Consider the following 57,671-nt stretch of genomic DNA (forward strand, 5'->3'; position numbering starts at 1 on the left):
GCCCCTACCTGCTGCTTCACGTAGCTCAGAATATCCTGCTGAGTTAAAACCCTCCCGCTATGCCCAAAACTGCCCTAATTGCCGGTGCCAGCGGCCTGATTGGCCAACAGCTGCTGCCGCTACTGCTGGCCTCGGCCCGTTACAGCCGCGTTATTGCGCTGGTTCGGAAGCCGATGCCGCTGGTACACGAAAAGCTGGAGCAGTTGGTAGTTGACTTCGAGCGCCTCGCCGACTACCGGCAGCAGCTGGTGGCCGACGACGTGTTTTGCTGCTTGGGCACTACTATGCGGCAGTCAGGCTCGCGCGAGGCCTTTTATAAGGTCGATTTCACCTACGTGGTGAAGTTGGCTCAGCTGGCCGCTACCAACTTCGGCGGGCAGTTGCTCGTCGTATCGTCGTTGGGGGCCGATACCCACGCCGGGGCCTACTACCTGCGGGTGAAGGGCGAAATGGAGGAGGCCGTGCGCCAGACAACGTTTCATGCCGTACACATCTTCCGCCCCTCGCTGCTGCTGGGTCACCGGGCCACTCCACACCCCAACGAACGGCTAGCCACCGCACTACTGGCCGTACTAAAACCACTGCTTTTGGGGCCACTGCGCCCCTACCGCGCTATTGCCGCCGATACGGTAGCCCGGGCCATGCTACGGGCCGCCGAAGATGATGGCGGCGGCATCCGCATCCACCGCTCCGACGCTATTGCTCGCGAAGGTAGGGCAGGAATCCTGGTCGGATAGTTGGGGACATGTTGTACTTTTGCGGGGAATTCCGATTTCCCCAATTTACTTTCCCTGTATGAAATTCTGGCTGACTGGCGCTTTGGCGCTGGGCGTACTGGCAGCGGGCACTCCGGCCCTGGCACAAAAAAAGAGCAACAGTGGCTACACTACCGGCATCGGTTTTCGGGCCGGCGGCTGGTCGTCGGGCCTCACGGTAAAGCACTTCCTGAGCGGCAAGAACGGCGTGGCCGTAGAGGGCCTGCTCACGCGTGAGTATGCCGCCCGCGGTGGCCGCCTGACGCTGCTGCTGGAGAAACACCTGCCTATTTCCGACTTCAAAGGCCTGCAGTTTTACTACGGCGCCGGCGCCCACCTGGGGGCATATGAAGGCCGCTATTACTTCGAGGACTCCCGTTTTGGCCGCAAAAAGGACAAGTACTACTACCGCTATTACTACGACGATCAGACGCACCTGGTAGGCGGTGCCGACCTCATTGTGGGCCTCGAGTACAAGCTGCCCGACCTGCCTTTTGTGGTAGCCCTAGACTACAGGCCTTTTTTTGAAGTATTCCGAGGATACACCGGCTTATATAATGACGCAGCCATAAGCCTGCGCTTTGCTTTCTAGCAGCTTCCTGTTGCGCCGTTATTCGGTAAAGCAACAGCAACGCAGAACGGCCCGACTCAGTGAGTCGGGCCGTTCTGCGTTGTAGCCGGTATTACTGTGTGGCTACTTTTTGCCTGCGTACTCCTTGTTAAGGTATTTGAGCACCGGCGTGGTAATGTCGAGGTCTTTGCGACCGTAGGCAATGTTGCCAGCGCCAGTGGCCAGAATCAGGCGGTAGCCGTTGGCTTTGCCGTACTTCTCAATCTGCTTGTTCACGCGGCCCATCACTTGGTCATTCAGCTTGGCCTGCTCCTGCTGGGCCTGGCTCTGGAGGCGCTCCTGCTCCTGGCCCACCTTCATCTGCTGGGCCTGCAGCTGCTGCTCGGTGGCGGCACGCTGCTCGGCGCTCATGCCCTCAGCCTTCTGCTGGTACTGCTGCACGGCCGTCTGGAAGCTGGTTACGAGCTTTTTGTTCTGGGCTTCCCAGCCGCGGGCTTTGGCTTCAAGACGCTTGCTGGCATCCTTCATACCCTGATATTCTTCCAGCAGCCGGTTGGTTTCTACATAAGCCACCTTATTGGTGTCAGCCAACACGGCCGGGGTGAGGGGCACTTCGGGCTCGTCGGCCTCTGCGGCGGCGGTAGTGTCGGTGGGGGCAGCGGCTATGGGTGCGGGCGTGGCGGCTGGTTTGGCGGGCTTACCGCTGGCGAAATGCAGGTAAAATAGCACGGCCACGGCCACAACCAGCAGCGCGTTTACAATCAGTTGGGTGGAATTTTTCATTCAGAAAGCAGGAAGAAGCAAAAGGCCGCCGAAGGGCAGCCGGGCAAAAGTACAGGGAATAGGCGAATGAACGAATTGAGTAGTGAGGTGAAGCGGTGAAGTGAGGAAACAGCAGGAGCCTGTCCGACCTACTTCATCACTTTCCTGCCTTCCCCTGCTGCGCCGCTTACCACACTTCGTCGCCGTGGCCGTCGTCGTCGGGCAGGGCGGTGGGGTCGTCGGCGCGGTCTACTTCGTTTACATCTTCCTCGGTACGCTTGAGTGGCTTTTCGTCGAAGGGCACTACTAGGTCGGCACGGTTGGGGGCGGCGTCAAGGCGGGCCACGTGAACCAGCGCATCGCCCTGGTTCACGACGGGCATGTGGTTGAGGCCGATGATGTAGCCCGTTACCGGCGACTCCAGCCGCACCGACCGCTCGCCGTAGGGGTCGGCCACCGAGCCGTAAGCCTGCCCCTCCTCTACGTGCTGGCCCAGCTGCACCAAGCTGCGAAAAATACCGGCGTAGCGGGCCCGTAGCCAGGTAGAGCGCAGGCACACCACCGTTGGGTGGGCCGGAGCCGGTGCTTCGGCCAACATGCCCAAGTGGTGCAGCACCCGCAGCGTACCGGCAATACCCAGGTCGATGCCCGGCTCATCCAGCCGCATCGATTCGCCGGTTTCGTACACGATAATGCGGCGACCCTCCTGCATGGCCGTTTCGCGTAGCGAACCAAGCCGCAGGCCAGCGTGCAGCGTAAAGGGCGCCGCGAAAGCAGCGGCCAGCGCGTCGGTTTCGGCGTCTTCGTGCAGCAGGCAGCGAATTTGCGGTGTGTTGGCCCGCGTGGCCCCGCCCGTGTGGAAATCGATGCCGTAATCAATGAGCGGCATGATTTCGCGCATGAAGCGGTGGGCTACGCGGCTGGCCAGCGAGCCACGGGGGTTGCCAGGAAAGCTGCGGTTCACGTCCTTGCCATCGGGCACCTCGCGCGAGAAGTTGAGGAAGCCGTAGATGTTGAGGATGGGAATGGCAATAATGGTCCCGCGCAGCGGCTGCAGCAGCTCGCGCCGGATAAGCCGGCGGATGGTTTCGATGCCGTTTACTTCGTCGCCGTGCATGCCGGCCATCAGTAGCACCGTAGGCCCCGGCTCCACGGCCCGGAATACATGCACCGGAATGTCAATCACCGTTCCCGAGGGCAGCCGCGAAATCACCAGCCGGGTAAGCACCCGCTCGCCGGGCCCGATGGTCAGGCCATTGAGAAAAAGGGCATCGGGGGCAGTTTGGGGCATCTTTTCGGGAATAAGGGCTGAAGGTTGACGGGCCGATTTACAAGCACGTCATACTGAGCTTACCGGAGCATCTCTACCGCCATGCTAATCAGAAGAGGTTAGTACTGCGGTACAGATGGTTCGGCAAGCTCAGCATGACGTGCTCATGGAAGTGTTCAGCCTAGGCCTTCTTCGCGTCGGTCGATTTCCTTTTCTGAACCAGCTGCTCGGTGTATTCGATGACTTTGCCGGCAATATCGAGGCCGGTGGCGCGCTCGATGCCTTCGAGGCCGGGCGAGGAGTTCACCTCCAGCACCAGCGGGCCGCGGGCGCTCTGTAGCATATCGACGCCTGCAATGCCCAGGCCCAGCGACTTGGCGGCCAGCAACGCGGCGGCCTTTTCGGCCCGGCTCAGCTTCACGAGCTTGCCCGAACCCCCACGGTGCAGGTTCGAGCGGAACTCGCCCTCCTTGCCCTGGCGCTTCATGGCACCTACCACTTCACCGTTCACAATAAAGGCCCGCAAATCGGCACCCTTACTTTCGGCAATGAACTCCTGCACAATAATGCGGGCCTTAAGGTTGTGGAAGGCCTCGATAACCGACTGAGCCGCCTTAGCCGACTCGGCCAGCACCACGCCCAGGCCCTGGGTACCTTCTAGCAGCTTGATGATGACCGGGGCCCCGCCGACTTGCTCAATCATGGCCGGCACGTCATCAGAGTAGTTGGTGAAGGCCGTTTTGGGCATGCCCACGCCGGCGCGGCTCAATATCTGCATCGAGCGCAGCTTGTCGCGGCTGCGCACGATGGACTGGCTGTCGATGGCCGTGCGCACCTTCATCATCTCAAACTGGCGCACCACGGCGCAGCCATAGAACGTCACCGAAGCCCCGATACGCGGGATAATGGCGTCTATTCCTTCCAGCCGCTTACTTTGGTAAATAATACCGGGCTGGCCTTTTTCGAGCACCAGATTGCAGTGCAGATGGTCAATTACTATGGGCTCGTGGCCACGCTGTTCGGCAGCTTCCACCAGTCGGCGGGTCGAATAGAGCGTTGGCTCACGCGATAGAATCGCTACTTTCATTTGGTTGCGGACTATAGAGGCGAAGGGGTACTTGAGTGGGTACCTGAAGTGTAATTGTTAGTGCACTAAAAAAATTCATCGGCCTAGGCACTACGCTCCAAGGTCTATCCAGTGATGGTCCGCTGTTGTTTGTACGATACGTTGCGCCGGGCTACATCTACCACCAACCGGGCCTGGCGCAGTAGCACCCGGCCCACAAGAACGGGATATTTCATATCGGAACGGTCGGAAAGAGAAAAGTCAGTAGTAAAATCCTGTCCGAACAGCCGGATAACGGCTTCAATTACGTAACGCTGCTGCACTTCGCCGTTGGAGCTGCGAATATCGCGCATACCAAACGTGCTGAAGGTCATGGGCGAGCCGTCGAAATCGGGGTGCGAGGGGTCGAGCAGCTGCACGTGCAGGCGCGTAACACCCTGTGCATCGGTTTCCTCATGGATGTTGGAACAGTGCAGCGCCCCGGTATAGGCACCGGTATCCACTTTGGCTTCTACGCCCCAGAGCTGCAGCGCCGGAAAATCAACCAGCTCCCGCCGCCCCACCGTACGCTTGGGTTCACGTTGCTTCGTCATGGGAGGCAAGTTAAGGGGAGATAGGGAAATTGAAGCTGCCAGCCTTGGCAGGTCGCAGGATGACAGCTGCACATCATTCCATCTCCCAACTACCCCTTGTAGCTAATCCGGTACACGGCATCGTTCTGGTCGTCGGATACGAGCAGCGAGCCGTCGGGCATAACGAGCAGGGCTACGGGGCGGCCCCAGGACTGCTGGCCCTGCAGCCAGCCTTCGGCGAAGGTTTGGTAGCCGGTAGCCTGCTGGCCGGCAGCATCGAGCGTGACGAGCGTGATGCGGTAACCGATTTTACTGCTCCGGTTCCAGGAGCCGTGCTCGGGAATGAGAACTTGGTTTTGGTAACGAGCCGGGAACTGCTTGCCGGTGTAGAACTTCATGCCCAGCGCCGCCACATGCGGCCCCAGCTTCCGAGCCGGTTTCACATACGTAGCGACCGATTTGCCCTTGCCAAACTGAGGGTCGGGCACGTCGCCGGCGAAAAAGTACGGGAAGCCGAAGTGCTGGCCGGGCGCGGTGGCACGGTTCAGCTCGTCGGCCGGAGTGTTGTCGCCGAGCTTGTCGCGGCCGTTATCGGTAAACCAAAGGGCCTTATCCTTGGGGCTCCAGTCGAAGCCGACCGTGTTGCGCACGCCGTAAGCGAAGGTTTCGAGTCCCGAGCCGTCGGGGTTCATGCGGTTGATGGTGGCGTAGATGGGCGTTTCGGGCAGGCAGCTGTTGCAGGGCGCACCCACCGGCACGTACAGCTTGCCATCGGGCCCAAAGGCGATATAGCGGTAGCCGTGCCACTCCTTATCGGGCAGCGCGGTGCTGACTACCACCGGCTTGGGCGGCTGCTTGAGTTTGGTGCCCACATTGTCGTAGCGCAGGATGCGGTTGATTTCGGCCACGTACAGGCTACCGTTGCGCACGGCCACGCCGTTGGGCGCATTCAGGCCGGTGGCCAGCGTAATCACCTCATCGGCACGGCCGTCTTTGTTGCGGTCGGGCAGGGCGTACACCTTGTCGGTTTTAGTGCCCACGTACACCGTGCCGTCGGGGCCCAGGGCCAGCTCGCGGGCACTCTTCACGTTCTGGGCGAAGTAGCTGATGCTGAAGCCGGGCGGCAGCTTTATCTTACTTAGGTTGGCATCGGCGGCCGGCGCGGGGCCGGGCGTTACGGCAGAAATCAGGGCCAGCGGAGCCAGCAGCAAGGGCAGGAAGTAGCGGGTTTTCATTGTACCCCTAACCCGTGCCCGGCCGGGAAGGTTGCCCAACCCGGCCGATGGCCGAACCCATTCTGGGCCGTGCGCCGGTTAGCGCAGCTCGTTGCGTTGCTGACGCAGGAGCTTCTCGTACTCGCGCTCCGAGCTATCGGCCCAGCCCAGGTTCCCATAGGCTTTCAGCCCGCGGATAACCACCCCGATACCCCAGAAGAACGACACCCACAGCGGCCACGGAATGGGGCTGGAGTCGCGGCCCGTGAAGGACCATATAACCCACAGCAAGGCATTTACTAGCAGGTAGATGAGCAGGCCGGACTTGAATTTGGCACGTTGGCGGGCCAGGCGCCAGAGCTGCGGGTCGCGGTCGGGAGTTTCCATGATCGGGAGGTAGTTAAGTGGTTGACTGGAATAAATATAGCCTTTCCACTGCATTTCCTCAATCAGCAGTTACCCAACTGTTGCAAGCCGCCCCCGAAGCGTTGAAAATGGCAGCTGAAGCGAAACCACCTGGCATTATTCGTCAACTTTCTACCCCAGCCGCGACACCCCACCGGACACGATGAACTTCATGATTTCGCTGCTGGGCAGCTCCAGGTAGGTTACGTTTTCGACGGGTACGAGCACCAGCTCGCCCGAGAAGTTGTAGGAGTGCGGGAAGTACACGGCCAGCAGGTCGTCGCGGGTGATGGCGGCCATGCTGGGCTGGGTGACGAAGCCCATTTTGAACACCTGATCGGCATTGTTGAGGCGCACCAGCACCGGGCGGTTGAACTTCTGGTTGTCGCCCACGAAGGCGTCGAACAAATCCTTTAGGCTCGAATAGATGATGCTGACCAGCGGGGTGCGGTGCAGCACCCGCTCGGTGATGATGAGAAAGGGCCGCACCAGAAACGACTTGGCCACGAAGCCCACGGCCGTAATCAGCAGCACGGCTACCAGCAGCCCCAGCCCGGGTATGTCGAAACTCAAGCCCGCAAACAGGTCGTCGAGCCAGCGCAGCAACGCGAACAAAATATACGCCGTGAGCCCAATAGGGGCCACAATCAGAAAACCGCTGAGGAAGTAGTTAAGGTACCGGCGCATGCGTTGGTGCTTGGTGATGCTTCAATAGAGCAATAAAGATCCTGTCATCCTGAGCAGCGCGAAGGACTTACTGAGAGGCTACCTGTTGAGGTTGGCTTCTGCATAGGTCCTTCGCGCTGCTCAGGATGACAGCTGGTTTTTTCGCTTCACCCAATCAGCTCCCCTACTTCCTCAATGCGGCCCTTCACGCGCTCCATCAGCCACATGGGGGTGCTGGTGGCTCCACAGATGCCCACCGATTCGGCCTCGTGGAACCAGGCTTCATCCAGCTCCTGCTCGTTTTCCACGAAGTAGCTGCGCGGATTGGTTTGGTTGACGACCGAGAACAGGGCCTTGCCATTGGAGCTTTTGCGCCCGCTCACGAAGATGATAACGTCGTGCTGCTGGGCAAAAATGCGCAGGGCCGGCTCGCGGTTGCTCACCTGCCGGCAGATGCTGTCGTTGGCATCGAAGGAATCGAGCGAGCCGCCCGCCGCCAGAATGCGCTCCTCGATAACGGCCTTCATGTGGTAGAAGCCGGCCGTGCTCTTGGTGGTCTGGCTGAACAGGGTAACGGGCCGTGTGAAATCTACCTGATCGAGGTCAGCCTCGGTCATCACGATGATGGCTTGGTTGAGCGTCTGGCCCGTGAGGCCGGCCACCTCGGCGTGGCCGGGCTGGCCGTAAATTACAATCTGGCCCTGCTTGCGGGTTGAAGCGTCGAAGGCGTGCTTGACGCGGTTTTGCAGCTTGAGCACCACGGGGCAGGAGGCGTCAATCAACTCCAGGTTGTTGCGCAGGGCCAGCTCGTAGGTGGCCGGTGGCTCGCCGTGGGCCCGGATGAGCACCTTGGCATCGTGGATTTCCTCGAGCTGCTCCCGGTCGATGATGCGCAGACCCAGCGCGTGGAGGCGCTCTACTTCCATCCGGTTGTGCACAATGTCGCCCAGACAGTACAGGCTATGCTCGTTGGCCAGCTCGTCTTCGGCCATCTGAATGGCGAATTCGACGCCGAAGCAGTAACCGGAATTCTTATCAATGAGGACGTTCATGCGGGTATTTTTTGGACTATTGGCTTGTAGCGGCTGGTTATTCGCTTCCGTTCTGCCAGCCAGAATATTGCGGGCCGAGTTACGAAGCTGCACGGCCTGCGGGCCAGCCCTGCGAATTACGGGCCAGACCCCGCAGCTACAACAGCTGAAGCAATAGTTTAGGTCACAATCAGAAGATGTTCTTACTGCTAGCTCCCAGTTGCGGCCGCGCGGGAGAACAGGGCGGCCGACACGCGCTCCAGCACGAAATCCACCTGTTCGTCAATCATCATGTGGGTGGTGTCGAGCAGCACGGCGTCGGAGGCGCGGCGCAGAGGGCTTTCGGTGCGGGTCGAGTCGAGGTGGTCGCGCTTCTGCAGGTTGTCCACAATGTCCTCGACCGGCACATGCTCGTTTTTGATAGCCAGCTCCTCCTGCCGGCGCAACGCGCGGGTGAGCACTTCGGCCGTCATAAACACCTTCACCTCGGCATCGGGAAAAACGGTGGTACCAATGTCGCGCCCGTCCATCACCACGCCCCGATGGCGGGCCATCTGCTGCTGCTGGCGCACCATGGCGTGGCGCACCAGCGGCAACCCCGACACCTCGCTCACCGAGTTGGAAATGCGCATCTGCCGGATTTCATCTTCCCGAATCCTACCATCGAGGCACAACTCGTTGCGGCCGGTCTGGCGGTTGCGCTTAAAGCTGACCTGCATTTCGTGCAAGGCCTGCTCAATGCGGGGCAAATCGTCGAAGTCAATGCCATTTTCGAGCAGATACAGCGTAACGCCCCGGTACATGGCGCCGGTATCGATGTAGGCGTAGCCCAGCTCGGCGGCCACGGCCTTGGCCGTGGTGCTTTTGCCGCACGAAGAATAGCCGTCGATGGCAATGACAATTTTCTGCATGGCAAGGTCAGGACGGCCGGGTTCGGATGGAGAGCTCACTAAATCCAGGTTTTACGCGCGGGCAGGCTCGCCATACGCTCGGGTACGCTCGCAAAAAATGCCGCGACCGATTGGGCAGGGCCTTTTGCCAGCTGCTCGCCCACGCGGTAGAAGGGGTTGAAAAAATGCGCGTCGCTGATGCCCACGCCCGTTACACCCTGGGGGTTCTGGGCCCAGGTAGCACCGTAGGTCTGCACCATGCACTGCCCCAGAAAGCAGCCCAAGGCCTTGATTACGCCTTCGCGCTCATCATCCTTGATGATGGGCCGCTGCACTTCAATGAACTCGTCGAGGCGCTGCACGGCGGCGGCGTCGTAGGTGTTGAGGCGCAGTTGGTGGCGGACAGCTTCGGCGGCGTTTTGCAGGGCGGCTAAGGGCGATTCGTCGGGCATGGGCGGGCTGGTAAGGGGCAGTAACAGCAACGAGCCGGCAGGAATCCCGCCGGCTGGTTGCCTTTTAGTTCTTATCGCAGGGACAGGGAATCTTGCCGGACTTGGCCTTGCGCTTATAGCTGGCCGTTTTTTTCTGAAGAGTCGAGCGGGTGGCGCAGCCTGCGGTTAGCAGGCCCGAGCCCCCAATACAGGCGACCAGCAGCAAAGTCACAATCTTTCTCACGGCGCGGATTTTGGGCAAATATACGGTTCTTTACCCGCCCGCCGCCTCGCGGCCCGCTTTTTCGCTCCATCTTCTGCTCTCCTTATGTCCGCCGATTTCTCGCTCCAGGCCAACGTTATCAACCTGTTCAGCAATACCATAACCCCCGCTACGATACGCGTAGTCGGGGGCCGAATCCGGCAAATCGAGCCGCTGGGGGCTACCGCGCCCGACCCAGCCCTGCCCTACGCGCTGCCGGGTTTCGTGGATGCGCACGTGCATGTGGAAAGCTCGCTGCTGGTGCCCTCCGAGTTTGCCCGCCTGGCCGTGCGCCACGGCACCGTAGCCACCGTATCTGACCCCCACGAAATCGGCAACGTGCTGGGCGTGGCCGGCGTGAAGTACATGCTGGCCAATGCCGCGCAGGTGCCGTTCAAGTTCTGCTTCGGTGCCCCCTCCTGCGTGCCGGCCACGCCTTTCGAAACAGCCGGCGCCGAAATAACGGCCGCCGATATCGAGGACCTGTTCCGCGACCATCCCGAAATCGGCTACCTGGCCGAGATGATGAACTGGCCCGGCGTGCTGAGCCGCGACGCTGGCGTGATGGAGAAAATCGCCCTGGCCCAGCGCTACAACCGCCCCGTCGATGGCCACGCTCCCGGCCTGCGGGGCGACGATGCGCGCCGCTACGCCGAAGCCTGCATCAGCACCGACCACGAGTGCTTTATGGCTGACGAAGCCGTGGATAAGCTGGCGGCCGGCATGAAAATCCTGATTCGCGAGGGCTCGGCTGCCCGCAACTTCGAGGCCCTGATTGACCTGCTGCCCGAGCACTACGAGCACATGATGTTCTGCTCCGACGACAAGCACCCCGACACGCTGCTGTTGGGCCACATCGACCAGCTGGTGCAGCGGGCTGTAGCCCGCGGCCAAGACGTGCTGAAAGTGCTGCGCGTGGCCTGCCGCAACCCCGTCGAGCATTACAACCTGCCCGTGGGCCTGCTCCGCGAAGGCGACCCGGCCGACTTCATCGTGGTGGACGACTTGGTGGATTTCAAGGTTCGCCAAACCTACCTCGACGGCGTGCTGGTAGCCGAAAACGGTAACACCCTGATTGCGCCCGCGCCGGTGGAAGTCGTCAACAACTTCACGCCCCACCACGTGCAGCCGGCGGATTTTGAGGTGCGCATCGACCACTCAACCCAGCCGAACAACAGCGCAACCGTCCGCCTCATCGAGTGCTTCGACGGGCAGCTGATTACGGCTCGACACGACGAGCCGGCGCTAGTAGAAAATGAGCTGGTAGTACCCGACCTGAGCCGCGACATGCTGAAGCTGACGGTCGTAAACCGCTACCATGCGGCCCCGCCGGCAGTAGCCTTCATCCGGGGTTTTGGCCTGAAAGGCGGCGCGCTGGCCAGCAGCGTCGGTCACGATTCGCACAACATCACGGCCGTGGGCTGCGACGACGCCAGCCTGGCCCGCGCCGTGCAGTTGGTGATGGAAGCCCGCGGCGGCCTGGCCGTCGTTTCGCCCGACGGCACGGAGCTGGTGCTGCCGCTGCCGGTGGCCGGCCTCATGTCCGACCAGCCCGGCCCGGATGTGGCGGCTGCCTACTCGGCCGTCGATGCGGCCGCTAAGGCCCTAGGCTCCCCGCTCCAAGCCCCGTTCATGACACTCTCGTTCATGGCTCTGCTCGTCATCCCCAGCCTCAAACTAAGCGATAAAGGCCTGTTTGACGGCGAGGCTTTTCGGTTCGTGGAGAACGTGGTATTGGGTGGTTAGGCTATGAAGTGACAGCCAAAAAGGCGGTCATTCTGAGTGAAGCAAAGAATCTCGCTTCACTCAGAATGACCGCCTTTTTTACTGTTCGACTAAGCGCTGAACTTAAAACCGCTTTTCAAGCAGCTTACTTAGCTTTTCCTCCGTCAGAGGTTTAGCCAGATACTCCACGTTGGGGTACTGGGCTACGCGGGCGGTGTCGGCGGCGTGCATGGAGGTGGTGAGCACGGCCATCACGGTTTTCTCGCGCACTTCCGGAGGCAGGGCGCTAAAGAGCTTCAGGAACTCGAAGCCATCCATGCCGGGCATCTTCAGGTCGACGAACACCAGGTCGGGGGCGTTGGAGGGAGCCACCTCACCCTTCTCATCACCCCAGATTTGCTGGTAGGCCTGCTCGGCCTTGTGGAAGGTATACACCTGCTCGGCCACTTCGAGGCGGCTGAGCAAGCGGTTGTTGAGGAAGCTGGTGGTTTCGTTGTCGTCCACCAAAACGATGCTGCGGAGCTTAGACGCCATACCGGAAGCGGGAATAATAGTCAGAGGAAAGCGTAACCGGCCTACAGCCAGCCTTGTTCACGCATCCACTCGTCGTTGTAGATTTTGCCGAGGTAGCGCGTGCCGTGGTCGGGCAGGATGATAACCATCGTGTCTTCTTCCTTCAGATGCTCACGGGCGTACTCCAGGGCACCGTGTACGGCCGAACCGCACGACCAGCCCACAAACAGGCCTTCTTCCTTGGCCAATTGGCGCGTCATCAGGGCAGCATCCTTATCGGTTACCTTAATGAAGAGGTCGATGAGGTCGAAATCGACGTTTTTGGGCAGAATATCCTCGCCGATGCCTTCAGTTTTGTACGAGTAAATTTCGTCCTCATCGAAGATGCCGGTTTCCTTGTACTTCTTGAAAACGGAACCATAGGTATCGAGGCCCACCGATACGATGGCCGGGTTCTGCTCCTTCAGGTACTTGCCGGTACCGCAGATGGTGCCGCCCGTGCCCACCCCGGCCGCCAAGTGCGTGATTTTACCTTCGGTCTGCGCCCAGATTTCGGGGCCCGTGGTTTCGTAGTGGGCCTGGGCGTTGGAGGGGTTGTCGTACTGGTTGGGGTAGAACGAGTTCGGAATTTCGGCGTTGAGCTTGCGGGCAATAGAGTAGTAGCTGCGCGGGTCGTCGGCCGATACGTTGGTCGGGCACACGATAACCTCAGCCCCCACGGCTTTCAGGATATCCTGCTTTTCCTTGCTCTGCTTGTCGCTCATCGTGAAGATGCACTTGTAGCCGCGGGCAATAGCCGTGAGGGCCAAACCCATGCCGGTGTTGCCGCTCGTGCCTTCGATGATGGTACCGCCGGGCTTCAGCAGGCCGGCTTTTTCGGCGTCGTCAATCATTTTTACCGCCATGCGGTCCTTCACCGAGTTGCCCGGATTGAAGTACTCCACTTTTACGAGCACTGTGCCTTTGATGCCGTCATTTACGCGGTTGAGCTTCACCATTGGCGTGTTACCGATGGCTTCAACGATATTATTCAGATACATATTCGGGTGAGTGATTTGCGGACGCAAAGGTAAAGCTTTCTCAATCTGTTACCTGACAAAAGAACGTCATTCAGAGCGCAGCAAAGAATCTCGCGTGCTGACGTTGCTGTGGTAGTGCAGCACCAACACGCGAGATTCTTCGCTGCGCTCTGAACGACGTTCTTTCTGATAAGGCCAAACGGCTAATGAAGAAAACCCTACTTTTGCGCTGCCGCCCGCCAAGCGGGCTCTGTTCCCACTTCCACGCAGCAATTTCCGCTAATCCCCCTTTTATGAGTGTTCTGGTAAACAAGGATTCTAAAGTGCTCGTGCAGGGCTTTACGGGCTCCGAAGGCTCGTTTCATGCCCAGCAGATGATTGAGTACGGCACCAACGTGGTGGGCGGCGTAACGCCCGGCAAAGGCGGCACCCAGCACCTGGAGCGCCCCGTGTTCAACACCGTAGCCGAAGCCGTAGCCGAAACCGGCGCCAACACCAGCATTATCTTCGTGCCGCCGGCTTTCGCCGCCGACGCTATTATGGAGGCTGCCGATGGCGGCATCAAGGTAATCATCACCATCACCGAAGGCATTCCGACCAAGGATATGATTGCGGTGAAGGAGTACCTGAAGGGCCGCGAGGGTCTGCGCATGATCGGGCCGAACTGCCCCGGCGTAATGACGGCCGGCGAGTGCAAAGTGGGCATCATGCCCGGCTTTATCTTCACCAAAGGCAAAATCGGTATCGTTTCGAAGTCGGGTACCCTGACCTACGAGGCCGTTGACCAGCTCACCAAAGCCGGCCTGGGCCAGACTACAGCCATCGGTATCGGCGGCGACCCGATTATCGGCACCACCACCAAGGAGGCCGTAGAAATGCTCATGAACGACCCCGAAACCGAGGGCATCGTGATGATTGGCGAAATCGGCGGCGGCATGGAAGCTGAAGCTGCTCGCTGGATCAAAGAAACCGGCAATAAGAAGCCCGTTGTAGGCTTCATTGCTGGCCAGACCGCCCCTCCCGGCCGCCGCATGGGCCACGCCGGTGCCATCGTAGGCGGCGCCGACGACACGGCCGCTGCCAAAATGGCCATCATGCGTGAGTGCGGCATCCACGTAGTGGATTCGCCCGCCGAAATCGGCGACACGATGCTGCGCGTGCTGGGCGGCAAGTAATCCGCACTGCGTTCAGCAATAAAAAAGGGCTGTTCTCTATGGAGAACAGCCCTTTTTTATTGCTGAACGCTCATGTTTCCTACGTATTATCCAAGCCTGCTCGTGTAGTTGGGCTTGAGGCTAAAAACGAGATAATGGAAGCCAAGCTTCTATTTCAATCCCGCCTGCCCGCCCAGGTTCACTACAATCCCGATCTGAAACACTGAGTTGGCGGCTTTCAGGAACTTGCGGTGCTTGAGGCCGAAATTGTAGCCGCTGATGAACTGGCCGTCGAGCGGGCCGATGAGCTTAACGCGGGCGTAGGTAATGGGCTCAAACAGGATGTTGTCTTCGTTGAAAGCGGGCTGGCCGTCGAGGCGGAAATCGGTGAGCGTAACGTAGCTGGCGCGCATGGCCGTGCCGTAGGTCAGGGGCCAGTCGCGGCCCAGCAGATGGTAGCTTTTCTTTTCCTTCGAGCTGTAGTTTACCTGCACGAAATACTTGTTCAGGCCCGCTTCGAGGGTGCGCGTAACGCCCTCGGTGGGGTTGCGCTCCACGCGCTTGGTGCGGCCGCCGCCGTAGCCACCATATATCTCCAGCACCCGCTTATCGGGCAGGCGCGTAAAGTAGCCCACACCCAGCTCGGCAAAGTCGTGGTCGACGGCCTCCTTCTTTTTATTGGTGTGCAGAAAAGAGGCCGAGCCCATCACGCCTATGTGGTCGGAAATGGCGTAGGCCCCTTGCACGGCCGTGTTCTGGCTCAGGTTGGTATGCACGCCGGCACTCCACTCACCCTTTTGGGTGAGCAGCGGTACCTGGGGCGGAGGCGGGAAGTAGAGCGACGCGCAGCCCGACAGCAACAGGAGCAGCAGAGGCAGGATGAAAACCGCGCGAGAAGGCAAAAACATGGGTGGGCAGAAGTAAGCCAATGCGGGAAGATAGAAAAGTAGGGCCAAAGTACGGGTAACGCGGCCCCGCGCCAGGGCCGGCTGCCGACCTAACGCATAAAGTCCGGCTTCGTTGCCCGGCCGGAAGCCCGGCGGTTGCGTACAGGAAGCGGGCCCGGCTTCCGGGCGGGTCCGCCCTCTGTACGCAAGCTCAGTTTATGTCCGCTACTTCTTACGACGCCCTTATTATCGGCTCCGGCCAAGCCGGCAACCCTCTGGCCTACGCGCTGGCCGACGCCGGCCGCCGCGTGGCCATCATCGAAAGTGCCCACTTGGGCGGCTCCTGCGTTAATTACGGCTGCGCCCCCACCAAAATAATGCTGGCCTCAGCCCAGCGCGCCCACCTCGTGCGTACAGCCGGCGAACTGGGCATTCGGGCCTCCGCCCCCACCGTCGATTTTGCGGCCGTAGTGGCCCGCAAGGACCGGCTGACCCAAAAATCGCGCGATGGTATCGAACAAAGCCTGACCACCGAGCACCCCAACATCCGGCTGGTGCGTGGCCGGGCGCGCTTTACGGCCCCCAACACGCTGCACGTCGACCTCAACGAGCAGGCGGGCCAGGAGCAGCTTACCGCCCCGCTCATCTTCCTCAATACCGGCACCCACGCCGCCGTGCCCCTTATTGCGGGGCTCGAGCTGGCCAGCTACCTCACCAACGATACGCTGCTGCTGGGGCTGCAGGAACTGCCCGAACACCTCGTTATTCTGGGTGGCAGCTACATTGGCGTCGAGTTCGGGCAGATGTTCCGGCGGCTGGGCTCGCGCGTGACCATCATCGAAACGTCGGCCACCATCATGGACCGCGAGGATACCGACGTGAGCCTGCCGCTGCAGGAGTTGCTGGAGGCCGAGGGCATCGAGTTCGTGCTCGAAGCCGAGGCCCGGCACGTATCGCGCAACGACGACGGCGTGCTCACGCTCACGGCCGACACTCCTGGCGGCGAGCGGCGCATCCGTGGCTCACATTTGCTGGTGGCCACCGGCCGCGTGCCCAACACCCTCGATATGGGTTTGGAGCTGGCCGGCATCGAAACCGACGAGGACGGCTACATCATAGTCGACAGCCAGCTGCGCACGCCTGCCAAGGGTGTATACGCCCTCGGCGACGTGAAAGGCGGCCCCCAGTTTACCCACATCGCCTACGACGACTACCGCATCGTACGCGACCAGCTGCTGCACAACCGCGCCCGCGACACCCACGACCGGCCCATGCCCTACGTGGTGTTCACCGAGCCCCAACTGGGCCGCATTGGGCTGTCCAAGACCCAGGCCCGCGAAAAGAAAATACCGTTCCGGGTGAGCCGGCTGGGGGCCCACACCATTGGCCGGGCCGTGGAAACGGGCCAGACCGAGGGCTTTGTGGAAGTGCTGGTAGGCGACGACGACCAACTGCTGGGCGCGGCCGTGCTTTGCGAGCAGGGCGGCGAAATCATGACCATGTTCCAGCTGGCAATGGCTGGCAACCTGCCCTACCAGCAGCTCGAAGACCTCATTATCGCCCACCCCACTTGGGCCGAAGTGCTCAATAACGCCTTCCAGAAGCTGGAGCGGGGCTAGCGCCGTTGGCTCCGGGGCCGATGACACCGTACCTGTGCGCCGGCCGATTGGCTATCTGCCAACGGTCATCACCTTATTTCCTCCCTTTTGAACCTGTTTGATATGACGATTGCCTGCAAAACCACCATTACGAGCAAAGAGACGCTGAGTGAAATTCCCGGCACCTGGCAGCTCACTGACTATCGCTGCCTGATGAGCGCGGCTGGCTTTCCCGATGGCGAAGACGTTCCGGAGGCCGAGGCCCGTGAGATGAGCTTGATGGCGCTGGCTGACCTAGAGCCCGCTGAAGCCGCCACCGTGCTACTGAGCTACCGCCTGGGCGACGAACTGAACGACGGCCAGATTGACCAGATTTCGCACGACATGCAGAACGACAAGATTTTCGAGGAATACCCCGAAATCGGCCTGCACCGCCACTTGTTTGATGCCAACCAGTTCCTGCGCCAGGCCTACAACGGCAAATTTCCCAACGGCGAGGCCGTGCTGGTTCATGCCACCGTGCAGCTTACCGGCCCCGATGCCCCCGAGCAGCTTACAGCCGGCCTCGTGCTGCGGGCCTTAGCTCCGGCCCTCTCCGACCGTTCACTCATCAAGCGCCTCTACGCCGCCGACCTGGAGGACAACACGCCCTTCGAAGCCGCCGACAACATTCTATGGGAACTCACCGCCACCCCCGACTCCAAGGCCCCCGGTACTTTCGCCGTGCGCCTGATTTCGTCGGAATACTGGCTGCAGGATCTGGCCGACACGGGCGAGTTTGAGGGCGAAATCGTGCTGCCGGAAAAAGAAGAAGCCTAGGCTGTACGGACAATTACCTTTGGGTTGTGAGCAATTTGGACGAAATCAGTGACCGTGCGTGGGCCGCTTTGGCGCCTCATTTGTCAGGCAAAGCCGGCGATGTGGGCCGAACTGGCGTCGATAACCGCCTCTTTCTCAACGCCGTGTTCTGGGTGGCGCGCCATGGCTGTGCTTGGCGCGCGCTGCCGACCCGCTTTGGCAAACACGACACACTACGCAAGCGCAGCCGACGCTGGGCCCAAAAGGGCATTTGGCAACGCTTGTTTGAGGCCGTGCAGGAGCCCGATTTGGACTGGGTGATGCTCGATTCGACCGTGGTGCGGGCGCATGCCCAAGCGGCCGGCAGCCGAAAAAAAGCCGCGTCGGCGACGAAGCCCTCGGCCGCAGCCGCGGCGGGCTGACGACCAAGATTCACGCCCTGGTCGATGCGCTGGGCAACCCGTTGCGCGTGGTGCTTGGCCCCGGCCAGCAAGCCGATTGCCGGCGCGTGGCGGACCTGCTTCCGGCGGCGGAAGGGGCCGCCAACGTACTGGCCGACAAGGCCTACGACACCGACGCGGTCCTGGCCCAGGTAGCCGCCCTGGGGGCCCAGGCCGTGATTCCCAGCAAAAAGAACCGCCTCGTGCCACGCGTCATTGACCGAAATCTGTACCGGGACCGCAACAAAGTCGAACGCTTTTTCAGCCGCCTCAAGCAGTTTCGTCGGCTAGCCACGCGCTACGAAAAAACGGCTAGTAGCTTCTTGGGAATGGTCCATTTTGTTTCCGCCATCTTATGGCTCCGATAATTGTCCGTACAACCTAATATGCGCCGTTGGAATAGCATAGGCCGCCAGACACCCGTCTATCGGTTAGACGACCTGAACAGGTGAGGCAGTATCACCATGGTTAGTGCCATAAATGGCACTTCTTCGCGCACTTTGAACTCGCTAGGCGGGAGGGAGGGGTCGAAGGGCTGCCGGAAGCTGCCTGAGCCTCCAATGGCCAGTTGGCCCCGCAGCCAAGGCACTGCACCGCCCTCTTGCCGGCCGAAACGGCAGAAAACCATTGCCTCCTGGCGCGTTAGGCGGCGTAGGGCTACGGGTTGCCCATTGTACGTTAGCTTGCTGAAATCAAGGCTATTCAGGCGGTAAACGATACCTAGGGTAAAGCCCGAACGGTTGCCCGGCAGGTAGTATGATGCTGCTAACTCGCCAAACGGCCGGTTGTAGCGCATCTGGTACTCATTGTAGAAACGCGGCCGGAAAAGGCCATCATCCCAGTAGCCGATGGCACTTTTAGCCTGTCCGAAACCAATTAATCCGCTTACCAACCCATTCTGCCCTACCGGAAAATATCCTCCAGCCCCTATTTCGTACTGTCGGCTACGTTCATATCGGGCACTGTCAACATCCTGATTAGGGCTGGTACGGATGCCCCCGGCGGCCCGCACCAGCACGTATTTGGCGGGCGAGTAGGTGGCACCGGCTTCCCAGCGTCGGTTGAGAAACGAGGTACCATGAATTTCCATCTGGCCCTTGTCGCGAATCTGCGGGGCCGCTGGCAGCATGGGCACGTACAGCGAGCAACCGGTCAGCGAGCCGCTTATCAGACCAACCAGGGCCTTTTTCTGCCATGATTTCAGTTGCATATAGTAGCGCGGCTGAATTAAGTAGTTAGGAAGCAGACCAGGCAGCAGGCATCCGGGCGTGATTATGGGAGCCAACGCGGCCGCCTACGGTTGCACGAAGCACGAAAAAGCCCACCGGTTGCACAACCAGTGGGCTTTTCTGGTAGAAAACAGTTTCGACAACCGGCCTACTTGGCGTAGGCTACGGCGCGCATTTCACGGATAACCGTGATTTTGATCTGGCCAGGGTACTGCATCTCCTTCTCAATTTTCTGGGAGATTTCATAGCTCAACTCGGCAGCGCGTTCGTCGGTTACGTTCTCGGCATCCACCATTACGCGCAGCTCGCGGCCGGCCTGAATGGCGAAGCATTGGTTGACACCTTTGAAACCGTTGGCGGTTTCTTCGAGCTGCTTAAGGCGCTTGATGTAGCTCTCCATCATCTCGCGGCGGGCGCCCGGGCGCGAGCCCGAAATGGCGTCGCAGGCCTGCACGAGCGGCGAAATCATGGCCGTCATCTCCATCTCGTCGTGGTGGGCACCGATGGCATTCACCACGTCGGGGTGCTCCTTGTACTTTTTGGCCATCTCCATGCCCAGAATGGCGTGGGGCAGCTCGGGCTCTTCGGTGCTCACTTTGCCGATGTCGTGGAGCAGGCCGGCGCGCTTGGCGTGCTTCACGTTGAGGCCCATTTCGGCGGCCATCGTAGCGCAGAGGTTGGCCACTTCGCGGCTGTGCTGGAGTAGGTTCTGGCCGTAGCTGGAGCGGAAACGCATCCGGCCGACCATTTTAATCAGCTCGGGGTGCAGGCCGTGGATGCCGAGGTCGATGATGGTCTTCTCCCCGATTTCCACGATTTCCTCGTCGATGTTCTTGCGGGTTTTGGCCACAATCTCCTCGATACGGGCCGGATGAATCCGACCATCCTTTACCAGCAGGTGCAGGCTCAGGCGGGCCACCTCGCGGCGCACCGGATCGAAGCCCGAGATGATGATGGCCTCCGGCGTATCATCTACAATAATTTCAACGCCCGTAGCGGCCTCCAGGGCCCGGATATTGCGGCCCTCGCGGCCGATAATCTTGCCTTTTACATCATCACTTTCAATGTTGAAAATGCTGACGCAGTTCTCAATGGCGTGCTCGGCGGCAGTGCGCTGAATGGTTTCGAGTACGATTTTCTTGGCGTCCTTGGTTGCCGTGAGCTTGCTCTGGGCCACTACGTCCTTGATATAGGAGCTGGCCTGAATCTGAGCTTCGTTCTTGAGGCCTTCTACCAGCTGCTCGCGGGCTTCGGCGGCTGTGAGGCCCGAAATGGCTTCGAGCTGGCTCGTAATGGCGCTGATTTTCTCGGTGAGCTGCTGGCGGATCTCGCGCAGCTCGGTCTCTACTTCCTGCTCGCGGGTTTCCAGCTTGGCCAGCTGCGTCTCAAGCGTCGCTTTACGTTTTTCGTCCTGGGTTTCGAGCTTCTCGCGCTGTTGCTGGGCCTGGGTTTCGAGGCGTTCCTTGGCCGCATCGAGTTCATGCTCCTTGCGCTGTACCTGGTCGAGTTGCTTTTGGGTGGTTTGGGTAAGCTGCTTGATGCTCTGCTCCTGCTCCACTACGCTGGCGCGGCGCTCGGTCAATTCCTGGTCGAGCGACTGCTTCTGGCGGCGGCTTTCCTGCTCAAATTCCTGCTTCAGGTTGCGGAATTTATCTTTCGACTGCTGAATCCGCTCGTCGCGGATGCGGGTGGCTTCGGCCTCGGCATCGGCCAGCAGCTGCTTGGCTTTGATGTGGGCATCACCCTCGTGGTCCTGCCGGGCCTTGCCGGCCAGCAGGCGTCCCAGTACCACGCCAACCACAAGGGCCAGCACGGCTGCCAGAACAATATAAAGAGTTTGAGACATGATCTTAAGGGGATTGAAATTGGAAGTTGAATGCTGGTTCTCAGCTTTCAGTTCTTGCTTTTGGTGTGGCAGGAGTCAAAGCTGACTACCACTCGCCAAAAACAAACAACTACGTGCTCAGAACCATTACTCCACAGCCCCCGCTGGAAAAGCCAAATGCCCGTGCAGTGGCCGGGCCGTTTGCCCTGCCCCGCACCGGGCTGTTACTTCGCGCCGAACCGGCTCCGCACCCACGTAGGGCGGGCGGCTCAGACCAAAACCGTCCCCGATAGCAGCTCGTCCAAACGCGCCAAGCGTTCGGTCAGGGCCGCATCGGTCCCATCCTTTTCCGTCGTGACCTTCAGGCGGTCAGCCATGGTCGATAAGGCAATCATGGCCAGCAGGTCCTGTTTGTCCTGAATGCCGTACTGTTCCCGGAATTCCTTTAGCCGCTCACCGAGCAGCCGGCCCGCAAGGCGCAGGCGCTCCTCATCCTGGGGGCTTACCTTCATGGGGTAGTCCCGATCAGCAATTCGGATTTTAATGGAAAGATCGGACATCAGCAGGTTGCTGGCAGTGGTAGGTTACGTTTGGGTTGGTTCGGTATGGTTTACTCCCTCAAATAGGCAAGACACTTATCTATTTCGCGGATGTATTCGTTTAGGCGAAGTTTCAGCTCGTTGACATTGGCCGGTTCCCCGGTCGCTATGGTATTGACAAGTTTAGTGATATTCTCCTGATTCTGGAAATCCTTGATGGCCCGCTCCCGGTCGCGCACGTCGGCCTGCAGTTGCTGAACAGTAGTCTGGGCATCGGCCAGCTCCTCGCGCAACTGCTGATAGGCAGCCACTAAAGTGGTTACCTGCCGCTCCAGACGGTCGAGTTGGGCAAGCTGCTGGGTTGAAGCCATTTTTTAGTTTTTGGTAAACGAGTCTTGGTTCTTCGGTTAATCAGCTGGAAAAACGTGTGTCATGCTGAGCAAAGCGCAGTGGAGTTGAAGCATAACACACGTTCTGTTGGTCAAATAACCAAAAACCATCTACTAAAAACCAATCTACCGCCGAATAACGGCGCCGGCCTGTTGCTCGAACTGCTGAATAAGGCGGTTCATCACTTGGTCGATGGCTTGGTCGGTGAGCGTCTGGGTGGCATCCTGGAGCAGGAAACTGACGGAGTACGACTTCTTGCCTTTGCCCAGGTTGTCGCCCTCGTACACGTCGAACACGTTGACGTGGCGCAACAGCTTCTTTTCGGCGCGGCGGGCAATCTGCCGGAGCTGGTCGAAGCTTATGGTGCGGTCGACTACCAAGCTCAGGTCGCGGCGCACCTCCGGGAACTTGGGCAGCTCCTGGGCCACGAGGCGACTCTTATACTTACGCATCAGACCGTCCCAGTCCAGCTCGGCGTACCACACCGGCTGGCTCACGTCGAGGCGCTTGAGCGTGGCCGGGGATACCGCGCCGAGTTGGGCCACTGGCTGGTTCTGGGCCAGCAGCGTGAGGCCACCCGCCAGGTAGGGGTGCTCGACGAACTTCGAAACGGGCTCGGGGAAGCCCAGCGCGGCCAGCACCTGCTGCACCGCGCCGGCCAGCTGATGGAACGAGCTTTTGGCTGATTTCTGCTGCCAGGTTTCGGCGGCGGTATTGCCGGTGAGGTAGATGACGAGCTGGTTCTGCTCCTGGTGGCTGCCGTCGGGCAGCTGGCGGTAGGTTTTGCCGAACTCGTAAAGCTTCAGGTCGCGCTGGCGGCGGTTCACGTTGTGGCGCACCACTTCCAGGCCACTGGGCAGCAGGCTGGGCCGCAGTACGTTCAGTTCGGCGCTGTTGAAGTTGAGCAGATGCACCAGCTCCGCATTGGGCGCAGCCTCGGTTTTGAAGTAGCGCGAGTTGGTGATGGAGTTGGTAATGATTTCTGAGAATCCCTGGCCGCTCAGTAGCCGGGCCACATTCTGGCGGATGATTTCGGGGTCGGGGTTCGGGAACCGGGCCAGGAACGAGGCCGAGTTGTGGGGCCGTAGCGCCACATGGTTGTAGCCGTAGATGCGCAGAATCTCCTCAATCATATCGGCCTCCCGCGTCACGTCCACCTTATGCGGCGGCACCGACAGAATCCATTCCTCGTGGCCAGCTTCATCCGTCAACTCCTCCGTAATAAGGATATCGAGGTCGGTGAGGATCTGGCGGATGCGGGCGGGGGCGATGAACTGGCCGACGAGCTTTTCGACCCGCGGCAGGCGCAGGCGCACCAGTGTGGAGCCGACAGGCACGGGATACTCATCCACAACAGGCGCGGCCACGGTGGCGCCAGCCACTTCCTGCAGCAGCAGGGCAGCACGCTTCAGAGCCAGCGGCACCATGTTCGGGTCGGTGCCCCGCTCGAAGCGGAAAGATGCATCAGTTTTAAGCTGGTGCGTCTGGGCGGTTTTGCGCACCACGGCCGGCGCGAAGTAGGCGCTTTCCAAAAACACGCGGGTCGTGCTTTCGCTTACGCCTGAGGTCTGCCCGCCGAACACGCCGGCCAAGGCCAGCGGCTGGCCGTTGGCATCGGCAATAACTAAGTCTTCACTTTTTAGGGTGCGCTCCACGCCGTCGAGCGTTGTGAACTTCTCGCCTGACTCAGCCCGCTTCACGCGGATGTGGTTGCCGGCTAGCTGGTCAGCATCGAAGGCGTGCAAGGGCTGGCCCAGCTCGTGCAGCACGAAGTTCGTGACATCGACCACGTTGTTGATCGGGGCCAGGCCGATGCTGCGCAAGCGGCGCTGCAGCCACTCCGGCGACGGAGCCACTTGCACGTTCTCCAGTAGCAAGCCGGCGTAACGCGGGGCTGCTGCGGCATCGTCGAGCGTAACGCTTATGTTGGTGGCGGCTTTGGCGGGAGCCTTGAAGCCGCTCACGTCGGGCAGCTGACAGGGCTGGCGCAGCAACGCGCGCAGCTCGCGGGCCACGCCGTAGTGCGAAGCCGCGTCGGCCCGGTTAGGCGTCAGCCCGATTTCGAATACCGAATCGGAGCCCAGGCCGAAGTAGTCGGCGGCGGGCGTGCCGTTGGGCAGCTCGGTTTCGAGCACCATAATGCCGGCGTGCGACTGGCCCAGACCGATTTCATCCTCGGCGCAGATCATGCCTTCGGAGGCCGCACCCCGGATTTTCGACTTCTTGATTTTGAATGGCTCGCCGCCCGTGGGGTACAACATGGCGCCTTCGAGGGCTACTACCACACGCTGGCCGGCGGCTACGTTGGGCGCGCCACACACAATCTGGCGCGGCGTGGCGTCACCCACATCCACAGTGGTCAGGCTGAGCTTGTCGGCATCGGGGTGCTTTTCGCGGGTGAGCACCGTGCCCAGCACCAAGCCGCGCAGGCCACCGGGCACACTTTCCAGCTCCTCAATGCCTTCTACCTCCAGCCCCGAACCGGTAAGCAGCGCCCCTATTTCGGCGGCGGGTTTATCAGTCGGAATAAGCGTGCGGAGCCAGTCGTAGGATATCTTCATGTGGTCAGTTGCCAGTATTGCGTTGTCAGTTGCTAGTTGTCAGTCACCAGTGGCTAGGTTGATTTTAGAACCAACCGGCCACTGACAGCTGAAACGGCCACTGAATTCGGGCAAAGGTACGGATTCGGGCGGGCGGTATAAAGCGGCGCGCCGGGCCGCGGCAGCCGGCACCTGCTAAAGCCTGCTGGGTTCTGCCAAACCGCATCGGGACCAGCCGTTTCAAATATGGGAATGATGTTGAATAAGCAACATCATTCTCGTAACTTTCCGGACCCCCTTGTTCTATTCACTAGATATTTTCGCGCATTTGATGAAAAGATTATTTACTGTACCGGCACTGCTGGTAAGCTTGGCCAGTTTTGGCCAGACGCACAAATTCACCCTCGATTCTGCCCCTGCTCCGGCTACCATCTGCTACGCGCGCCCCGAGAGCATGCACACGCAGCTGCCGCTGCCCGCCGCCTACCTGGAGCAGCAGCGCTCCGGCCGCCGCGTAAACGGAGCCAAAATCGAGGTAACCTACACCGGCTTCCCGCCCGAAGCGCAGGCTGCCTTCCAGTACGCCGTTGACATCTGGCAGTCGGTGCTGATTTCGCCGGTGACCATCCGGGTACAGGCCAACTGGACGACGCTGGGCACCAACGTGCTAGGTTCGGCCGGCCCTACGGCCTACTACCGCGACCTGAACGGGGCTACCCGGGCCGGCGTGCTGTACCCAGTGGCCTTGGCTGAAAAGATCAGCGGCCAGGACCTGAACCTGCCAACCGACCCCGACATTACCACTCGCTTCAACAGCAACTTCAACTGGTATTACGGGCTCGATATGAGGACGCCAGCCGGCAAGCACGATCTGGTGTCGGTGGTGCTGCACGAGTTGGGCCACGGCCTGGGCTTTATTGCCGGTACCAGCTACACGGCTCCCAACGGGTTCTATGGCAACCCGCCGTCGGTTTTCAGTACTTATATTGAAAACCTGGCCGGCGAGCAGATCACCAACAACCCTGCTTTCCCCAACGGCTCGGCCGCACTCGGCGCGCAGCTGATTAGTGGCCAGCTTTACTTCAACAGCCCGCTGGCCCGCTCTGTCAACAACGACAACCGTCCCCGGCTGTTCGCGCCGCCTACCTACTCGGCCGGCTCCAGCATTTCGCACCTCGATGAGGCCACGTACCGCGCCGGCGACATAAACTCGCTGATGACGCCCCAGATTGGTGCGGCCGAAGCCATGCACAACCCCGGCCCGATCACGCTGAAGATGTTCGACGAGATGGGCTGGTTCAACACGGCCATCCGCACCACGCCCCTCAAAGACTCGGAAGTGGCCCGCGACTTTACGGTTACGGCTACCATCATCAGCGACGGCACCGTTACGCCCGGCTCGGTACAGCTGAACTATTCCATCGATAACGCTGCGCCCGTGGCCGTTACGATGACCAACACCGGCGGCAACGTTTACCAGGGCGTTATTCCGAACCCAGGCCTCAACCGCACCGTCAGCTACTTTATTACGGCTTCTGATAACGAAACCAAGCGCACCTATACTGCCCCGGCCGCTTACCAGCCCAACGTGGCAACAGTTGACCGCTACTCGTTTAAGGTAGGCCCCGACGTGGTGGCACCGCTCGTGCAGCACCGGGCCGCGAATTACGTGTTTGCCGATAAGCTGCCGCTGAATCTGCAGGTGCAGGCCACCGATAACCTGGGCGTAAGCACCGTACAGGCTGAGGTATTTGTGAATGGCGTGGCCCGGCCCACCATTACGCTCACCCGCCAGGGCACTTCCAACAACTTTGTGGGCAACCTGACGGCCGCTGGCGTAGTAGCCGGCGACGTGCTTACTTACCGCATTGTAGTCCGCGACGTGGCCACGACTCCCAACCAGACCCTGAACCCCGCCAGTGGCTTCTATACGGTGAATGTGGTGAGCTTTAAGCCCGCCCAGGATACGTACACCAACAATTTTAACAGCACCACGCCCCTCGATTTTGTGGGCGAAGGATTCCGGATCACCCAGCCTGCCGACTTCGTCAACCCGGCTATCCATTCCGACCACCCCTACACCAACGACTCAACCCTCATCTACCAAATGCTGGTGCCTATCCGGGTAACGTCGAAGAACACGAGCATGACATTTGACGAAGTAGTGCTGGTGGAGCCCGGCGAGCCCAATTCGACCTTCGGCACCCCAGAGTTTTACGATTTCGTGGTGGTAGAGGGCAGCACCGACCAAGGAGCCACCTGGAAGCCCGTAGCCGACGGTTACGACTCGCGCCTGCAGGCCGACTGGCTGGCAGCCTGGAACTCCAAGGTTACGGCAGCCGGCAACTCCACTGCTGTGGGTTCGGCATCGTTGTTTAAGCCGCATACCTTCAGTCTGGGCAGCAAGTACAACGTGGGCGACGAAGTGCGCCTGCGCTTCCGTCTTACCTCCGACCCCGGCGCATTCGGCTGGGGCTGGGCCATCGACAACGTGGTGGTCAGCAACGTGGTGACCAGCATAGCCTCGGAGCTGAAAGCCAGTGGCAGCCTCGTAGTATCGCCGAACCCCAGCGCGGGCCAGTTCCGGGTGCAGGCCAGCTTCAGCCGGCCTACCAGCGGCCTCGAAGTAGTGGTGCGCAATATGCTGGGCCAAGAGGTGTACCGCCAGGCGGTGCCCGCTACGGCTAGCCTCAACCTGCCCATCGACCTGGGCCAGCTGGCTAACGGCATTTACCAGCTGAGCCTGGGCAACGGCGCCGATGCCGCCTCGCGCAAAATCCTGATTCAGCGGTAGGTGTTTAGCTGCTAGCCATTCGCTGAGAGCTATTCGCTTTTTGTTTTCATCGAACTCAAGCTGCGCACCATCAAAAAAGGGCGCCCCCTCCAACTTGGAGGGGGCGCCCTTTTTTGATGGTGCGTTTCGTCGGGCCTAGTGCAGGTGTTCGTCATGAACTGGGCTAACAGCCCATGACACTATTTGAACGCCATTTCGCCGGCCTCTATTTGCAGCTTCAGGCGGTTATCGGCCGGGGGTACGGGGCAGGCATAGTCGGCGGAGTAGGCACAGTAGGGGTTGTAGGCCTCGTTGAAGTCAAGCAGCACTTCGGTGTCGGCAGCGGCGGGCAGGGGCGCATCGAGGTAGCGGCCGCCGCCGTAGCTGCCGAAGCCGTTGGTGCGGTCGGTAAAGGGCACGAATAGGGTCGTGTCCTTGCCATCGGCTTTCAGGAAGAGCGTGAGCTGGTATTCCTGCTTATTGAAGATGAACTTGGCCCGCCCCCAGCGCAAGTACTTATCGGCCTTGCCGTCGGTAAGGGGCATTTCTACAGTGTCACGCTGCGGGAAGTGCTCCAGCTGTGCCTCCAGGCGAAAGTCGCGGTTGGGCGGATAGAACCGGAGGCTGTCGAAGCTTTGGCGCAGCTCGGTGCTGAGAGGCGAGGAGTTGGGCCGGCGGAAGGAGTTGTTCTTGGCTTCCCGCTGTTGCAGCAGCCGGGCAGTGTACTGGTCTTGGCCTAGCACGAGGTCTTGCACGAAGTAGCCGAATACCAGCAGCAGGCCCAGGCCAATGAGTAGTTTGGGGTTGAAACGCATAGCACAAAGGTAGGGCCTGCTATCTGGCCACACGCGCCAGGCAGCAGGCCCTGCCTTTGTGCTATACATGAAACTTGGCCTGCCCGACGGCTCACGGCTTGGCCGCTATGCAGCAACATGAAAGTCGCGCCAGCTGGGTATCCACATCCTCTACAGCATCCCTTCATCGGCGAAGCTGTGGTAGCCTTGGTCGGTGAAAATGAGGTGGTCGAGCACGGGCAGGTCGAGCAGCTGGCCGGCTTCCTTGAGTTTGCGGGTGAGGGCAATATCGGCGGCCGAGGGGTTGCGGTTGCCGCTGGGGTGGTTATGCACCAGCACAATGCTGCTGGCCAGCTGCTCCAGCGCCTCCTTGAAAATGAGCTTGGGGTCGGCCACGGTGCCGGCCACCCCGCCCCGGCTGATGCTCACGGTGCGCATCACCACGTTGGCCCGGTTCAGCAGAATGACCCAGAATTCCTCGTGGGGCAAATCCTGCAGATGGGGCTGCATTACGTGGTAGATGTCGCGCGAGCAGGTGATGGTGTTGCGGGCGGGCGCGTCGGCTTCCTTGCGGCGGCGGCCCAATTCCAGGGCCGCCACAATGGTAATGGCGCGGGCCTCACCGATGCCTTTCTGCTTCATCAGCTCCTTCACCGAGAAGCGGGCCAGCGTGTTGAGGTCGTTCTGAGCGGCTTTGAGCACGAGCTTGGCCACATCAACGGCCGACAATTTGGCGGTACCCGAACCGAGCAGAATGGCCAGCAGCTCGGCATCGGAGAGCACGGCGCGGCCTTTCTGCAGCAGCTTTTCGCGCGGCCGGTCTTCTTCGGCCCAACTCTTGATGCCGCTGACGACCGGCGTGTAGGGCGCTGGCGCACTATTAAGGGCCGCCGGACCGGGCGGCGCCGGGTTTTCCGACAGCTTGTCAAACTCTTGCATGGGGCACCGTTGTTGTAGGCCCGGAATTTACTTTAAAATCCGGAGGCCCAGCATACTGTTGCCAGCCTCAGTGCCTTACTTTGTGGTCCCATTTACGGGAGCCCGCTTTTCAACTATGTCCCGCAAACTCTTTCTGCCCATCTTTCTGGCCCTGATAGTTGCTGCCGAGTGGTATGCTTTCCAGGCCGTCCGCACACTCGTTCAATCGGTTTCGCCCGGCGTGCGCCGCACTACGGTGGTGCTGTACTGGTTTATTACGGCCCTGGTGTGGGGCCTGGGTATGTGGGCCGTGAGTAGCCGCCGCGAGCACGCCTCTTACAAAGCCTACCTCGGCGGCGTGCTACTGGCGGTTATTGCCGCCAAAATGGTCGTTATTATTCCGCTGCTGCTCGAAGACGCGGTGCGCCTGGGCCGCTGGGCCATGCAACTGATGGGCCGGCCGGCCGGAGCCGACTCGGGGCCGTCTATTTCGCGCAACGAGTTTCTAAGCAAAGCGGCGCTGCTTGCCGGGGCTGTACCGTTTGTGGCGCTGCTCTGGGGCATGTTTAAGGGCCGCACCGACTATACGGTGAAGCGCGTGGTGCTGCGTTTCCCTAACCTGCCGGCCTCGTTCGACGGGTTTAAAATGCTCCAGATTTCCGACCTGCACACCGGCTCGTTCCAGAGCCTTGCGCCGCTACGCCGCGCCGTGGCCCTTATCAACGAGCAGGCCGCCGACCTGGTAGTGATGACCGGCGACCTGGTAAACAACTACGCCACCGAGGTGGAGGAGCATATCAACACGCTGGCCGGCATCAGGGCTAAGCTGCCGGTGTACTCGATACTGGGCAACCACGATTACTCTGACTATGTAGACTGGACCAAGGAAGGCGGCTTGCCGGCCAAGCAGGCTAACCTGGCCCGCATCAAAGCCAACCATGCCAAAATGGGCTGGAACCTGCTGCTTGATGAGGCCCGGACAATTGAGCGCGAAGGCGAGATAATAAGCCTGATTGGAGTACAGAACTGGGGTGCCCGCGGCTTTGCGCAGTACGGCGACCTGGCCAAAGCGCACGCCGCCGCCGACCCCGCGGCCCCGTTTAAAATTCTGCTCTCCCACGACCCCTCGCATTGGGATGCGCAGGTGCAGGAGTACCCCGACATCGACCTGATGCTGGCCGGCCACACCCACGGCATGCAGTTCGGCCTCAATCTGTCGTTTCTAAAATGGAGCCCCGTGCAGTACGCCTACAAGCAATGGGCGGGCCTGTACCAGCGGGGCCGCCAGCACCTATACGTGAACACCGGCCTGGGCTTTATTGGCTACCCTGGCCGGGTAGGGTTTCTACCCGAAATAACCGTGTTTGAACTGCGACGCGGGTAAAAGCAGGCGGGCAGTTCCAGTGTTACATTTGGCGCGAGTGGGCGTTTCGGCGGGTTTCTACCTGTCCGAAATGCCCGCTCGCTTCTTTTTACGGCTTCTTATTTTCCCGGGGTGGCAACTGCTAAACTTAAAAACTACCCTCACCGTATATGCGCCATTCCCTTTTCTCTCCCTCCTGTTTTCTCCCCTGACTTTTACCTTTTTACCATGAAAAAGACCCTGCTCCTGCTTTCGGCCGCCGCTGCTTTCACGCTCGGCTCGTGCTCGGAAAACCAGCCCGCCGAAACCACCACGACCACCACCGACACGACCATGACCACAACGGCCGGCACCATGGATTACTCGTCGGAAGCTGTTAGCAGCCGTGCCGACCGCATGGCCGCCGACATGGCCACCAGCATGCAGCTTGATGAGCCCACCCGCACCCGGGTACGCGACATTTACGTCACCCGGGGCCAGCGGATGGCGGAGCTCAACCAGAAGTACATGACCGACACGATGGGCATGGCCGCCGCCCGCCGCGACGTGTACGCCAACACCGACACGGAAATGAAAACCGTGTTCACCGACCCCACGCAGTATTCGGCTTACGAAAGCAGCCGCAGCAGCTACTACGACGAACGGTACATGGACAACACCACCATGAGCTCATCGGATGATATGTCGACCGGCAGCTCATCGGCTGATATGAGCAGCTCCGATATGGAGAAAATGAAGATGAAAGGCGAGGACGGCAGCAAAATGAAAATCAAAGCCGACGGCGACGTGAAAATCAAAGATGCCGAGGGTAACAAGGCCAAGATGGATGGCGACGATGGCACCGTGAAAATGAAGCCCGAAGAAGGCGACAAAACCGTTCTCAAGTAATTCTTTTCGGCGGTCGGCATATTTTCGGCCGACGATTTGTTAGCGTATAGAAGCCCGCACCTGCAACGGTGCGGGCTTCTTTTGTCTCCTTCCGGCGTTATGGCCGAATGTCGGCCGGCCCGTTGGGAAGCCGCTGGGGAGGATTTCTCCGCCGTGCTGCCGTAGTTTACCTATTGATGCTGTTTCCTGCTTTGCCATCCGTCGGCCCGATTCGTTTCCTGTTGCTGCTGCTGGCGCCGCTGCTGTTGCTGGCCGGGCTGGCCGCAGGGCAGGTCCGCGTAACGGGCCGCATTTCGGAGGAAGGCTCGCGCCGGCCCATTCCGGGTGCCTCCATCACGGTGCGGCGCACGCAGCTGGCCGTGGTGGCTGATGCCAGCGGCGACTTTGGCGTTACGGCCCAGCGCACCGACACACTTGTTTTCCGGGCCGTGGGCTTCAAGCCCCGGCAGCTACCGCTGGGCGGCACCGGCCTCTCGCAGCTCGTAGTCCAGATTCGGCTACGGCCCGATACGGTGCAGCTGGGCGAAGTGCGCATAACCGAAGGCCGGCCCGACCAGGAACTCATCGACCGGGCCCTGCGCAACATCAAGCGGCCCAGCACGGCCCCCACCAGCGCCGTGAAGCGCCCGCCCGCTCCCAAGCCCATGTTCCCCGTCGATTCGGCGGCGCCCAAGGCCCCCACGCCCACCCTGGCCAGCCCCGTGAGTTTGCTGTACGAGCAGTTTTCGCGGGCCGGCAAGGAGCGGGAGAAGATGCGGGAAATTGAGGCTCAGGAAGCCGCCAAAAAGGCGTTGCAGGAGCGCCGCCGCTACAACCGCAACTTCAAAGACAACCGCGGCTACGAGTAAGTGCGGGAAACACGCGCAGATGTAATCCGGAAGTGAAGCCAGCGACTTGGCGAGAGGGCCCGGCTTTTGGCCGCGAAGGGCTTTTTTGCCGTATGCTTTCCGAAACGCCCCCTTACTGCTCTCCTCCCATCCGTGCCTCTGCCATGCGAATCGGTTATCCCTGCGTCAACGAAACGCTCGACTGCACTTCTACCAGCACTTTCCGGCTGGCTTCCTACACCGATGAGCGCTTGGAACTGACGGTGGCCAACAACCTGCACTGCCTGCTCCGGATTCTGGAATGGAATGTGGCCCACGGGCTACTGTTTTTCCGAATTGGCTCGGGCGTGGTGCCCTTCGGCTCCCATCCCATCAACACCTTCCCCTGGCAAACGCGTTTTGCGGCCGAATTCCGGGCCATCGGCGACTACGCGCAGGCCAATAGCCTTCGTATCTCGTTTCATCCCGACCAGTTTGTGGTGCTCAACTCGCCCGATGCCGGGATTGTGGAGCGCAGCATCCAAGAGCTCATCTACCAGGGCTCGATGCTGGATTTGATGGGCCTCGACTCCACCCACAAGCTGCAAATTCATGTGGGCGGCCTCTACAACGACCGAGAGCTGGCCATCAGCCGCTTTATTGCCACTCACCAGCGCCTGCCCGAAGCTGTACGGGCCCGCCTGGTTATCGAAAACGACGACCGTCTGTTCAGCCTGCAGGATTGCCTGCGGGTACACGCGGCAGTGGGCATTCCGGTGCTGTTCGACAACTTCCACCACGAGTGCCTCAACCACGGCGAATCCATGGCCGAGGCTCTGCGCCTAGCCGCTGCCACTTGGCACCCTACCCACGACGGCGTAATGATGATGGATTACAGCTCGCAGGCCCCCGGCGAGCGTAAGGGCAAACACACGCCCACGCTCGAAGACGACATGTTCGCTGGTTTCCTGCGCGACCTGGGCGACTTGGATGTGGACATCATGCTCGAAATCAAGGACAAAGAGGCCAGTGCCCACCGCGCCTGCGCCACCATGCGCGGGGCTAGCCTGTTGCCCGGTCTACCTGCTTCGGTAGCAACCTGACCTTTACAGCCGCTTTTTGCGTAAGCCTGATTGCCCCCGGGCTATCCGTTTTTCTTCTGCTTTTTCTTTTCCTATGATTTTCACCGACCTGCTCAACGCTACCACCCACTCCCTCAGCAACGGCCTTACCGGAATTCCGCTGAGCGCCGCCCAAGACAACACCGAAACCTGGCAGCAGCACCTGCTGCAAAGCGGCGAGCCCCGCCTTCAGGATATCGGCCGCGAAATCGGCAACCTGCAGTCCCTGCTCAGCGAGGGCGATGTTGGCCTGAATGGGCCAGCCATCGGCCGCTCGCTCAGCATGCTGGCCTCGCAGACTGCCCAAGTGGTGGCCCAGGCCCCCGACGAAATCCGCGCCAGTCTCACCGAACTCTCCGACCTGCTGCTGCGCGCTGGCGGCCAGCTGGAGCAAAAGGCGTAACCCCATTGGCATCAGGCACAAAAAGCCCGGCCCGCACGATGCGGGCCGGGTTTTTTGTGCCTGATGCCAATGGGCGCGCTACCTGATTGGAGCAGTGCTACGCGGCGCGTTGGCTTTGCGGGTCGAGCGTTTAGTGGTAGTGGTGCGGGGGCTACGCGGCTCCGTGGTTGTCATGGTAGAGGTGCGACGCTCGGCCTCAACGGTTGTGCGGCTCTCCATTGCCGGCGTGCGGTCCATGGTTCCAACGCTGGTTTGCGTGGGGTTGCTGGTGGTCGGTGTGCGTTGGTCGAGCGTGCCGGGGTTGGTTGTTGGGTTAGCCGGGTTGGGCAACGTGTTGGTCGATTGATTCAGCGTACCACTCTGGGTTGCTCCGGTGCTCATGGTCTGGGCCGAGGCGGCCGTGGAGGCGCCCACAAACAAGGCGGCAGCCAGCAGGAAATTGAGTTTCATATAAAATCAGTTGTAGGGTGAAAAGCCCTGACCCGGGTAGGACCAGCGGCAGTATTCTCATACGTTCAAAAAATAGCAAAGGCCGGAAAAGTCCGAATTTTTAATCCACTCAACAATCTATATATCAGATAATTAATCTAAATCAAATGGCTTCACGCCGGGAAAATAAAAAACCCCGCCGGCCGAGGCCAACGGGGTTTTTCACATCGTTCAGAAGTGGAGCTGCAGAGATTCGAACTCTGGTCCAGACAAGGAAAACGTCGAGCTTTCTACGTGTGTATCTATGCTTGGATTGTCGAAGGAAACCAGGCGCACATCAGGCCTTTGATTTCCCCTTATCTGTTTGAGTTTCGCCCGCGGGTCACAGCGCCCCACGAACTATCCTAACTGCTTTCGACGCCCCGAACTCACCCGTGAGCAGGAAGACGGATGCGGGACGATGGCATTACTTAGTACCTAGACTAAGCAGCCATGGCGTAGTTATACTCGCCAGTTGTGTTTTGGACGGCTTTTTTTACGGGAGATTCATCCAACTCCCGACACGCTTACTCGCGCAGTGCACAAGCTGTCAATTCCGGTCAGCCCCAGTTGTGAAAGAACGATGCCCGCCACGAGTGGCAGGGTGCGAATGTACGCACACTACCCGATAAACGTTGTAGAGGCCCGCGAAAGTTCCGGTTCAGCAGGGTCAGACAAGTCAGGAAGCGGGCCGCTAATCCGGGCGCTGCCACCCCGGCCGGGGCTGACAAATGCGCGTCGGACGGGCTTCCAAAGCCGGGCTTTTCGGGGTAACTTTGTGGGAAGACTTATGGAGAATTTCGTTGTTTCGGCCCGCAAGTACCGCCCGGCCACGTTCAGGAGCGTGGTGGGGCAGCAGCACGTTACCACTACGCTGCAAAACGCCATTGCCTCCCAGCATCTCGCCCAGGCCTTCCTGTTCTGCGGCCCGCGGGGCGTGGGTAAAACCACCTGCGCCCGCATTCTGGCCAAAACCATCAACTGCGAGTTTGTTGAGGAGCACGTGCGCCGCGGCCGGCTGGTTTCAGAGCTTATTGCCCAGCAGCCCGACATCGTGCCCGAAGCCCTGCTGACGGCCGCCGACCCCAATAACACACCCTTCGAGCTGGAAGCCTGCGGCAAGTGCAGCTCGTGCCGGGCCTTCCAGGAAAGCGCGTCTTTCAACGTGCACGAGCTGGATGCAGCCTCCAACAACTCGGTCGAGGACATTCGGAGCCTCGTGGAGCAGGTACGCTACGCGCCCCAGCAGGGCCGCTACAAGGTGTATATTATAGACGAGGTGCATATGCTCTCGAATGCGGCCTTCAACGCGTTTCTCAAAACGCTGGAGGAGCCACCGGGCTACGCCATCTTCATTCTGGCCACCACCGAGCGCCACAAAATCATTCCTACCATTCTGTCGCGCTGCCAGGTATTCGACTTCAACCGAATCAAGGTCGATGACATTCGGGGGCACTTGCGCCACGTGGCCACCCAGGAGCAGATTGAGGCCGAAGACGATGCCCTGCACCTGCTGGCCCAGAAAGCCGACGGCGGCCTGCGCGATGCACTGAGCATGTTCGACCAGATGGTGACCTTCTCGGGCCACAACCTGCGCTACCAGGATGTGATTCAGAACCTGCACATTCTGGACTACGAGTACTATTTCCGGCTGACTGACGCGCTGCTGACCGAGAACCTGAGCGCCACGCTGCTGCTACTGGAGGAGGTGATGCAGAACGGCTTCGACCTGCACAACTTTGTAGTGGGCACGGCCGAGCACCTGCGTGGCCTGCTCGTGTGCAAAGACCCCATTACGGTGCAGCTGCTGGAGGTATCCGACAACATTCGGGCGCGCTACGTGCAGCAGGCTCAGGCCGCGCCGCTGGCCTTTCTGCTCTCGGGCCTGAACCTGGTCAGCCTCTGCGACCGGGAATTCAAGCAGGCCAAAAACCAGCGCCTGCACGTCGAGCTGATGCTGATGAAGCTGGCTTACCTCAACGGGGCCGTGCAGTTCGCCCGCGACCTAAGCGCCGGCCCGTCTGCATCATCCGGCAACGACGACGCGAAAAAAAAAAGTAGCGCTGGCACTCCTCCCCCCGCAGTAGCCCCTGCCCCCACCGGCCAGCTGGTAGCCGACGGCACTGCCGAAGCACCCGCCACTTACAGCACTACGCCGCCAGCTTCACCAAACCCAAGCGCCAACCACGAAGCACGAAGCACGAGCAACCTGGCCCACGCGCCCGCCGACCCCGAGCCCATTGTGCCGGTGGAAAGTGGCGTGGAAGAGCTGCACGATACGCCCAGCATCGAGGACGAAACGGCTACCCAGGTACCCACCACCAGCCAGCTGCGTGACACGGTCCCGCACATTGAAACCGGCCGGCCCAGCATTGCCGGCCACGAACCGGGCATGATGCCCGTAACGGCTGCCCCGCTGCCCCCGCCCGTACCCAAACCCGGCATGCCCCCAATGGGCAAACCCCTGGGCCTTGGTACCAAGCTACCCGGCCTGGGCAGCCTGAGCGCCATGAAGGCCCAGCTAGCGGAGAAGGCCGCTGCCGGTAAAGCCACCGCCGAAGCCGAGCCCAGCGGCCCCGTAACCGGCCTGCCCGCCATCGACGACGCCAAGCTGCAACGCGCCTGGAAGGAGCTGACCGAGGAGCGCAAGGCCGGCAGCATGATGCACTACAGCATCCTCAACCGTCCGGTGCAGGCCAACGAGCAGCACGTTATTCTGCTGGCTGTGGATAACCCTGTGCAGGAGGACCAGTTCAACGACTTTCGGGGCGAATTTGTAACCGAGCTGCGCCGCCGCACCGGCTACCCGCGTCTGAACGTGCAGGTAAGCATTGTAGAACGCCAGGAAACCGGCCGCAAGCTCTACACCGCCACCGACAAGCTGGAGTACCTGACCGAAAAGTACCCCATGCTGGCCGAGATGAAGCAGCGCCTGGGTTTGGACGCCGACTAAATCACAGATGGAGCAGATTCGTTCTGCTGGCCGATTTGTTCGACGGTAGATTCGGGTAGCTCTGTAAACCTGCTAGCAGAACGAATCTGCGTGATCTGCAACATCTGCGATTCTATAAGCATTTTTCCGCACTTGAAAGGCGCGCGGGGTATGAAGGGGCTTTTTATTCCCAGGGGGGACGCCTATCTTTGAGTTTATTATTAGAATCTGCTCTCTCCGCTCCCCTTTCCTCGTGAGAAAATCCTTTCTGCTCATCGTTCCGGCCCTAGCTACTCTTGGCCTGACCCAGTGCCAGTCCAGCAAGCCCGCTACTTCGGCCGTTACTCCGGCCACTGAAGCCCCCGCAACGCCCCGGCAGAAGGAATATACGTACCAGACCGTTCCCGGCGACCCGCTCAAGGCCCGCATCTATACCCTCGACAACGGCCTGACGGTTTACCTTTCCGACTACAAAGACGCCCCGCGCATCCAGACGTACGTGGCTGTGCGGGCGGGCTCGAAGAACGACCCAGCTACCGCCACTGGCCTGGCCCACTACCTCGAGCACATGGTGTTCAAGGGTACCTCGCAGCTGGGCACCCAGAATTGGGCCGCCGAAAAGCCTGAGCTCGAAAAGATTGAGGCCCTTTACGAGCAGTACCGCAGCCAGCGCGACAACCCCGTCGCCCGCCAGAAAACCTACCACCAGATTGACTCCATCTCGGGCGTCGCGGCAAAATACGCCGTGGCCAACGAGTACGACAAGGTGATGGGCGCCATCGGCTCGCAGGGCTCCAACGCTTACACTTCGGTCGAGCAGACAGTGTATCAGGAGGACATTCCGAGCAATCAGCTGGAGAAGTGGGCCGCCATCCAGACCGAGCGCATGGGCGAGCTGGTGCCGCGCCTGTTCCATACCGAGCTGGAGGCCGTGTACGAGGAGAAAAACCGCGGCCTCGACAATGACTTCAACAAGGAGTTTGAGGCCCTGAACCGCACGCTGTTCCGCCAGCACCAGTACGGAACTCAAACCACCATCGGCACCATCGAGCATCTGCAGAATCCGTCTATCACGGAAATCAAGCGGTATTTCGAGGCCTACTACGTGCCCAACAACGTGGCCCTGGCCCTGAGCGGCGACCTAGACTACGACCAGACCATCCGCACGATTGACAAGTACTTCGGCCAGCTGAAGCGCAAGCCGGTGCCCGCCTTCACGGTGGCCCAGGAGGCTCCGCTAACGGCCCCGGTTATTACCAAAATCGTGGGGCCGAGTGCCGAGAACGTAATGCTGGGCTTCCGCTTTCCGGGCACCAGCACCCCCGACGCGCTGGTGCTGCGCATGATTGACAAAATTCTCAGCAACGGCCAGGCCGGCCTGATTGACCTCAACCTCAACCAGCAGCAGAAAGTGTTGCAGGCGGCTTCGTTCACCAACATCAACAACGACTACTCGGCCCACATCCTGTATGCCACGCCCCGCCAAGGCCAGAAGCTGGAGGAAGTGCGCGACCTGCTGCTGGCCCAGCTCGACAAGGTAAAGAAGGGCGACTTCCCGGAGTGGCTGATTCCGGCCATCATCAACAACGACAAGCTGCAGCGCACCAAGAGCTACGAGAGCAATGAGGCCCGCGCCGGCGCTTTCGTGGATGCCTTCGTGGCCCGCACCGACTGGAAGGACTACCTGCAGCAAGTAGACGACTTCGGCAAAATCACGCGCGCCGATGTGATGCGGGTGGCCCAGCAGTATTACGGCCCCGGCTACGCGCTGGTGTACAAGCGCACGGGCGAAGACCCCAACAAAGTGAAGGTGGTGAAGCCCGCTATTACGCCCGTACCCGTCAACCGCGAGGTATCGTCCGGGTTCTACAAGCAGGTGATGGCAATGTCGGCGCCGGAGTTGCAGCCAGTGTTTCTGGATTACAAGCAGGACATCAAGGAAACCAAGCTGGCCTCGGGTATCCCGGTGTTCTACACCCGTAACACCGAGAACAACCTGTTCAACCTGTACTACGTGCTCGATATGGGCACCAACACCAACCCGCGCCTGGGCTTGGCCACCGACTATCTGCAGTACCTGGGCACCGGCAAATACTCGGCCGCCGAGCTGCAGCAGGAGTTCTACAAGCTGGGCTGCTCGTTTGCCGTGCAAAGCTCCCAGGACCGCACCACCGTTAGCCTCAGCGGCCTCGACAGCAACATGGAGCCCGCGCTGGCGCTGTTCGAAAGCCTGCTGGCCGCGCCCAAGCCCGATGCCGCCGCCCTTAAAAACATGGTGGCCGGCGTGCTCAAGGCCCGCGAAGATGCCAAGCTCAACAAGGGCGTGATTCTGCAGCAGGCTATGGTGAACTACGCCAAGTACGGCGCCAAAAACCCCTTCACTACCCAGCTCAGCGAGAAAGAGTTGAAGGCCCTCAAGCCCGAGCAGCTCACCAGCCTCATCCAGAAGCTGCCGACGTATCAGCACCGGGTGTTGTACTATGGACCGCGCAAGGCTGATAACGAGCCATTGGCCGTTTATAAAGGACAGGACCCACGGCCGAATGGCAATGGTGTAGTAGGTGGTGGCTTGCTCTGGACACTTGATGCGCTGCACAAAACGCCCACTACCCTCACCCCTACCCCCGCCAACAAGGACTTCACCGAGCAGCCGTTGAATACGCCTAAGGTGTACTGGGTGGATTACAACATGGTGCAGGCCGAAATCCTGTTCCTGAGCAAAGGGCCCGTATTCGACAAGGGCATCGTGCCGACCACCAGCCTTTACAACGAGTACTTCGGGGGCGGCATGGGCAGCATCGTGTTTCAGGAGTTACGCGAAAGCCAGGCGCTGGCTTACTCGGCCTCCTCGCGCTTCTCCAACGCCGATAAGCTGGGCCGTAGCTCATATAATATGAGCTACATCGGGGCGCAGGCCGACAAGCTGCCCGAGGCCATGGCCGGTATGCAAACCCTGCTCACCGACATGCCCGCCGCCGAAGCCAACCTGCAGATTGCCAAGGCGTCTATCCGCAACAGCATCGCCACCGACCGCATCACCAAATCCGACATCCTCTTCAGCTACGAACGTGCCAAACGCCTCGGCCTCGACTACGACCTGCGCCGCGACGTGTACGAGCAAACTGCCAACATGAGCTTCGCCGACCTGCTCCAGTTTCAGCAGGCCCGCGTGAAAGGCCAGCCCCAAACCATCCTCGTCATCGGCTCAAAAGACCGTCTCAACTTCAAGGCCCTAGCCAAGTACGGTAAGGTTGAGCAGCTGACGCTGAAGGAGATTTTCGGGTATTAGAAATGGAGTTGAACGGATGAAAAAAGAACGTCATGCTTCATCTGGCGTCCGCGAAGCCGAAGCATCTTTACCGCAATGCTAACCCAGTCGTTGAGTTTACTACTACGGTAGAGATGCTTCGACTTCGGCTTGCGCCTTCGCTCAGCATGACATTCGTCTTTTTATCACCCAGCCCACCGCTTACCCACAATACACGCACTAACCTCAAAATACCTGTCACGTAACACCTGACACCTTTTTTTCAATAATGGCAGAGAAAATAACCATCAAGAACGGCAAGCTTAACGTGCCGGATCAGCCGATTATTCCGTTCATTGAGGGCGACGGCACCGGACCAGACATCTGGGCAGCGGCCGTCCGCGTAATTGATGCGGCGGTAGAGAAGGCCTACGACGGCAAGCGCAAGCTGGAGTGGAAAGAGGTGCTGGCCGGCGAGAAGGCCTTCAAGCAGGTAAATAACTGGCTGCCCAACGAAACGCTCGACGCCTTTCGCGAATATCTGGTGGGTATTAAAGGCCCCCTGACGACGCCCGTGGGCGGCGGCATCCGGAGCCTGAACGTGGCCTTGCGCCAGGAGCTCGACCTGTACGCCTGCGTGCGCCCCGTACGCTGGTTCGAGGGCGTACCTTCGCCCGTAAAGCGCCCTGAGCTGACCGACATGGTCATCTTCCGTGAGAACACCGAGGACATCTACGCTGGCATCGAGTACATGAACGGCACGCCCCAGGCCCAGAAAATGCTGGAATTCCTGCAGGATGAGATGGGCGTGAAGAAAATACGCTTCCCCGAAACGTCCTCGTTTGGCATTAAGCCGGTGAGCAAGGAAGGCACCGAGCGCCTCGTGCGCGCGGCCATCGAGTACGCCATCAAGCATAAGAAGCCCTCGGTGACCATCGTGCACAAGGGCAACATTATGAAGTTCACCGAGGGCGCGTTCAAAACCTGGGGCTACGAGTTGGCCGAAAAGGAGTTTGGCGACAAGGTGTACACCTGGGCCCAGTACGACAAGGTGCTAGCTAAGCAAGGCCAGGAAATGGCCGATGCCCAGCAGAAGCTGGCCCTCGACAGCGGCAAAATCCTCATCAAGGACAGCATTGCTGATGCCTTCCTGCAGCAGATTTTGCTCCGCCCTTCCGACTACTCGGTAGTGGCTACGCTGAATCTGAACGGCGACTACATCTCCGACGCGCTGGCTGCCATTGTGGGCGGTATCGGCATTGCGCCGGGCGCCAACATCAATTACGACACCGGCCACGCCATCTTCGAAGCCACCCACGGCACGGCCCCCAAGTACGCCAACCTCGACAAGGTGAACCCCGGTTCGGTTATCCTCTCTGGCGCTCTAATGCTGGAGCACCTGGGCTGGAACGAAGCCGCCGACCTTATCTACAAAGGCCTCGAAGCCGCCATCGCCAGCAAGCGCGTCACCTACGACTTCGAACGCCTCATGGAAGGTGCCACCCTGCTCAAGTGCAGCGAATTTGGCGACGAAATCATCCAGGATATGTAGTAGCTTGGTGCAAGCCAACTACCTCAACCGAAACCCCCACGTTGGCTGTAAGGCTGGCGCGGGGGTTTTGTTTACTTCCCTTAATTAGCAACTCAAAAATATTCTGTATCGGTTTCGCAACCGGTGTACCACCGGCAGATAACACCAGAATCAAAAAGTCCGGGCTTCCTTGAATGCGGCAGTCCAGCCTTTTCGATTCTGGTAAACTTTTAGGTAGTCTAGTCCGCTGAATCAGTCTGCGGCTGCCGCGCCTCGGGCTGTGGCTTCTCTGCCGACTCGGGCAACTGCAACGGCTCGGCCTTGTTGCCGGCCAGCTGGCGCTGCTGCTCCGCTTGTTTCTCGCGCTGCTCCTGCTGCGCCTGGGCCCGCGACTGGGGCACGTCGTCGGAACCGGCGGGCCAGCCTTCGCGCTGCAGCTTGCGGTTGCCGTCGGTAACTTCGGTCTGGTCGTGGAAAAGGATTTGCTGCGTCGGGAAGGGCATATCGATGCCAGCCTCGGTGAGCTTGTATTTGATGGCCGTCAGCACCGCGTCCTGCGAGTCCATGTAGTCGGCGCGGCGCGGCGGGTTGATCCACCAGCGGGCCCGGATGTTGACAGTGCTGTCGGCTAGCTCGACTACCAGGGCCTCGGGGGCCGGGTCGGACATGATATCGGCAACCGATTTGACGGCCTCCAGAATCAGCTGACGGGCCTTTTCAATATCGTCGCCGTAGCCAATACCGATATCGTACTGCAGGCGGCGCTTTTCGTAGGCCGTATTCACGGTAACGGCATTGATGAACAGCTCGGCGTTGGGAATAACCACCCGGCGGCCGTCGTAGGTTTTGATGGTGGTGGCCCGGGTCTGGATGGTTTCCACCGTGCCTTCGAAGTCCTTGTACTTGATCTGGTCGTTGATACGGAACGGCTCGGTGAGCAGCAGCAGCACCCCAGCCAGGAAGTTCTGGAAGATATCCTTAAACGCAAACCCGATGGCGACGCCCCCCACGCCCAGCGCGCTCAGCAGGCTGGTAGGCGTGAAGCTGGGAATCATGATGGTGAACATCACCAACACGCCCAGAATAAGCACGAATACGTAAGCCAGACGGCTCAGCAGCAGCGTTAGGCTCTGGCTCTGGTGGCGGCTGGCCGTGAAGCGCTGCACCAGCGACCGAACGCCCCGGGCAACAAAGATGAAAACGGCCAGCACCACCAGCCCGATAAGCAGGTTAGGCAATACGGCCATAAAGCTGCGGCCCATGTCGTTGAGCTTCTGCCAGGCAATAGAAAAATCCATACGAAGTCGGGGAATGAGGGGAAATGCGGGCCCTTGCGTAGCAGCCAGCAGTATAGCACACGTAATTGCCCGGCCAATAGTTGTAGTAGCCAGCAGTTCCGCATCGGCCCGACCGCTACTTTCTGCGTAGGCCTTACCATGACAAAGCTGCACACTGCCACCCCCAACTCTCCCCTTGAGCTACGCGACCGGCTGGCCATGGAGCGCACCCGCCTAGCCAACGAACGGACGCTGCTGGCCTACCTGCGCACTGGCCTGACGTTGGTTATTGCCGGTTTGACCTTCTTCAAGTTCTTTCGCAGCAGCGCGTATGTGTGGGCCGGCATATTGTTTCTGCCCCTGGGCCTGGGCATTGTGGCACTGGGCTGGCGGCGCTACCGGGTGCGCGCCCGCCACATCGAGCAGTTCGTGGCCGCAGCCGACGCAATGGCCTAAGTACCGGGCCTTTACTGTCCCCGCCTGCTGGTACATGATTATGTCATTTTGCATGATCAACTATGTATCAGCCCTATATAGAGGCAACTGCGTACAGATTCGGGTTAATGGCAATGAAATGGGATACAAGGCATTTTTCGGGGTAAGATACTTACCGAAAATTGTTGAAGCCGCAGGTAGGCGGGTAACAGCTGGCAGCTGGGAGTGAACCTCTTTTTTGACGCGAACGAAATATTGTTTTATCATTGGCGTCTCAACCACACTCCACAACCAAACCCTTCTATCTCATGTTCAAACCATCCTTTTCCGCCCTGGCCTACTTGGCTTTATTTGGTACTATTTCATTAGCGAGCTGCAGCAAAGACCAGCAGGCCGAGCCCAGCCAGCCCGAGCAGGTTACCCAGGACCAAGCCGAATTAGCCTACCCTGGCCAGACCGGGGAGCTGAAAACCGGGGAGTGGGGCGGCCAGCCCGTCAGCTACCAGGAAATCAACGGGGATAAAGTGTACGAAGGCGACATGCTGCTTACCAGTGAGCAGCTTACCACTGGCTCCGAAGGCGACCAACAGCGCCCTGGCAGCGCTGGCCGCACTACCGGCCGCTGGCCTTCGGGCATTGTATATTACACTATTGATGCTGCCCTGCCCAACCAGGCCCGCGTAACCGATGCCATTGCGCACTGGCAGGCCAACTCTCCCGTCCGGTTTGTCGCTCGCACCACCCAAACGGCCTACGTAACGTTCCGGGTTGGCTCGGGCTGCTCCTCCAACATAGGGCGCACGGGCAGCCGCCAGTACATCAACCTGGCTTCGGGCTGCAGCACGGGCAACACCATTCACGAAATCGGCCACGCCGTGGGCCTGTTTCATGAGCAGACCCGTAACGACCGCGACACATTCGTTAACATTCTCACCCAAAACATCCAGTCGGGCTACGAAGGCAACTTTAGTAAGTACTCGGCCCTGGGATACGGCGGTACCGATTACGGCGCCCTCGATTTTGGCTCCGTGATGATGTATGGCTCGTTCTCGTTCTCTTCGAACGGCCAGCCAACCATCACCAAAAAGGATGGCTCCACATTCAACATCCAGCGCACCGGCCTTTCGGCCGGCGACAAAAGCGGCATCGACGCCATGTACTAACCAACAGCCACGAGGCACTTTGTGGGCCTGCAAAGCACTCACCTAGCGCTTTTTTCAGATCGGGCGGCTTTCCTTCGGGGAGAGCCGCCCTTTTTTTGCCCGTTAGCCAGCATCAAAGCCCGGCCGTTTTGCGTTAGAGCATATCGGGGAATGGGTATGCCTGTGCCAGCGTCCACCTGCCGAAACACGACAATGGTAGTGTCTTTCGCCAACTCCCAATCCTTTTTTTGCCCAGCAGCCTCCAATCCATTTAACGTGTTTAAGCAGTACCTGCCGGCCTTTGGCCGTTTACTCCTATGCCTGCTACCGCTGCTATCGGCGGGGCTACCGGCCGAGGCCAAGCGCCGCCTGCGCTACACCGATTGGCAACTGGTTTTTCTGGAGGATTTTGATACCTACCGCGACGTGGCCGATATGGCTGCCCGTTCGCCCTGGCAGTTCACGCCCGACAATGGCCCAACGCTGTGGGGCAACCAGTACGAGGATCAATACTACGACCGGTCCGCCATTTCCTTGCGCGACGGCTATGCTTACCTCACGGCCCGTCCGCTGCCTCAGCCCCGCTCTTATGCGTTCCAGGTGGCCGGCCGCGATACGCTGAAGCAGCTGCACTTTGAATCGGGATGGCTAAGCTTGAAGCCCGAATTTGGAGCCGACCCCGCGCTGGGCGATACGGCGCGTTGGGCTGGCAACCGCGGCTTTCAGTACGGCCTGTTCGAAATTCGCTGCCGGTTTGGGGGCGGCGCAGGCACCTGGCCAGCCTTCTGGCTGTACAGCGGCCCTACCGAAATAGATGTGTTTGAAGGGGGTGCCGGCCGCGAGTACTCCAACACTGTGCACTACAACCCAGATACGCCGGCCCGCCACGAGGCCGCCAGCTTCTATTTACCAGCCTGGCAGGATCTGAGCAACGATTTCAACATTTTTTCTGCCATCTGGACGCCTACTGAAGTAACTTTTTACTTCAACCGTCGCCGGGTGCGCACAGTCCCAGCCAGCCGCTTACCCACTTTTCCGGCTCCAGCCACCGTCATAGTCAATCAGGCCGTGGTCACGTACTCCGACTTGGCCACTTGGCCCATAGGCCCGGATGGCCCTTATAGCAGCTTGGTCGTGGATTATATCAAAGTGTACAAGCTGAAGCCATAAAGCCACTCTGGAAAAGAAGTGTATTATCCAAATCTGGACTTGGCAATGGGCTGCCTCAGTTTCCACAAAAAAGCCCCAAAACCCTGCCTTACGGCTAGGAATTGGGGCTTTATTCGGTTTACGTCTCAGCCAGAAAGGCAGAGCCAAATAGTAGGCAGCAGCCTAAATCATAGGGCTGTCGCTGAGTAGCGTATTTACGGCCACATCTTGGTTCAGGTATTTTGAGGAATAACGGGTGTCGGGACCATTGATGAACATGGCGGTCTGGCCACCGATGGCTTCAATGATGGCGTCCTTCTGGTCCATGGGCAGGGCCGGGCAACCGAGGCTCCGGCCTAGGCGGCCGTTCTGACGAATGAATTCATCACTCACATAGTCGGCGCCGTGCATTACCACGGAGCGCATCAACGCATTCGTGTTATAGCCTTCATCGACGCCCGCCAGCTTGAGCGAGCGGCCATGCTTGCCCACATATTCGCCTTCGGTTACATAGAAACCCAAGCTGCTTTTGTTCGACTCATTTTCGTTGGAGAAAGTCGTGGCCATGTTCTCGCCCGAATTGCGGCCGTGGGCCACCAGCGTGTGGAACTTCACCTGCTTGGCCTCCAGATCAAGTACCCAAAGGCGCTTTTCGGTGGAAGGCAAGCTGAAATCGACTACTGTAAGCAGCTTTTTCTCGCTAAGCTTATCGGTTTCTTCCAAATTGAGGTAGCCGGTCATGGCCTTCTCAAACACCTCGAAAGTCAGGCCCTGCTGCTCCACCTGCAGGTCGCGGTATAGGTCGTGTACCTTCTGGTCGAAGACGGTGGCCTTGGAAACTACCACCGGTGCAGGTGCCGGCAGGCGTAGGCTGGAACCGACAACAGCCGCCTTTGAGCGCGTAACCGGTGCGGCCATCGGGGTAGCCATAAACAGGGCAGCCACAAAAGGCAACACCCGCCGCACCATACGGCGCGACTTCAGCTTGAGACGTTGCCGGCGAACTACACTTTTATTTTCCATCATCACGGTGTTTCAGTTACAGAAGGGGGCATTTCGCGCACGGAGCGCCCGCATATCAGTTATACGGAACAGGCGCCCCAGCGGTTGAACGCGCATAGAATTAGGCCTGATACTTATTAAACATAGCTCTAGCCAGATTGATTCCCCGGCTTAGGTTCAACCGGCCAAAGCACAACCACAACAGAGCAATACAACACCGATATATTACTATTTAATTACCGAATTTAGGACATGCTATTCCATGGCTTGCGGCCGACTCCGCACTGCGGCTTGCGGCCGACCGATTTCCCACCAATTTCCCCAATTCCCACATGCACACTTCTACAAACTCCTGGTGGCGCAAGCTTACGCTGGCCGCCGCTGCTCTACTTATATTGGGCGGCCAACCTGCCAAAGCCCAAAAAGTAGTTCTGCAGGGCTACTGGTGGGACTACTGGAACACCAATTACCCCAATGGCTGGGCCAACTACATTGCCCTGCTGGCTCCGCGCCTGAAAGCTATGGGCATCGATGCGGTCTGGCTGCCGCCCAGCATCAAGAACGGTAACCAGGGCAACGGCTACTCGCCCTTCGACAACTACGACCTAGGCGACAAGTACCAGAAAGGCTTCACGGCCACCCGCCTGGGCAACAAGGACGAGCTGCTACGGGCCGTAGCCGTGCTACACGCCAACGGCATTGAGGTGGTGCAGGACATCGTGCTCAACCACAACGACGGGGCCGGCTCGCAGACCGGCGGCGGCGGCCAGGACCCAGCAGCTTGGGAAGACTTCACTACCAGTAAGTACAAAAACTTCCGGTACGTGAGCTACAGCAAGCCTGCTACCGACGAAACGGCCGCCAACTACTTGGCCCGCAACGGCCGCTTCCCTAAAAACTGGCAGAATTTCACCCCCAATCCCGGCAACAACTCCACCTCCGGCGACCAGAACCAAGTGCTGTTTGGCCCCGACATCAGCTACTACAACGGCTCGTATGGGCAGAGTTCCAACGCTACCTTCAACCCGACCCAAGGGGCCGACTACATGCGCGCCGGCCAGCGCAATTGGCTGGTATGGTACAAGAAGCAGCAGGGCTTTGATGGGGTGCGCCTGGATGCAGTGAAGCACTTCCCCGAATTTGCCATGGAGGATTTCCTCTATAATATGCAGACCAATGCTGGCTGGGCCAACGGTGGGGCTACCATGTACGCCGTGGGCGAATGGGTAGGCAGCAGCGGCCAGATGGACAGCTGGGTGGCCAGCGTGCAGAACCGCGCCGGCACCTTCGACTTTTCGCTGCGCAACGCCCTGTACAGCATTGTAAGCGGGGGCGGCAACTTCGACCTAGGTTCGTTGCCGGGTTACCAGCAGAATGCCCGCGTGTTCAACATCAACGGCACGTTCGTGCACCGCACGGTACCATTCGTAAACAACCACGACACGTTCCGGCCCCAAGTAAGCACCAATGGCAATTACACCGGCTGGAATTCGGGCTCGGAGCTGGCCCCGCACATCGACCCGTTCGATCCGCGCCTCTCGGCCGCATATGCCGCCGCACTGGCTGTGGATGGCTCGCCCCAGATTTTCTTTGAAGACCTGTTCAATATCGGTAACACGGGCAAACGGTACTCGCACCAGCCCACCAGCACCGTCGACCTGCCGCAACGCTCCGACATTGAAAACCTGATTTGGTGCCACCAGAACCTGCGGTTCAAGGAGGGCGCGTACAAAGTGCGCTGGCAGGCCGCCGACCACCTCGTGATTGAGCGTAGCACCAAGGCCCTCATCGGCATCAACGACAACTTCAGCACTTGGCAGAACAGCACGGTCAGCACCGATTTTGCGCCCGGCACTGTGCTCAAGGACTACTCGGGAGCCAATGGCACTACTACCGTTACGGTGAGCGGCTCCCAAACCGTAACCATCAATACGCCGCCCTGCAATGGCACGGCCGCCGGTGGCCGACGCGGCTACTCGGTGTGGGCTCCTACGGGCATCGGCACCAACTACAACCGCCCCGCCATGCCCACCACCCAGGAGTGGGAGCTGGCCGACGATTTGGGCGACTCGCACCCTTCGTCGCTTAAGCAGGGCGGGCAGTTGCCGGCCTCGTCTACGGCATACCGCACGGCGGGCCGCATCTATGTACAGTCGGGCAAAACGATTACGTACACCCTGTTTCCGACCAACGCCACGCGCAGCCTAGCTGTGGAGCTGGTGAGCCCCTCCAATGCCATACTGAGCAGCAGAACCGGCACTGGCAACCTCACCGGCACCTATTCGCCCACCGCCACCGGCTGGATTACGCTGCGGGCCAAAAACACCTCCACGGCCAACCCCGCCCAGCGTGCATTCCTGAAAGCAACCTACACTGCCCCGGCCGTGCTCACGAGCGTTGCCCTGCGCGAAAGCGTTGTCACGTCCACTGCCGCAGCTGCCCCTACCGGCACCGATCTGATGGTGTACCCTAACCCTACCAGCGCCGGGCGCATCGACATGGTGCTCCAAACGCCCCGCGACCTGACCGCCACCCTGCGCCTCGTCGACCTCACGGGACGCCTCGTGCACGAGCAGTCGGTGCGGCTATACCCTGGCTCCAACGAGCAGCGCCTGACCCCGGGCCGTGCCCTGCCCGCCGGCGTGTACCAGCTGAGCGTTCCGGAACTGAACCTGAGCCGGAAAGTAGTGGTGCAGTAATCTTACGTTTTTTCACAAAGCAAAAGCCCCGCTGGAATGGTCCAGCGGGGCTTTTTTATATGCGCTGTTCTCTGGTTATGGCTTCTGTTTTTATTCACAGATAGCATCTTCGCTGTCTGATATCAGTATCAGTCCATCCGGATCATTCGGCAGAATTTTCACTCTGATAGAATCACCAATCTTATACTTTTCCGAAGCGACTCCATCGTTTTCATAAATGCGCCCTTCGTACAACAATGCAACTTTGGTTTTCCAGGTGCTTTTCAAATAATATGAATCTTTAACAACACCGCTGACACATACCCCATTACCCAATAAATCAGCCCTTTGCCTGCTTGTACGGATAGACAGAACAAGGAATCCTACTACCATTAAGATTCCCAACGCAGCTTGAATTTTAGCGCTCATACCGTTTCATCCATAGAAGGCACCTGCTGTCAACTTGTACAAAGGCACAACACCCTACAGCCACCCCTGCGCCGCCAGCCGCCGGGCCGCGCCAGCTCCGTCGAGCCACTTCGATTCGAGGCCGGGGCCGCTGAGGTAGAGGCAGCCACCTTCGCCTACTGCCCCGATGATGGCCCGGTATTGATCGGGGGGCAGGGCGGGGCAGCCGCGGCTGTTGCCGGCCTGGCCATGTTGCTCCATAAAAGCGGTGCTTACGTAGTCGGCGCTGTGCAGCACCACGTAGCGGCGCAAAGCATTATCGTTGTGGCCGGCATCTAGGCCGCGCAGGCGGCGCGAGAGGCCATGCTTGCCCCGGTAGGTATCCTGGGTGCGGTAGAAACCCAGGGCCGTGCAGGCCGACTTGATGGTATTGGAGAAGCGCCGAGCCTGCACGCCCTCGCCCGAGCCGCGGCCGTGGGCCACGGGGCTACGGTGGAGCACTTGGCCGGCCCGCAAATCGAGTACCCACAGGCGCGGCTCGGAGGAAGGCAAATCCATATCGGCAATGGCCAATATGCCTGGCCGGCTGATGCGGCCGGACTGCCGCAGGTTGAGGTAGCCCACGCAGGCCCGCTCCAGCACTTCAGGCCGCAACGCAGCGGCTTCCGGCCCCAAACGGGCGCGTAGCTCGGTTACAGCTGCACGCAACTCCGGCGACACGTTGGGCAGCGGCGCCAGCGGCGTGGAAGCCAGCGAATCGACGGCTGGTACGGGCGGCACTACCGGCGCTGATACCGGTATGGCCACTGTTGCACTCTGGCGGGCCGCTGCCACCTCGCCGCCCGCCGACTGGCACCCGGCCCCCAGCCCCATTAGGCCGAGTAACAGAACAGGAAGAAGGGAGTGCGGAGTGTAAAATTTCATAAGTAGCAGCAGGCTTGGGGCCAAAATGTGCATTTACGCCGCCGGATGCAAATAAAGAACGAGGCAAGTCGAAACATGACTCACAAAGAAGCCGCTTTCCGGAGTGGAAAGCGGCTTTCATATTTGCTGTTACCAGCGTTTGGCCGAACTGTGGGGCGTGGAGCGGGCGTGGGTGCGGCAGTGGGCCTGCGCTTTAATTTCCCGGTACCGCTGCCGGGTGCCCGGAGGTAGCGGCGGCGGAGCACCCGCATCAGACATTGGTTGGGTAGTGGTACTGGTGAAGGCCAGCCGAATGGCAGTTTGCGTATCGACGGAATTTGTAAAGGAGAAGAAAGACATGATGCAGAAGAAGTAAAGTTGAGAAATGAGCCTTGAAAAGCTCGTTTAAACTGCCGCTGTATTCAGGCGCATTGCCATCCCGAAACGTAGCAGAAAAGGGTACGCGTCGAACAAAAGGCCCTAGAAAAACAAGCTGGCGTTGAGCTTGGCGTAGAAGGGGGTGCCGGGCGTGAAGTGCAGCTCCGACACCGGCTCGGCCTCGTTGCGGAGGCGGGTGGTGGTATCGAACTGGGCCTGGTTCCACTCCACGTTCAGCAGGTTTTCGACGGAGGCACCCACCTGAAACCGGCTTTTGGTATAGCTCAACACGGCATCGAGCAGGAAGTAGCCTCTAGCCTGCACCGAGTTGTCCTCGTTGGCCGCCCGCGAATCGATGTGGCGGTAACGCAGGCTAGCGCCGAGGCCGCTGGGGGCCCGCAGCGTGAGGCCGCCAACGCTGGTGAGGCTGGGGGCCAGTGGAATCCGGTTGGCTCCTTCGGGTTCGTCTACCAGTCGGCCGCGGCTCAGGTTCAGGTCTACATCAGCAAACAGCAGGCGCGTGAGCTGGTAGCGGGCCGAAAGGTCGAAGCCCAGGCGGCGGGTGCGGCCGGCACTTTCCACTACGCCCTCGTCGCCCACATAGATCAACTCATCCTGCAGGTGCAGCGCCCACAGCGCGGCATTTATCACCAGCGCGGGCACCGGCTTGAACGTGCTGCCCACCTCGTAGCCGATGGCGCGGGGCAGTACATTGGCCGCCGCGTTGGTCACCACGGCCCGGGCATCGTTGGAGTGGAAGCCGAAACCTGAGCGCACGAACAGCTGCACGGCCGGATTCACATCGTAGTACAGGTTCAGCTTAGGGCTCACGCGCCCCTTGCCCGCCCGGCCCGATACTGAGTCGGCCGCCGCCCGGTCTTCGCGGAACGCGAAGCGGAAGTAATCGGCCCGCAGCGCGGCGTTGAGCGTGAGTCGGTCGGTGAGGCCGAGCGTTCCTTCGAGGTAGCCATTGAAGTTCTGCTCGTACACCCGTCCCGAACGAATCGTGTCGAGCACTACGCGGCGCGCCGAGTTACGCAGGGCAATGTGGGTGTCGTCGAGGCGGGTGCCCAGGCCGGCTACGGTGCGCAGCGTGCGGCTGCCCAGTTGCAGGTCGCGGCTGTAGGTGCCGGTGTAGCCGTAGAGGTTGCGCGCGTCGGTCTGCCGGATTCCATCACCGTTTACCGGGTCGTTTAGGAAGAACGTGAAGTTGGAGTACAGGTTGAAATCGTAGCGCGTGTAGTACACCTGCTGGCGCAGCACGGCGTTGTGGGGCAGGTCGGTGGTGAGCACGGCCGTGGCGTTGGTGCGGCTGGTAGAGCCGCCCTCGGTGGGGTCGATGCTGCCGAAGCGCGAAATCGTGCCGTCGTCGACACCGCGCTCCGGAATCTGGCCCGAGGCATCCCACTTCGAGGCGAACTGCGAGCCGAGCACCATCAGCGAAGAGCGGTCGGAGAGCTGGCCAGTGTATTTGGCCAGTCCATTAAAGCGCCTAAAGTCCTGCTTGGCGTCGAAGTACGAGTTGGCGAACGTGTACTCGCCGGCCACGTAGGCCGCGGCCTGCCGCTGGCCGGTGGGCCGCACCGGCAGCAGGTTCACCAGCGCTACGGCGCGGCGGGTGTCAAACTGACCTACTTCCAGTTTCACCTGGCTTTGGTCGAGGCGGGTCTTGGTGGTAAACTCGCCCGCGCCAGCCGTGGCGAAGTCGCCGAATCGGGCCGTATAGGGGCCTTTGTACACCCGCAATTGGTCCACGGTTTCCGGTATCACAAAGTGGAAATCGGCATAGCCCTGCCCGTGGGCGTGGCTGACCATATTCACCGGCAGCCCATCGATGCTCACGTTAAAGTCGGTGCCGTGGTCGGCGTCGAATCCGCGCACAAAAATCTGCTCGGCCTTGCCACCACCCGCATGCTGGGCAATCACCAGGCCCGGCACCAGCGGCAGCAGGTCCTGGGCCGAGTTCACGGGCCGCAGCAATCTATCGATGTTGGAAATAACGGCCAGCGACTGGTTGGGGTCGCGGGGCTGGGCCACGGTTACTTCGGCCAGCGTGAGCGAGGTAGCGGGCAGGCGCAGGGCCACAGTGGCGGTCTGGCCAGCAGCCACGGTTACAGTTTGCTGCCGTGCCGCGAGGCCCAGACCAGTGGCCCGCACCACGTAGGTTCCGGCCGGCAGCCCCGTCAGCCGGAACCTACCCAGTTCGTCGGCTACGGTGGCCTCTACGCGGTCAGCCAGCCGCACACTCACCCCACTCAGGGGCCGGCCCGAAGCCGAATCGGCCACGCTACCGCGTAGTACGGCGGTGTTCTGAGCACGAGCTTCGGCCCCGCACCCCCACGCTACCAGCATCGTGCCGGCAACGGTTATCCAATAAAAAAGGCGCATACAGCCGCAATACAACGCGCCGCGCACGGCCCAAGGCCCTTTAGCGGCGCGTCTGAGTCAGAAGATAAGTTGACAACGGCCCGCGCCAACGGCACAGGCCCACCTCCTGGTTAGGAGGCATATCCAATTATCCGCAACGGGGCGGCTGTTCCGGAATCGACCGGTTTCCGGCCGTTGTGGCCGGCTCGGCGGCCGGCTGATGCCCTACAAACTGCCGGAACTGTACCACTTGCAGGTGGGGCGTTTCGGGCAGGCAATGCAGATCGATACTCTTGGCCGACGCCAGTAGTTGGGCCGGCGTCGTGTTCTTGGTCTGGACCTCTACCGCCGACTGGTTGCCGTTGCAGGTATCGAAGCAGTCGAGGCGCAGGTAGTTCTCGTGCTGGCAGGCTGCGCTATGCCTATACGGATGCGCGGCAGTGGGTCCCGCCGGTTCAGGCCTCCCCACCAAGCCCGCGCCGATGCCTCCCAGGTAGGGTAGCAAAAGCAGCAGCAGGAGCAGGTAGCGGAGCATTTAGGGTTAGTCGTTGGTTGCTGGTGAAAAGGACGTCATGCTGAGCGTAGTCGAAGCATCTCTACCGCTTCGTTGCAGTAGTATTAGTATTAATTAGCGTTGCGGTAGAGATGCTTCGACTACGCTCAGCATGACGCTCTTTATTTCTTTTTCTACTCAACTCAGCCGTTCAAAAGTCCAGTAGGCGGCCATGAGGGCAATAGCTACCGAGGCGGGCACCAAAATGCGGCGCTTATACCAGGGTTTGTCGGCAGCCCAGCGGCCAATCAGCAGCCAGGCCAGCAGAATCACCGAAACTTGCCCCAGTTCCACCCCAATATTGAAGGCCACCAACGACTCGACAAACATGTTGGGTGGCAAACCCAGGCCGGTGAGGGCTCCGGCAAAGCCCAGTCCGTGCAGCAGTCCGAACCCGAACACCACCACAAGACGCCACGGATTCAGGTGCTCGACCACGATGTTCTCGATGGCCACGAACAGAATCGACAGTGCAATCAGGGGCTCAATCAGGCTAGCCGGTGGCGACACCACGCCGTACATGGCCAGCCCCAGCGTGATGGAGTGCGCCACCGTGAAGGCCGTAGCCTGCCAGAGCACCGGCTTAAGGCGCGGCTCCAACAGGTACAAACACAGCACAAACAGCACATGGTCGATACCCAGCGGTAGAATGTGGGTGTAGCCGAGCTTCAGGTAGGTGAAGAAGATATCGGTACGCGAGAGTTTGCTCAGATCCGCATCCAGCACGTGCGCATCGACCAGCCCCGGCAGCAACAGAAGCGCGGCAAGGAGTGGCAGGCAGCGAACGAAGCGAGTGGCGCGCATGAAGTGTCTTAATATGAAGGGTTGGTATTGGATTACCTGTCATGCTGAGCGAAGCAGAGCGCAGTCGAAGCATCTCTACCGCTTCGTTACAGTCAACAGGATTGCCATTGTAGTAGAGATGCTTCGACGGAGTTCAGCATGACACTGTTCTCATTTAGCAAACACCTTGGTCCTACCGCGTCGCCAGCAGCTTGCGGCCTTCCTCGGCAAGGTCGAGGCTGAGGTAGGGGTTGATGGCCAAGGCCTGTTTAATGAGGGCCTGCCCTTCGGTGGGGTTGCCATTTTTGGAGGCAATGAGGCCGGCGCGGCATAGTAGCACCGGGTTCTGGGAGTTGGTGCGGCGGGCCGCTTTCATATAGGTAGCGGCGGCCGGATATTCACCACGCTTGTACGAAACCCAAGCCAGGGTTTCGTTCACGTCGATGTTGTCTGGGCGTCGGTCGTATTCAATTTTGGCGTGTTCGAGGGCTTTGTCCAGCTCTCCGGTTTCGAGGTAGGCGTAGGCCAGCTCCCGGTCGGCGTAATGGCCCAGGTCTTCGTTCTCATCGGCCGCGTTGGCGTCCGAGGCGAGCATTCCGATGGCTTCGGCCTCCATTTTGCGGGCCTCGGCGGGTTGGTTGTTGAGCTGGTAGAGGGTGGCCAGTTCTTCGGCGAAAGTGTAATCCTTCACCGTATTGCGAGCCTGCTCCAGATACTTGATGGCTTCGGGGTAGTTGTTACGGGCCTGCTCTACGCGGCCCAGTCCGGCGAGTGCATAGGCGTAATACGGGCGGGCGGTCAGCGCCATCCGATACGCCTGCTCGGCATTGGTCAGGTCGCCGGTGGTTTCGTAAAGGTGCCCCAGCGTAATGCGGGCCCACTCGGTTTGCTCTAGGCCAGCGTAGCCAGCCTTTACAGCCATTTGCATGGCGTCAATAGCTCCCGGCAGGTCGCCGTGGATTTCGCGCAGGTACGAAACCCGCGAGTAGGAGCGCAAATCGGGGCGCACGGTATTCATCTTGTCGGCCATCTTAATGGCCTCCTCGTAGCGGCCCAGCTCCACATTAGCGTCACAGAGCAAGCCGTATACAAAGGCATTGTTTGGGTTCAGGGCCACAGCTTTTTCGGCAATGGCCAGCCCTTCCGAGAAGTGGTGTTGGGTCAGACTCAGCGAGGCTTTGCAGCACAGGGCCTCAAAGTTCTCGGGTTCGGCGCGCAGCACTTCGTTCAGCAACTGCATGGCGGCCGTATCATAGTACGGATGGTCGCCGGTTACGCGTGCTTCTTGCATGTAGGCCTGGGCCAGCAGCACTTTCGATTTCGTGTCGTCGGGTTTGGCGCGCAGGTTGGCCAGCAGGCCTTCAATGGCCGCTTTGGTGTTCACCCATTCGCCACCGGCCGCTAGGTCGCCGCGCCGCGCCCGCAACTGCGGTACAGGGTCAGGCGTGCGGGTCAGGTAAATGGTTACCCCAAGGGCCAGAAACAACAGGATAAGGGATGGGTAAAGGTATTTTCTCACGTACTCAGCGTATATATTCCAGTGATTAGGAAATGGCTAACAACCGCAAAGGGAACCGGCCTGGTGGCCGGTTCCCCCGTCGGCAGCCAGTAAGATAGGCAGACTCACCCAGGGCCCGGCTATCCGTCAGCAGCTAGCCGGCACGAGTACTACTCGCGCCGGCCAGCGTTAAACCGACTTACTGGTTATGTACCAGCTTCATCGACTGCAACACGGTTTTGCCCGTGGCAATCGTCAGCACATAGGTGCCGGCGGCTACTTCGGGGCCGGGCGTCCATTTCTGCTCATACTTACCCACTTTGTGAGCCTTGCCTTCCATCAGCGTGGCCACGCGGCGGCCCGTCAGGTCGCTCACGAACATCGTCAGCGGGGTCTTCGTGGCTACTTCGTAGGTAATTTTGGTAACCTCGTTGAACGGATTTGGATAGTTCTGAGCAGCGGCCACAATCTCCGGCTTCAGGCTGAAACCAGCTGCGCCAAGCTGCGAGGTAATCGTGCTCTGGGCCTTAGTACCGGCCCATGGCAACTGCACGTACGGGAAGCCCGTGCGGAACGTGGTATCGTTTTTCTCGATACCGGTGCGGAAGGCCAGAGCGCCGGCCAAGCCGGGCGAGGCGGCCTCATAGGGCAGGCCAATGGCTGCCAGCACAATGCCACCCACAGCCTGCAGCTCAATGCGGGTAATATCATCCTCTAAACGACGACCATTCGGGAAGCCATCCATGTTCGGGATGGGTTGCAGGGTATTGGTCGTGTTAAAACGAGCATCAGTCAGACCCAACACAGCAGCAGCCAACAGACCTTCCGAGCTGAAGTCAGCCGAATTACGCGGCGTCGTTGGTACGGCCATGTTCAGGCGCAGCATGTCGCCACCTACACCAGCCGCAGCACCTACGTTGTCGATGAGCGGCATGAAGTTGTTGACGAACGGCTTACCGGCAGCCAGAGGCTGACCGGCAGGTTTGATGTTAGCCAGTTGGTAAGGCGGCAAGTTGGGCACACCCGTATGGAAAATGGGCAGAATATCCACCGAGCGGGGCTTGCCCGGGCGCAGCAGGTATTCGGCGAAGCCACCGTTAGCCACTTTGGCGAAGGCCGTGCCGGCAACATCGGCGGGAGCCGCGTTGAGTAGCGCCGAAACGCCGTTTTTGCCGTTGGCGAAGTCAAAAGAGCCCAGCGAATTACGCTGAATGCGCAGCTGGTTGAAACCTGGTACTGCCGTTCCGAAGTAGCCTTCACCCTCGGCCATGTACAGGGCCAGTTCGGGGTTCGAAAGGTAGT

50 protein-coding genes, 1 other RNA gene and 1 pseudogene (1 of these 52 running past the window's edge) are annotated in these 57,671 nt (G+C 60.1%); 20 read left to right on the forward strand and 32 right to left on the reverse strand.

Features of this window, described 5'->3' with window-relative positions; all coding sequences use genetic code 11:
* Positions 1–59 precede the first annotated feature (59 nt).
* Together HW556_RS02230 and HW556_RS02235 are read left to right on the forward strand one after the other, a co-directional pair.
* Entirely contained in the window at positions 60–737 is a 678-nt protein-coding gene (locus HW556_RS02230; RefSeq protein WP_176897577.1) for an NAD(P)H-binding protein, read from the forward strand.
* Positions 738–795: 58 nt separating this feature from the next.
* Entirely contained in the window at positions 796–1,347 is a 552-nt protein-coding gene (locus HW556_RS02235) for a hypothetical protein (RefSeq protein WP_176897579.1), read from the forward strand.
* Positions 1,348–1,449: 102 nt separating this feature from the next.
* On the opposite strand, the gene HW556_RS02240 is transcribed toward HW556_RS02235, so the two are convergent.
* The 10 genes from HW556_RS02240 to HW556_RS02285 all read right to left on the reverse strand — a co-directional run bounded on the left by HW556_RS02240 (position 1,450) and on the right by HW556_RS02285 (position 9,654).
* Entirely contained in the window at positions 1,450–2,109 is a 660-nt protein-coding gene (locus HW556_RS02240) for an OmpH family outer membrane protein (protein WP_176897581.1), read from the reverse strand.
* A 166-nt stretch (positions 2,110–2,275) separates the two neighbouring features.
* Complete coding sequence (locus HW556_RS02245; RefSeq protein WP_176897583.1) at positions 2,276–3,379, reverse strand: succinylglutamate desuccinylase/aspartoacylase family protein; 1,104 nt, start codon at positions 3,377–3,379, stop codon at positions 2,276–2,278.
* Positions 3,380–3,539: 160 nt separating this feature from the next.
* Complete coding sequence (rimK, locus tag HW556_RS02250) at positions 3,540–4,445, reverse strand: 30S ribosomal protein S6--L-glutamate ligase (RefSeq protein ID WP_176897585.1); 906 nt, start codon at positions 4,443–4,445, stop codon at positions 3,540–3,542.
* Between the two features lie 104 nt (positions 4,446–4,549).
* The gene (locus HW556_RS02255) at positions 4,550–5,017 is read right to left on the reverse strand and encodes an ATP-dependent zinc protease family protein (protein ID WP_176897587.1); all 468 of its coding nucleotides are present in this window, start codon (positions 5,015–5,017) and stop codon (positions 4,550–4,552) included.
* 89 nt (positions 5,018–5,106) lie between these two features.
* Complete coding sequence (locus HW556_RS02260; RefSeq protein ID WP_176897589.1) at positions 5,107–6,231, reverse strand: PQQ-dependent sugar dehydrogenase; 1,125 nt, start codon at positions 6,229–6,231, stop codon at positions 5,107–5,109.
* 78 nt (positions 6,232–6,309) lie between these two features.
* Positions 6,310–6,597, reverse strand: a complete 288-nt coding sequence (locus HW556_RS02265) for a 2TM domain-containing protein (protein WP_176897591.1) — start codon at positions 6,595–6,597, stop codon at positions 6,310–6,312.
* Between the two features lie 150 nt (positions 6,598–6,747).
* Positions 6,748–7,302, reverse strand: a complete 555-nt coding sequence (locus HW556_RS02270; protein ID WP_176897593.1) for a DUF502 domain-containing protein — start codon at positions 7,300–7,302, stop codon at positions 6,748–6,750.
* A gap of 146 nt (positions 7,303–7,448) precedes the next feature.
* The gene (locus HW556_RS02275; protein ID WP_176897595.1) at positions 7,449–8,333 is read right to left on the reverse strand and encodes a 4-hydroxy-3-methylbut-2-enyl diphosphate reductase; all 885 of its coding nucleotides are present in this window, start codon (positions 8,331–8,333) and stop codon (positions 7,449–7,451) included.
* A 188-nt stretch (positions 8,334–8,521) separates the two neighbouring features.
* Positions 8,522–9,223: a (d)CMP kinase gene (gene cmk, locus HW556_RS02280; RefSeq protein WP_176897597.1), complete on the reverse strand. Its 702-nt coding sequence runs from the start codon at positions 9,221–9,223 to the stop codon at positions 8,522–8,524.
* Between the two features lie 38 nt (positions 9,224–9,261).
* Positions 9,262–9,654 carry a hypothetical protein gene (locus HW556_RS02285; RefSeq protein ID WP_176897599.1) on the reverse strand — a complete coding sequence of 131 codons (393 nt, stop codon included), beginning with the start codon at positions 9,652–9,654 and terminating at the stop codon, positions 9,262–9,264.
* A gap of 307 nt (positions 9,655–9,961) precedes the next feature.
* Here HW556_RS02285 and ade point away from each other — a divergent pair, with 307 nt between their 5' ends.
* Complete coding sequence (ade, locus tag HW556_RS02290; RefSeq protein ID WP_176897601.1) at positions 9,962–11,641, forward strand: adenine deaminase; 1,680 nt, start codon at positions 9,962–9,964, stop codon at positions 11,639–11,641.
* Positions 11,642–11,743: 102 nt separating this feature from the next.
* On the opposite strand, the gene HW556_RS02295 is transcribed toward ade, so the two are convergent.
* Both HW556_RS02295 and HW556_RS02300 read right to left on the reverse strand, forming a co-directional pair.
* On the reverse strand, positions 11,744–12,154 hold the full coding sequence (locus tag HW556_RS02295) for a response regulator (RefSeq protein WP_176897603.1): 411 nt from the start codon (positions 12,152–12,154) through the stop codon (positions 11,744–11,746).
* A gap of 44 nt (positions 12,155–12,198) precedes the next feature.
* Positions 12,199–13,173: pseudogene (locus tag HW556_RS02300) on the reverse strand (PLP-dependent cysteine synthase family protein); the annotation flags it as partial.
* A gap of 272 nt (positions 13,174–13,445) precedes the next feature.
* On the opposite strand from HW556_RS02300, the gene sucD reads away from it, so the two are divergent.
* Positions 13,446–14,327, forward strand: a complete 882-nt coding sequence (sucD, locus tag HW556_RS02305) for a succinate--CoA ligase subunit alpha (RefSeq protein ID WP_176897608.1) — start codon at positions 13,446–13,448, stop codon at positions 14,325–14,327.
* 149 nt (positions 14,328–14,476) lie between these two features.
* On the opposite strand, the gene HW556_RS02310 is transcribed toward sucD, so the two are convergent.
* Positions 14,477–15,214: a hypothetical protein gene (locus HW556_RS02310; RefSeq protein WP_176897610.1), complete on the reverse strand. Its 738-nt coding sequence runs from the start codon at positions 15,212–15,214 to the stop codon at positions 14,477–14,479.
* 197 nt (positions 15,215–15,411) lie between these two features.
* On the opposite strand from HW556_RS02310, the gene HW556_RS02315 reads away from it, so the two are divergent.
* The 3 genes from HW556_RS02315 (at position 15,412) to HW556_RS02325 (ending at position 18,397) form a co-directional block, all read left to right on the forward strand.
* Entirely contained in the window at positions 15,412–16,812 is a 1,401-nt protein-coding gene (locus tag HW556_RS02315) for a mercuric reductase (protein ID WP_176897612.1), read from the forward strand.
* Between the two features lie 87 nt (positions 16,813–16,899).
* Positions 16,900–17,610 carry a hypothetical protein gene (locus HW556_RS02320; protein WP_176897614.1) on the forward strand — a complete coding sequence of 237 codons (711 nt, stop codon included), beginning with the start codon at positions 16,900–16,902 and terminating at the stop codon, positions 17,608–17,610.
* 35 nt (positions 17,611–17,645) lie between these two features.
* Positions 17,646–18,397, forward strand: a protein-coding gene (locus HW556_RS02325; RefSeq protein ID WP_218136849.1) for an IS5 family transposase whose coding sequence is annotated in 2 segments (ribosomal slippage) — positions 17,646–17,978 and positions 17,981–18,397 — 750 coding nt in all. Because the reading frame shifts where the segments join, the coding sequence is not laid out codon by codon here.
* 56 nt (positions 18,398–18,453) lie between these two features.
* Here the strand turns inward: HW556_RS02325 and HW556_RS02330 are convergent.
* From HW556_RS02330 to pheT, 5 genes are all read right to left on the reverse strand, one after another.
* Entirely contained in the window at positions 18,454–19,239 is a 786-nt protein-coding gene (locus tag HW556_RS02330; protein WP_176897617.1) for a hypothetical protein, read from the reverse strand.
* Positions 19,240–19,406: 167 nt separating this feature from the next.
* Positions 19,407–21,104 carry a ribonuclease Y gene (gene rny, locus HW556_RS02335; protein ID WP_176897619.1) on the reverse strand — a complete coding sequence of 566 codons (1,698 nt, stop codon included), beginning with the start codon at positions 21,102–21,104 and terminating at the stop codon, positions 19,407–19,409.
* A 248-nt stretch (positions 21,105–21,352) separates the two neighbouring features.
* The gene (locus HW556_RS02340) at positions 21,353–21,643 is read right to left on the reverse strand and encodes a cell division protein ZapA (protein WP_092738424.1); all 291 of its coding nucleotides are present in this window, start codon (positions 21,641–21,643) and stop codon (positions 21,353–21,355) included.
* Positions 21,644–21,693: 50 nt separating this feature from the next.
* Positions 21,694–21,993: a hypothetical protein gene (locus tag HW556_RS02345; RefSeq protein ID WP_092769557.1), complete on the reverse strand. Its 300-nt coding sequence runs from the start codon at positions 21,991–21,993 to the stop codon at positions 21,694–21,696.
* Positions 21,994–22,137: 144 nt separating this feature from the next.
* Positions 22,138–24,573, reverse strand: a complete 2,436-nt coding sequence (pheT, locus tag HW556_RS02350) for a phenylalanine--tRNA ligase subunit beta (RefSeq protein WP_176897620.1) — start codon at positions 24,571–24,573, stop codon at positions 22,138–22,140.
* Between the two features lie 310 nt (positions 24,574–24,883).
* Here pheT and HW556_RS02355 point away from each other — a divergent pair, with 310 nt between their 5' ends.
* On the forward strand, positions 24,884–27,346 hold the full coding sequence (locus HW556_RS02355) for a T9SS type A sorting domain-containing protein (RefSeq protein WP_176897622.1): 2,463 nt from the start codon (positions 24,884–24,886) through the stop codon (positions 27,344–27,346).
* Between the two features lie 179 nt (positions 27,347–27,525).
* Here the strand turns inward: HW556_RS02355 and HW556_RS02360 are convergent, their stop codons facing one another.
* On the reverse strand, positions 27,526–28,140 hold the full coding sequence (locus HW556_RS02360) for a DUF1684 domain-containing protein (protein ID WP_176897624.1): 615 nt from the start codon (positions 28,138–28,140) through the stop codon (positions 27,526–27,528).
* A 150-nt stretch (positions 28,141–28,290) separates the two neighbouring features.
* Positions 28,291–29,058, reverse strand: coding sequence for a RadC family protein (radC, locus tag HW556_RS02365; RefSeq protein WP_218136848.1), 768 nt, complete (start codon positions 29,056–29,058; stop codon positions 28,291–28,293).
* Positions 29,059–29,173: 115 nt separating this feature from the next.
* Between radC and HW556_RS02370 the strand changes: the two genes are divergently transcribed.
* From HW556_RS02370 to HW556_RS02390, 5 genes are all read left to right on the forward strand, one after another.
* Positions 29,174–30,421 (forward strand): metallophosphoesterase, encoded by a 1,248-nt coding sequence (locus HW556_RS02370; protein ID WP_176897626.1) that lies wholly within the window; start codon positions 29,174–29,176, stop codon positions 30,419–30,421.
* Between the two features lie 207 nt (positions 30,422–30,628).
* Positions 30,629–31,288 carry a hypothetical protein gene (locus tag HW556_RS02375; protein ID WP_176897628.1) on the forward strand — a complete coding sequence of 220 codons (660 nt, stop codon included), beginning with the start codon at positions 30,629–30,631 and terminating at the stop codon, positions 31,286–31,288.
* Positions 31,289–31,464: 176 nt separating this feature from the next.
* Positions 31,465–32,136 carry a carboxypeptidase-like regulatory domain-containing protein gene (locus HW556_RS02380; protein ID WP_176897630.1) on the forward strand — a complete coding sequence of 224 codons (672 nt, stop codon included), beginning with the start codon at positions 31,465–31,467 and terminating at the stop codon, positions 32,134–32,136.
* Positions 32,137–32,279: 143 nt separating this feature from the next.
* On the forward strand, positions 32,280–33,197 hold the full coding sequence (gene uvsE, locus HW556_RS02385) for a UV DNA damage repair endonuclease UvsE (protein WP_176897632.1): 918 nt from the start codon (positions 32,280–32,282) through the stop codon (positions 33,195–33,197).
* 73 nt (positions 33,198–33,270) lie between these two features.
* Positions 33,271–33,618: a hypothetical protein gene (locus tag HW556_RS02390; protein WP_176897635.1), complete on the forward strand. Its 348-nt coding sequence runs from the start codon at positions 33,271–33,273 to the stop codon at positions 33,616–33,618.
* A gap of 78 nt (positions 33,619–33,696) precedes the next feature.
* Here HW556_RS02390 and HW556_RS02395 read toward each other — a convergent pair whose 3' ends face one another.
* Both HW556_RS02395 and ssrA read right to left on the reverse strand, forming a co-directional pair.
* Complete coding sequence (locus HW556_RS02395; protein ID WP_176897637.1) at positions 33,697–34,068, reverse strand: hypothetical protein; 372 nt, start codon at positions 34,066–34,068, stop codon at positions 33,697–33,699.
* A gap of 214 nt (positions 34,069–34,282) precedes the next feature.
* Positions 34,283–34,654, reverse strand: a transfer-messenger RNA (tmRNA) gene (gene ssrA / locus HW556_RS02400).
* Between the two features lie 222 nt (positions 34,655–34,876).
* On the opposite strand from ssrA, the gene dnaX reads away from it, so the two are divergent.
* The 3 genes from dnaX to icd all read left to right on the forward strand — a co-directional run bounded on the left by dnaX (position 34,877) and on the right by icd (position 41,817).
* Positions 34,877–37,039, forward strand: a complete 2,163-nt coding sequence (dnaX, locus tag HW556_RS02405) for a DNA polymerase III subunit gamma/tau (protein ID WP_176897639.1) — start codon at positions 34,877–34,879, stop codon at positions 37,037–37,039.
* A 232-nt stretch (positions 37,040–37,271) separates the two neighbouring features.
* Positions 37,272–40,307 carry a M16 family metallopeptidase gene (locus HW556_RS02410; protein ID WP_317170464.1) on the forward strand — a complete coding sequence of 1,012 codons (3,036 nt, stop codon included), beginning with the start codon at positions 37,272–37,274 and terminating at the stop codon, positions 40,305–40,307.
* 247 nt (positions 40,308–40,554) lie between these two features.
* Positions 40,555–41,817, forward strand: a complete 1,263-nt coding sequence (gene icd / locus HW556_RS02415; RefSeq protein ID WP_176897641.1) for an NADP-dependent isocitrate dehydrogenase — start codon at positions 40,555–40,557, stop codon at positions 41,815–41,817.
* A 218-nt stretch (positions 41,818–42,035) separates the two neighbouring features.
* Here the strand turns inward: icd and HW556_RS02420 are convergent, their stop codons facing one another.
* Positions 42,036–43,094, reverse strand: a complete 1,059-nt coding sequence (locus HW556_RS02420; protein ID WP_176897643.1) for a mechanosensitive ion channel family protein — start codon at positions 43,092–43,094, stop codon at positions 42,036–42,038.
* Positions 43,095–43,232: 138 nt separating this feature from the next.
* Between HW556_RS02420 and HW556_RS02425 the strand changes: the two genes are divergently transcribed.
* The 3 genes from HW556_RS02425 to HW556_RS02435 all read left to right on the forward strand — a co-directional run bounded on the left by HW556_RS02425 (position 43,233) and on the right by HW556_RS02435 (position 45,820).
* Entirely contained in the window at positions 43,233–43,529 is a 297-nt protein-coding gene (locus HW556_RS02425; RefSeq protein WP_176897645.1) for a DUF202 domain-containing protein, read from the forward strand.
* 287 nt (positions 43,530–43,816) lie between these two features.
* On the forward strand, positions 43,817–44,671 hold the full coding sequence (locus HW556_RS02430) for a M12 family metallopeptidase (RefSeq protein WP_176897647.1): 855 nt from the start codon (positions 43,817–43,819) through the stop codon (positions 44,669–44,671).
* 255 nt (positions 44,672–44,926) lie between these two features.
* Positions 44,927–45,820, forward strand: a complete 894-nt coding sequence (locus HW556_RS02435) for a glycoside hydrolase family 16 protein (protein WP_176897649.1) — start codon at positions 44,927–44,929, stop codon at positions 45,818–45,820.
* A gap of 162 nt (positions 45,821–45,982) precedes the next feature.
* Here the strand turns inward: HW556_RS02435 and HW556_RS02440 are convergent, their stop codons facing one another.
* On the reverse strand, positions 45,983–46,825 hold the full coding sequence (locus HW556_RS02440) for a murein L,D-transpeptidase catalytic domain family protein (RefSeq protein ID WP_246289496.1): 843 nt from the start codon (positions 46,823–46,825) through the stop codon (positions 45,983–45,985).
* Positions 46,826–47,133: 308 nt separating this feature from the next.
* Here HW556_RS02440 and HW556_RS02445 point away from each other — a divergent pair, with 308 nt between their 5' ends.
* Positions 47,134–49,500, forward strand: a complete 2,367-nt coding sequence (locus HW556_RS02445; protein ID WP_176897651.1) for an alpha-amylase family glycosyl hydrolase — start codon at positions 47,134–47,136, stop codon at positions 49,498–49,500.
* Positions 49,501–49,590: 90 nt separating this feature from the next.
* On the opposite strand, the gene HW556_RS02450 is transcribed toward HW556_RS02445, so the two are convergent.
* From HW556_RS02450 to HW556_RS02485, 8 genes are all read right to left on the reverse strand, one after another.
* The gene (locus HW556_RS02450) at positions 49,591–49,908 is read right to left on the reverse strand and encodes a hypothetical protein (RefSeq protein WP_176897653.1); all 318 of its coding nucleotides are present in this window, start codon (positions 49,906–49,908) and stop codon (positions 49,591–49,593) included.
* A 54-nt stretch (positions 49,909–49,962) separates the two neighbouring features.
* Entirely contained in the window at positions 49,963–50,811 is an 849-nt protein-coding gene (locus HW556_RS02455) for a murein L,D-transpeptidase catalytic domain family protein (protein WP_176897655.1), read from the reverse strand.
* Positions 50,812–50,940: 129 nt separating this feature from the next.
* Positions 50,941–51,150, reverse strand: coding sequence for a hypothetical protein (locus HW556_RS02460; RefSeq protein WP_176897657.1), 210 nt, complete (start codon positions 51,148–51,150; stop codon positions 50,941–50,943).
* 120 nt (positions 51,151–51,270) lie between these two features.
* Complete coding sequence (locus HW556_RS02465; protein WP_176897659.1) at positions 51,271–53,556, reverse strand: TonB-dependent receptor; 2,286 nt, start codon at positions 53,554–53,556, stop codon at positions 51,271–51,273.
* Between the two features lie 127 nt (positions 53,557–53,683).
* Positions 53,684–54,070, reverse strand: a complete 387-nt coding sequence (locus HW556_RS02470; RefSeq protein ID WP_176897661.1) for a hypothetical protein — start codon at positions 54,068–54,070, stop codon at positions 53,684–53,686.
* 156 nt (positions 54,071–54,226) lie between these two features.
* Positions 54,227–54,892, reverse strand: coding sequence for a HupE/UreJ family protein (locus tag HW556_RS02475; RefSeq protein ID WP_176897664.1), 666 nt, complete (start codon positions 54,890–54,892; stop codon positions 54,227–54,229).
* A 172-nt stretch (positions 54,893–55,064) separates the two neighbouring features.
* A complete protein-coding gene (locus HW556_RS02480) occupies positions 55,065–56,390 on the reverse strand; it encodes a tetratricopeptide repeat protein (protein WP_176897666.1) in 1,326 nt (441 codons plus the stop codon).
* 178 nt (positions 56,391–56,568) lie between these two features.
* On the reverse strand, positions 56,569–57,671 hold the 3' portion of the coding sequence (locus HW556_RS02485; RefSeq protein ID WP_176897668.1) for a DUF4331 family protein. The gene runs 988 nt beyond the window's last position; the window shows 1,103 of its 2,091 coding nt (coding positions 989–2,091); its start codon lies beyond the right edge, outside the window; it ends in the stop codon at positions 56,569–56,571.

The sequence above is a fragment of the Hymenobacter terrestris genome, from assembly GCF_013377905.1.
In the GTDB taxonomy this organism is placed as follows: Bacteria; Bacteroidota; Bacteroidia; order Cytophagales; family Hymenobacteraceae; genus Hymenobacter; species Hymenobacter terrestris.

Bases quoted from the DNA above. Each gene is read 5' to 3' on its own strand.
- HW556_RS02230 (WP_176897577.1), top strand. From the start codon at position 60: ATGCCCAAAACTGCCCTAATTGCCGGTGCCAGCGGCCTGATTGGCCAA.
- HW556_RS02235 (WP_176897579.1), top strand. From the start codon at position 796: ATGAAATTCTGGCTGACTGGCGCTTTGGCGCTGGGCGTACTGGCAGCG.
- HW556_RS02240 (WP_176897581.1), bottom strand. From the start codon at position 2,109: ATGAAAAATTCCACCCAACTGATTGTAAACGCGCTGCTGGTTGTGGCC.
- HW556_RS02245 (WP_176897583.1), bottom strand. From the start codon at position 3,379: ATGCCCCAAACTGCCCCCGATGCCCTTTTTCTCAATGGCCTGACCATC.
- rimK (WP_176897585.1), bottom strand. From the start codon at position 4,445: ATGAAAGTAGCGATTCTATCGCGTGAGCCAACGCTCTATTCGACCCGC.
- HW556_RS02255 (WP_176897587.1), bottom strand. From the start codon at position 5,017: ATGACGAAGCAACGTGAACCCAAGCGTACGGTGGGGCGGCGGGAGCTG.
- HW556_RS02260 (WP_176897589.1), bottom strand. From the start codon at position 6,231: ATGAAAACCCGCTACTTCCTGCCCTTGCTGCTGGCTCCGCTGGCCCTG.
- HW556_RS02265 (WP_176897591.1), bottom strand. From the start codon at position 6,597: ATGGAAACTCCCGACCGCGACCCGCAGCTCTGGCGCCTGGCCCGCCAA.
- HW556_RS02270 (WP_176897593.1), bottom strand. From the start codon at position 7,302: ATGCGCCGGTACCTTAACTACTTCCTCAGCGGTTTTCTGATTGTGGCC.
- HW556_RS02275 (WP_176897595.1), bottom strand. From the start codon at position 8,333: ATGAACGTCCTCATTGATAAGAATTCCGGTTACTGCTTCGGCGTCGAA.
- cmk (WP_176897597.1), bottom strand. From the start codon at position 9,223: ATGCAGAAAATTGTCATTGCCATCGACGGCTATTCTTCGTGCGGCAAA.
- HW556_RS02285 (WP_176897599.1), bottom strand. From the start codon at position 9,654: ATGCCCGACGAATCGCCCTTAGCCGCCCTGCAAAACGCCGCCGAAGCT.
- ade (WP_176897601.1), top strand. From the start codon at position 9,962: ATGTCCGCCGATTTCTCGCTCCAGGCCAACGTTATCAACCTGTTCAGC.
- HW556_RS02295 (WP_176897603.1), bottom strand. From the start codon at position 12,154: ATGGCGTCTAAGCTCCGCAGCATCGTTTTGGTGGACGACAACGAAACC.
- sucD (WP_176897608.1), top strand. From the start codon at position 13,446: ATGAGTGTTCTGGTAAACAAGGATTCTAAAGTGCTCGTGCAGGGCTTT.
- HW556_RS02310 (WP_176897610.1), bottom strand. From the start codon at position 15,214: ATGTTTTTGCCTTCTCGCGCGGTTTTCATCCTGCCTCTGCTGCTCCTG.
- HW556_RS02315 (WP_176897612.1), top strand. From the start codon at position 15,412: ATGTCCGCTACTTCTTACGACGCCCTTATTATCGGCTCCGGCCAAGCC.
- HW556_RS02330 (WP_176897617.1), bottom strand. From the start codon at position 19,239: ATGCAACTGAAATCATGGCAGAAAAAGGCCCTGGTTGGTCTGATAAGC.
- rny (WP_176897619.1), bottom strand. From the start codon at position 21,104: ATGTCTCAAACTCTTTATATTGTTCTGGCAGCCGTGCTGGCCCTTGTG.
- HW556_RS02340 (WP_092738424.1), bottom strand. From the start codon at position 21,643: ATGTCCGATCTTTCCATTAAAATCCGAATTGCTGATCGGGACTACCCC.
- HW556_RS02345 (WP_092769557.1), bottom strand. From the start codon at position 21,993: ATGGCTTCAACCCAGCAGCTTGCCCAACTCGACCGTCTGGAGCGGCAG.
- pheT (WP_176897620.1), bottom strand. From the start codon at position 24,573: ATGAAGATATCCTACGACTGGCTCCGCACGCTTATTCCGACTGATAAA.
- HW556_RS02355 (WP_176897622.1), top strand. From the start codon at position 24,884: ATGAAAAGATTATTTACTGTACCGGCACTGCTGGTAAGCTTGGCCAGT.
- HW556_RS02360 (WP_176897624.1), bottom strand. From the start codon at position 28,140: ATGCGTTTCAACCCCAAACTACTCATTGGCCTGGGCCTGCTGCTGGTA.
- radC (WP_218136848.1), bottom strand. From the start codon at position 29,058: ATGCAAGAGTTTGACAAGCTGTCGGAAAACCCGGCGCCGCCCGGTCCG.
- HW556_RS02370 (WP_176897626.1), top strand. From the start codon at position 29,174: ATGTCCCGCAAACTCTTTCTGCCCATCTTTCTGGCCCTGATAGTTGCT.
- HW556_RS02375 (WP_176897628.1), top strand. From the start codon at position 30,629: ATGAAAAAGACCCTGCTCCTGCTTTCGGCCGCCGCTGCTTTCACGCTC.
- HW556_RS02380 (WP_176897630.1), top strand. From the start codon at position 31,465: ATGCTGTTTCCTGCTTTGCCATCCGTCGGCCCGATTCGTTTCCTGTTG.
- uvsE (WP_176897632.1), top strand. From the start codon at position 32,280: ATGCGAATCGGTTATCCCTGCGTCAACGAAACGCTCGACTGCACTTCT.
- HW556_RS02390 (WP_176897635.1), top strand. From the start codon at position 33,271: ATGATTTTCACCGACCTGCTCAACGCTACCACCCACTCCCTCAGCAAC.
- HW556_RS02395 (WP_176897637.1), bottom strand. From the start codon at position 34,068: ATGAAACTCAATTTCCTGCTGGCTGCCGCCTTGTTTGTGGGCGCCTCC.
- dnaX (WP_176897639.1), top strand. From the start codon at position 34,877: ATGGAGAATTTCGTTGTTTCGGCCCGCAAGTACCGCCCGGCCACGTTC.
- icd (WP_176897641.1), top strand. From the start codon at position 40,555: ATGGCAGAGAAAATAACCATCAAGAACGGCAAGCTTAACGTGCCGGAT.
- HW556_RS02420 (WP_176897643.1), bottom strand. From the start codon at position 43,094: ATGGATTTTTCTATTGCCTGGCAGAAGCTCAACGACATGGGCCGCAGC.
- HW556_RS02425 (WP_176897645.1), top strand. From the start codon at position 43,233: ATGACAAAGCTGCACACTGCCACCCCCAACTCTCCCCTTGAGCTACGC.
- HW556_RS02430 (WP_176897647.1), top strand. From the start codon at position 43,817: ATGTTCAAACCATCCTTTTCCGCCCTGGCCTACTTGGCTTTATTTGGT.
- HW556_RS02440 (WP_246289496.1), bottom strand. From the start codon at position 46,825: ATGATGGAAAATAAAAGTGTAGTTCGCCGGCAACGTCTCAAGCTGAAG.
- HW556_RS02445 (WP_176897651.1), top strand. From the start codon at position 47,134: ATGCACACTTCTACAAACTCCTGGTGGCGCAAGCTTACGCTGGCCGCC.
- HW556_RS02450 (WP_176897653.1), bottom strand. From the start codon at position 49,908: ATGAGCGCTAAAATTCAAGCTGCGTTGGGAATCTTAATGGTAGTAGGA.
- HW556_RS02455 (WP_176897655.1), bottom strand. From the start codon at position 50,811: ATGAAATTTTACACTCCGCACTCCCTTCTTCCTGTTCTGTTACTCGGC.
- HW556_RS02460 (WP_176897657.1), bottom strand. From the start codon at position 51,150: ATGTCTTTCTTCTCCTTTACAAATTCCGTCGATACGCAAACTGCCATT.
- HW556_RS02465 (WP_176897659.1), bottom strand. From the start codon at position 53,556: ATGCGCCTTTTTTATTGGATAACCGTTGCCGGCACGATGCTGGTAGCG.
- HW556_RS02470 (WP_176897661.1), bottom strand. From the start codon at position 54,070: ATGCTCCGCTACCTGCTCCTGCTGCTGCTTTTGCTACCCTACCTGGGA.
- HW556_RS02475 (WP_176897664.1), bottom strand. From the start codon at position 54,892: ATGCGCGCCACTCGCTTCGTTCGCTGCCTGCCACTCCTTGCCGCGCTT.